The 56,669-nt window shown below is 64.2% G+C and carries 51 protein-coding genes, 1 tRNA gene and 1 pseudogene (1 of these 53 running past the window's edge); 27 read left to right on the top strand and 26 right to left on the bottom strand.

What is annotated here, in order from left to right:
* A protein-coding gene (gene dgcA, locus KCN53_RS07105; protein ID WP_088712999.1) for an N-acetyl-D-Glu racemase DgcA crosses the window boundary here: on the top strand, window positions 1-822 show its 3' portion. It extends 165 nt beyond the left edge of the window; 822 of the gene's 987 nt are visible here — the last part of the coding sequence; the start codon falls outside the window, past its left edge; the stop codon is at window positions 820-822.
* Between the two features lie 101 nt (window positions 823-923).
* Here the strand turns inward: dgcA and KCN53_RS07100 are convergent, their stop codons facing one another.
* The 3 genes from KCN53_RS07100 to KCN53_RS07090 form a co-directional block, all read right to left on the bottom strand.
* Window positions 924-1,424 (bottom strand): pyridoxamine 5'-phosphate oxidase family protein, encoded by a 501-nt coding sequence (locus tag KCN53_RS07100; RefSeq protein ID WP_088713000.1) that lies wholly within the window; start codon window positions 1,422-1,424, stop codon window positions 924-926.
* Between the two features lie 112 nt (window positions 1,425-1,536).
* Window positions 1,537-2,709 (bottom strand): acetyl-CoA C-acyltransferase, encoded by a 1,173-nt coding sequence (locus KCN53_RS07095; RefSeq protein WP_088713001.1) that lies wholly within the window; start codon window positions 2,707-2,709, stop codon window positions 1,537-1,539.
* Window positions 2,710-2,837: 128 nt separating this feature from the next.
* A complete protein-coding gene (locus KCN53_RS07090) occupies window positions 2,838-3,299 on the bottom strand; it encodes a MaoC family dehydratase (RefSeq protein WP_088713002.1) in 462 nt (153 codons plus the stop codon).
* 64 nt (window positions 3,300-3,363) lie between these two features.
* On the opposite strand from KCN53_RS07090, the gene KCN53_RS07085 reads away from it, so the two are divergent.
* Window positions 3,364-6,351 carry an L-glutamate gamma-semialdehyde dehydrogenase gene (locus KCN53_RS07085; protein ID WP_088713003.1) on the top strand — a complete coding sequence of 996 codons (2,988 nt, stop codon included), beginning with the start codon at window positions 3,364-3,366 and terminating at the stop codon, window positions 6,349-6,351.
* Between the two features lie 66 nt (window positions 6,352-6,417).
* Here the strand turns inward: KCN53_RS07085 and KCN53_RS07080 are convergent, their stop codons facing one another.
* The gene (locus KCN53_RS07080) at window positions 6,418-7,569 is read right to left on the bottom strand and encodes a mechanosensitive ion channel family protein (RefSeq protein WP_088713004.1); all 1,152 of its coding nucleotides are present in this window, start codon (window positions 7,567-7,569) and stop codon (window positions 6,418-6,420) included.
* A gap of 19 nt (window positions 7,570-7,588) precedes the next feature.
* Entirely contained in the window at window positions 7,589-8,590 is a 1,002-nt protein-coding gene (locus KCN53_RS07075) for a DNA topoisomerase IB (RefSeq protein ID WP_088713005.1), read from the bottom strand.
* A 125-nt stretch (window positions 8,591-8,715) separates the two neighbouring features.
* Here KCN53_RS07075 and KCN53_RS07070 point away from each other — a divergent pair, with 125 nt between their 5' ends.
* Complete coding sequence (locus KCN53_RS07070) at window positions 8,716-9,261, top strand: type 1 glutamine amidotransferase domain-containing protein (RefSeq protein WP_224199492.1); 546 nt, start codon at window positions 8,716-8,718, stop codon at window positions 9,259-9,261.
* Between the two features lie 5 nt (window positions 9,262-9,266).
* Here the strand turns inward: KCN53_RS07070 and KCN53_RS07065 are convergent, their stop codons facing one another.
* Both KCN53_RS07065 and KCN53_RS07060 read right to left on the bottom strand, forming a co-directional pair.
* Entirely contained in the window at window positions 9,267-10,688 is a 1,422-nt protein-coding gene (locus tag KCN53_RS07065) for a DUF5935 domain-containing protein (protein WP_088713006.1), read from the bottom strand.
* A gap of 18 nt (window positions 10,689-10,706) precedes the next feature.
* Window positions 10,707-10,901, bottom strand: a complete 195-nt coding sequence (locus KCN53_RS07060; protein ID WP_088713007.1) for a hypothetical protein — start codon at window positions 10,899-10,901, stop codon at window positions 10,707-10,709.
* Between the two features lie 108 nt (window positions 10,902-11,009).
* On the opposite strand from KCN53_RS07060, the gene wecB reads away from it, so the two are divergent.
* The gene (gene wecB, locus KCN53_RS07055; RefSeq protein ID WP_088713008.1) at window positions 11,010-12,101 is read left to right on the top strand and encodes a non-hydrolyzing UDP-N-acetylglucosamine 2-epimerase; all 1,092 of its coding nucleotides are present in this window, start codon (window positions 11,010-11,012) and stop codon (window positions 12,099-12,101) included.
* Window positions 12,098-13,282: a TIGR04063 family PEP-CTERM/XrtA system glycosyltransferase gene (locus KCN53_RS07050; protein ID WP_088713009.1), complete on the top strand. Its 1,185-nt coding sequence runs from the start codon at window positions 12,098-12,100 to the stop codon at window positions 13,280-13,282. The genes wecB and KCN53_RS07050 overlap by 4 nt, the downstream gene beginning before the upstream one ends.
* 12 nt (window positions 13,283-13,294) lie before the next feature.
* On the opposite strand, the gene KCN53_RS07045 is transcribed toward KCN53_RS07050, so the two are convergent.
* The 3 genes from KCN53_RS07045 to KCN53_RS07035 are packed head-to-tail and all read right to left on the bottom strand — an operon-like array spanning window position 13,295 to window position 16,307.
* Complete coding sequence (locus KCN53_RS07045; RefSeq protein ID WP_088713010.1) at window positions 13,295-14,755, bottom strand: SPOR domain-containing protein; 1,461 nt, start codon at window positions 14,753-14,755, stop codon at window positions 13,295-13,297.
* A 2-nt stretch (window positions 14,756-14,757) separates the two neighbouring features.
* Window positions 14,758-15,567, bottom strand: coding sequence for a hypothetical protein (locus KCN53_RS07040; RefSeq protein ID WP_143712247.1), 810 nt, complete (start codon window positions 15,565-15,567; stop codon window positions 14,758-14,760).
* Window positions 15,568-15,587: 20 nt separating this feature from the next.
* Window positions 15,588-16,307, bottom strand: a complete 720-nt coding sequence (locus tag KCN53_RS07035) for a ParA family protein (RefSeq protein ID WP_088713490.1) — start codon at window positions 16,305-16,307, stop codon at window positions 15,588-15,590.
* A 135-nt stretch (window positions 16,308-16,442) separates the two neighbouring features.
* Between KCN53_RS07035 and KCN53_RS07030 the strand changes: the two genes are divergently transcribed.
* Window positions 16,443-17,417 carry an SPOR domain-containing protein gene (locus tag KCN53_RS07030; protein WP_088713012.1) on the top strand — a complete coding sequence of 325 codons (975 nt, stop codon included), beginning with the start codon at window positions 16,443-16,445 and terminating at the stop codon, window positions 17,415-17,417.
* A gap of 30 nt (window positions 17,418-17,447) precedes the next feature.
* Here the strand turns inward: KCN53_RS07030 and serB are convergent, their stop codons facing one another.
* Entirely contained in the window at window positions 17,448-18,314 is an 867-nt protein-coding gene (serB, locus tag KCN53_RS07025) for a phosphoserine phosphatase SerB (protein WP_088713013.1), read from the bottom strand.
* Between serB and miaA the strand changes: the two genes are divergently transcribed.
* Window positions 18,307-19,200, top strand: coding sequence for a tRNA (adenosine(37)-N6)-dimethylallyltransferase MiaA (gene miaA, locus KCN53_RS07020; protein WP_088713014.1), 894 nt, complete (start codon window positions 18,307-18,309; stop codon window positions 19,198-19,200). The genes serB and miaA overlap by 8 nt on opposite strands.
* On the opposite strand, the gene KCN53_RS07015 is transcribed toward miaA, so the two are convergent.
* Window positions 19,197-21,179, bottom strand: a complete 1,983-nt coding sequence (locus KCN53_RS07015; RefSeq protein ID WP_088713015.1) for a hybrid sensor histidine kinase/response regulator — start codon at window positions 21,177-21,179, stop codon at window positions 19,197-19,199. The two genes, miaA and KCN53_RS07015, sit on opposite strands and share 4 nt — an antisense overlap.
* A gap of 150 nt (window positions 21,180-21,329) precedes the next feature.
* Between KCN53_RS07015 and ilvB the strand changes: the two genes are divergently transcribed.
* The 10 genes from ilvB (at window position 21,330) to KCN53_RS06965 (ending at window position 32,502) form a co-directional block, all read left to right on the top strand.
* The gene (gene ilvB, locus KCN53_RS07010) at window positions 21,330-23,069 is read left to right on the top strand and encodes a biosynthetic-type acetolactate synthase large subunit (protein WP_088713491.1); all 1,740 of its coding nucleotides are present in this window, start codon (window positions 21,330-21,332) and stop codon (window positions 23,067-23,069) included.
* A gap of 10 nt (window positions 23,070-23,079) precedes the next feature.
* Complete coding sequence (gene ilvN / locus KCN53_RS07005; RefSeq protein WP_088713016.1) at window positions 23,080-23,592, top strand: acetolactate synthase small subunit; 513 nt, start codon at window positions 23,080-23,082, stop codon at window positions 23,590-23,592.
* Between the two features lie 70 nt (window positions 23,593-23,662).
* Complete coding sequence (gene ilvC, locus KCN53_RS07000) at window positions 23,663-24,682, top strand: ketol-acid reductoisomerase (RefSeq protein WP_088713017.1); 1,020 nt, start codon at window positions 23,663-23,665, stop codon at window positions 24,680-24,682.
* A gap of 147 nt (window positions 24,683-24,829) precedes the next feature.
* Window positions 24,830-25,564: a YceI family protein gene (locus tag KCN53_RS06995; protein WP_088713018.1), complete on the top strand. Its 735-nt coding sequence runs from the start codon at window positions 24,830-24,832 to the stop codon at window positions 25,562-25,564.
* Between the two features lie 200 nt (window positions 25,565-25,764).
* Entirely contained in the window at window positions 25,765-26,682 is a 918-nt protein-coding gene (locus KCN53_RS06990; RefSeq protein WP_172406267.1) for a hypothetical protein, read from the top strand.
* Window positions 26,683-26,693: 11 nt separating this feature from the next.
* Complete coding sequence (locus KCN53_RS06985) at window positions 26,694-27,878, top strand: glycosyltransferase (RefSeq protein ID WP_172406268.1); 1,185 nt, start codon at window positions 26,694-26,696, stop codon at window positions 27,876-27,878.
* An 87-nt stretch (window positions 27,879-27,965) separates the two neighbouring features.
* Window positions 27,966-29,375, top strand: coding sequence for a cytochrome P450 (locus KCN53_RS06980; protein WP_088713020.1), 1,410 nt, complete (start codon window positions 27,966-27,968; stop codon window positions 29,373-29,375).
* Between the two features lie 51 nt (window positions 29,376-29,426).
* Window positions 29,427-30,215, top strand: coding sequence for a tryptophan 2,3-dioxygenase (locus tag KCN53_RS06975; protein WP_088713021.1), 789 nt, complete (start codon window positions 29,427-29,429; stop codon window positions 30,213-30,215).
* Window positions 30,212-31,405 carry a kynureninase gene (kynU, locus tag KCN53_RS06970; protein WP_224199490.1) on the top strand — a complete coding sequence of 398 codons (1,194 nt, stop codon included), beginning with the start codon at window positions 30,212-30,214 and terminating at the stop codon, window positions 31,403-31,405. The genes KCN53_RS06975 and kynU overlap by 4 nt, the downstream gene beginning before the upstream one ends.
* A 62-nt stretch (window positions 31,406-31,467) precedes the next feature.
* Window positions 31,468-32,502 carry an ion channel gene (locus tag KCN53_RS06965; RefSeq protein WP_172406269.1) on the top strand — a complete coding sequence of 345 codons (1,035 nt, stop codon included), beginning with the start codon at window positions 31,468-31,470 and terminating at the stop codon, window positions 32,500-32,502.
* 4 nt (window positions 32,503-32,506) lie between these two features.
* On the opposite strand, the gene KCN53_RS06960 is transcribed toward KCN53_RS06965, so the two are convergent.
* Window positions 32,507-32,770 carry an Lrp/AsnC family transcriptional regulator gene (locus KCN53_RS06960; protein ID WP_088713023.1) on the bottom strand — a complete coding sequence of 88 codons (264 nt, stop codon included), beginning with the start codon at window positions 32,768-32,770 and terminating at the stop codon, window positions 32,507-32,509.
* 143 nt (window positions 32,771-32,913) lie between these two features.
* Between KCN53_RS06960 and KCN53_RS06955 the strand changes: the two genes are divergently transcribed.
* Together KCN53_RS06955 and KCN53_RS06950 are read left to right on the top strand one after the other, a co-directional pair.
* Entirely contained in the window at window positions 32,914-33,873 is a 960-nt protein-coding gene (locus tag KCN53_RS06955) for a calcium/sodium antiporter (protein ID WP_207790619.1), read from the top strand.
* Between the two features lie 140 nt (window positions 33,874-34,013).
* Window positions 34,014-35,396 (top strand): amidohydrolase family protein, encoded by a 1,383-nt coding sequence (locus KCN53_RS06950; RefSeq protein ID WP_088713025.1) that lies wholly within the window; start codon window positions 34,014-34,016, stop codon window positions 35,394-35,396.
* An 86-nt stretch (window positions 35,397-35,482) separates the two neighbouring features.
* On the opposite strand, the gene KCN53_RS06945 is transcribed toward KCN53_RS06950, so the two are convergent.
* From KCN53_RS06945 to KCN53_RS06930, 5 genes and pseudogenes are all read right to left on the bottom strand, one after another.
* Window positions 35,483-36,484, bottom strand: coding sequence for a YadA-like family protein (locus KCN53_RS06945; protein ID WP_172406270.1), 1,002 nt, complete (start codon window positions 36,482-36,484; stop codon window positions 35,483-35,485).
* A 21-nt stretch (window positions 36,485-36,505) separates the two neighbouring features.
* Window positions 36,506-36,628, bottom strand: a pseudogene (locus KCN53_RS16245) (hypothetical protein); the annotation flags it as partial.
* Between the two features lie 662 nt (window positions 36,629-37,290).
* A tRNA-Pro gene (locus KCN53_RS06940) sits at window positions 37,291-37,367 on the bottom strand.
* A 62-nt stretch (window positions 37,368-37,429) separates the two neighbouring features.
* Window positions 37,430-37,624, bottom strand: coding sequence for a hypothetical protein (locus KCN53_RS06935; protein WP_088713027.1), 195 nt, complete (start codon window positions 37,622-37,624; stop codon window positions 37,430-37,432).
* A complete protein-coding gene (locus KCN53_RS06930; protein WP_088713028.1) occupies window positions 37,621-38,958 on the bottom strand; it encodes an FAD-dependent oxidoreductase in 1,338 nt (445 codons plus the stop codon). The genes KCN53_RS06935 and KCN53_RS06930 overlap by 4 nt, the downstream gene beginning before the upstream one ends.
* A 73-nt stretch (window positions 38,959-39,031) precedes the next feature.
* Here KCN53_RS06930 and KCN53_RS06925 point away from each other — a divergent pair, with 73 nt between their 5' ends.
* The 3 genes from KCN53_RS06925 to KCN53_RS06915 all read left to right on the top strand — a co-directional run bounded on the left by KCN53_RS06925 (window position 39,032) and on the right by KCN53_RS06915 (window position 42,433).
* A complete protein-coding gene (locus KCN53_RS06925) occupies window positions 39,032-39,940 on the top strand; it encodes a peptidylprolyl isomerase (protein WP_172406271.1) in 909 nt (302 codons plus the stop codon).
* 16 nt (window positions 39,941-39,956) lie between these two features.
* Window positions 39,957-40,865, top strand: a complete 909-nt coding sequence (locus tag KCN53_RS06920) for a crotonase/enoyl-CoA hydratase family protein (protein WP_088713030.1) — start codon at window positions 39,957-39,959, stop codon at window positions 40,863-40,865.
* A gap of 74 nt (window positions 40,866-40,939) precedes the next feature.
* Window positions 40,940-42,433, top strand: coding sequence for a phospholipase D-like domain-containing protein (locus KCN53_RS06915; RefSeq protein WP_088713031.1), 1,494 nt, complete (start codon window positions 40,940-40,942; stop codon window positions 42,431-42,433).
* A 13-nt stretch (window positions 42,434-42,446) separates the two neighbouring features.
* Here the strand turns inward: KCN53_RS06915 and KCN53_RS06910 are convergent, their stop codons facing one another.
* Window positions 42,447-44,315: an AMP-binding protein gene (locus KCN53_RS06910; protein ID WP_207790620.1), complete on the bottom strand. Its 1,869-nt coding sequence runs from the start codon at window positions 44,313-44,315 to the stop codon at window positions 42,447-42,449.
* Window positions 44,316-44,416: 101 nt separating this feature from the next.
* On the opposite strand from KCN53_RS06910, the gene KCN53_RS06905 reads away from it, so the two are divergent.
* A complete protein-coding gene (locus KCN53_RS06905) occupies window positions 44,417-45,205 on the top strand; it encodes a glutathione S-transferase family protein (protein WP_088713033.1) in 789 nt (262 codons plus the stop codon).
* A gap of 48 nt (window positions 45,206-45,253) precedes the next feature.
* On the opposite strand, the gene KCN53_RS06900 is transcribed toward KCN53_RS06905, so the two are convergent.
* Window positions 45,254-46,204, bottom strand: a complete 951-nt coding sequence (locus tag KCN53_RS06900; protein WP_088713034.1) for an oxygenase MpaB family protein — start codon at window positions 46,202-46,204, stop codon at window positions 45,254-45,256.
* Window positions 46,205-46,293: 89 nt separating this feature from the next.
* Here KCN53_RS06900 and KCN53_RS06895 point away from each other — a divergent pair, with 89 nt between their 5' ends.
* Entirely contained in the window at window positions 46,294-46,971 is a 678-nt protein-coding gene (locus tag KCN53_RS06895; protein ID WP_172406272.1) for a CerR family C-terminal domain-containing protein, read from the top strand.
* A 27-nt stretch (window positions 46,972-46,998) separates the two neighbouring features.
* Here the strand turns inward: KCN53_RS06895 and KCN53_RS06890 are convergent, their stop codons facing one another.
* The 3 genes from KCN53_RS06890 to KCN53_RS06880 are packed head-to-tail and all read right to left on the bottom strand — an operon-like array spanning window position 46,999 to window position 49,488.
* Window positions 46,999-47,964: an alpha/beta fold hydrolase gene (locus KCN53_RS06890; RefSeq protein WP_088713036.1), complete on the bottom strand. Its 966-nt coding sequence runs from the start codon at window positions 47,962-47,964 to the stop codon at window positions 46,999-47,001.
* A gap of 34 nt (window positions 47,965-47,998) precedes the next feature.
* Entirely contained in the window at window positions 47,999-48,697 is a 699-nt protein-coding gene (locus KCN53_RS06885) for a hypothetical protein (protein WP_088713037.1), read from the bottom strand.
* 44 nt (window positions 48,698-48,741) lie between these two features.
* Entirely contained in the window at window positions 48,742-49,488 is a 747-nt protein-coding gene (locus KCN53_RS06880) for a Crp/Fnr family transcriptional regulator (RefSeq protein ID WP_088713038.1), read from the bottom strand.
* A 101-nt stretch (window positions 49,489-49,589) separates the two neighbouring features.
* Here KCN53_RS06880 and KCN53_RS06875 point away from each other — a divergent pair, with 101 nt between their 5' ends.
* Window positions 49,590-50,696, top strand: a complete 1,107-nt coding sequence (locus KCN53_RS06875; protein WP_088713039.1) for a glycosyltransferase — start codon at window positions 49,590-49,592, stop codon at window positions 50,694-50,696.
* Here KCN53_RS06875 and KCN53_RS06870 read toward each other — a convergent pair.
* Window positions 50,689-51,543, bottom strand: coding sequence for a glycosyltransferase family 2 protein (locus KCN53_RS06870; protein ID WP_172406273.1), 855 nt, complete (start codon window positions 51,541-51,543; stop codon window positions 50,689-50,691). The two genes, KCN53_RS06875 and KCN53_RS06870, sit on opposite strands and share 8 nt — an antisense overlap.
* A complete protein-coding gene (locus KCN53_RS06865; RefSeq protein WP_088713040.1) occupies window positions 51,540-53,588 on the bottom strand; it encodes an HAD-IIB family hydrolase in 2,049 nt (682 codons plus the stop codon). The genes KCN53_RS06870 and KCN53_RS06865 overlap by 4 nt, the downstream gene beginning before the upstream one ends.
* A 64-nt stretch (window positions 53,589-53,652) precedes the next feature.
* On the opposite strand from KCN53_RS06865, the gene KCN53_RS06860 reads away from it, so the two are divergent.
* Window positions 53,653-54,696 (top strand): glycosyltransferase family 4 protein, encoded by a 1,044-nt coding sequence (locus tag KCN53_RS06860; RefSeq protein ID WP_088713041.1) that lies wholly within the window; start codon window positions 53,653-53,655, stop codon window positions 54,694-54,696.
* On the opposite strand, the gene KCN53_RS06855 is transcribed toward KCN53_RS06860, so the two are convergent.
* Window positions 54,693-55,484, bottom strand: a complete 792-nt coding sequence (locus KCN53_RS06855; RefSeq protein WP_088713042.1) for an SDR family oxidoreductase — start codon at window positions 55,482-55,484, stop codon at window positions 54,693-54,695. The genes KCN53_RS06860 and KCN53_RS06855 overlap by 4 nt on opposite strands.
* Before the next feature lie 95 nt (window positions 55,485-55,579).
* Between KCN53_RS06855 and KCN53_RS06850 the strand changes: the two genes are divergently transcribed.
* Window positions 55,580-56,449 (top strand): alpha/beta fold hydrolase, encoded by an 870-nt coding sequence (locus tag KCN53_RS06850; protein WP_088713043.1) that lies wholly within the window; start codon window positions 55,580-55,582, stop codon window positions 56,447-56,449.
* The last annotated feature ends 220 nt before the right edge of the window (window positions 56,450-56,669 follow it).

The raw sequence follows: 56,669 nt of genomic DNA, 5'->3' as shown, positions 1-56,669 counted from the left end.
AGCGCGGAAACCGCGGCGCAGGACATCTTGGCACTGCACGGCGCGGTAGCCGACGGCCTGGGCCAAGAGGAACTGCAGACCTTGCTGCCGGCGGGCGCGGCGCGGAGCGCCCTCGATTCGGCGCTGTGGGACCTCGAGGCGAAAGAAACGGGCATGCGGGTCTGGCAGCGGATCGGCCTGCCAAGGCCGCAACCCCTCTTGACCGCGTTCACAATTTCTAGCGGCGAACCGGAAGTGATGGAGGCCGCCGCACGCGCCGCCTCGGGCCGTGAACTGCTGAAGGTGAAACTGGCCGGTGCGGGCGATGAGGAGCGGATACGGGCCGTGCGCGCGGGAGCTCCACATGCGCGGCTGATCTGCGATGCCAACGAAGCGTGGGAAGGCCGCGACATCGAGGCCGAGGCGGCGGCGCTGCTGCCTTACCGCGTCGAGTTGATCGAACAGCCCCTTCCCGCCGGCCGGGATGCAGACCTGGACCATGTGGACTCGCCCATTCCACTCTGCGCGGACGAGAGCGTTCACGATCTCGCCAGCCTCGATGCCTGTCTCGGCCGCTATCACTATATCAATGTGAAGCTCGACAAGGCGGGCGGCCTGACCGAGGCGCTGCGCCTGATCGAAGCAGCGCGCGCCGCCGGAATCGGCGTGATGACGGGCTGTATGCTGTCGACTTCGCTGGGCGTCGCTCCCGCCTTCTTCGCCGCGATGCAGGGTCAATATGCCGACCTGGACGGTCCGATCTTGCTGGCGAAAGACCGCGAGGGGGGGATGCGCTTCGACGGCAGCGACGTCTTTCCGCCGACCGCGGACCTGTGGGGCTGAGGCGCCAAACCGGACAGACGGCCTCCGCGCACAAAGGCGCACATATGAAAACGCCCCGCCTCCGAAGAGGCAGGGCGTTTCCAGGTTAGCTATCGTGCGGTTTACGCGGCGAAGCGGGTTTCCGTATTGTGCTTCTTGGCAGCTTCCGCAGCCGACTCGTTCCAGACGGCCGAGGCCATCTCTTCGAGGAAGGAACCGGTGCCGGCCTCCCAGAATTCGGCACGGTCGAGGTCCATACGGATCAGGACGACGTTCGGATCGTCCTTGCCGCCTTCGAACCAGGCAGACACCATCGGCGACCAGAACTTGTCGATCTTCGCACGGTCGTTGTCGATGGCAAGGCGGCCATGGACGCTGGCGAAGAAGTCATGCCCCTTGGCGCTGTAGCTGGCGGTCGCATCGGAGAAGCCCTTTTCAAGCCCCTTCACGAAACCGTTCTGGCGCGAGGTGAAGAAGTAAAGGTCGTTCGGGAAGTCGTCGTCGAACTGGGCCGTCATCGGCTGGCTGTGACCGCGATCATCGCCGGCAAGCGCCAGCATCACGAACGGGCTGTCGTCCAGCTCGCTCCAGAATTTCTTCTTGAAGTCGATGTCCTTAGCCATGGTCTAATCTCCTGATAAATCTTTGCTTTTCCGCTCGACCTATCAACGGGAGAAGAAGGGGGTTGTTCCGCCGCGACGGTGCGTCGCAGCGGAACACCATCCCTGACGGAGGCTAGAGGACTTCGAACAGTCCGGCCGCGCCCATGCCGCCGCCGACGCACATGGTCACGCAAATATATTTCGCACCGCGGCGCTTGCCCTCGATCAGGGCGTGACCCGTCATCCGCGCGCCGGACATGCCATAGGGGTGGCCTACGGAGATGGCGCCGCCGTTGACGTTTAGGCGGTCATTGGGAATGCCGAGCTTGTCGCGGCTGTAGAGCACCTGCACCGCGAACGCTTCGTTGAGTTCCCACAGGCCGATATCGTCCATCGACACGCCGGTCTGCTCGAGCAGCTTCGGCACGGCGTACACGGGGCCGATCCCCATCTCGTCCGGCTCGAGACCGGCGACGGCCATGCCGACATAGCGGCCAAGCGGGGTCAGGCCCTTCGCCTGCGCGACCTTTGCCTCCATGAGGACCGAGGCAGACGCACCGTCCGACAGCTGCGAGGCGTTGCCGGCGGTGATGTAATCGCCGATGACCGGCTGCAGGCCCTTCAGCCCCTCGAGCGTGGTCTGCGGACGATTGCCCTCGTCCTTTTCCAGCGTGACCTCATGCTCGGAGACCTCCCCCGTCTCCTTGTTCTTCATCTTCATGGTCGTGGTCATCGGCACGATCTCGTCGTCGAACGCACCGGCTTCCTGCGCCGCCGCGGTGCGCTGCTGCGACTGGAGCGAATATTCGTCCTGCGCATCGCGGCTGACGTCATAGCGCTTCGCGACGATCTCCGCGGTCTGCAGCATCGGCATGTAGACGTCGGAATGCATGGCCACGAGTTCCGGGTCGGGCTCGGTGCGCATGTCGGGCGTCTGCACCATCGAGATGGATTCGACGCCGCCACCGACGACCACATCCATATTGTCGACGATGATCTGCTTCGCCGCGGTAGCGATCGCCATCAGGCCCGAGGCGCACTGGCGGTCGAGCGACATGCCGGCCACGGTGACGGGCAGACCCGCCCGCAGCGCCGCGAGGCGACCGATGTTCGGCGACTGAACGCCCTGCTGAAGCGCGGCGCCGAGAATGACGTCGTCGACTTCCGCACCGTCGATACCGGCACGCTTCACGGCATGCTCGATGGCATGTCCGGCAAGCGTCGGCGACGGGGTGGCGTTGAACGCACCCCGATAGGCCTTCCCGATCGGGGTGCGGGCGGTGGATACGATAACGGCATCACGCATGTGCGGGTCCTCTCCGGCTATTGATGAGCCAATGGCTCAGGGAATGGCCGGCTCCCTACCAGAAGAGAGAGAATTGGAAACCGCTCAGCAGATGAGCGTCGGAGGTGCAGCCGCCCGAGGGCGCAGCCTCACACGTAGGTCAGCGTGATCCATTCCGCCTTCAGCGCCGGCTTGTCCTCGCCCTCGATTTCAACGGTGACATCGTAGACCGCCTGAAGGATGCCCTTGCCGCGTTCCTTGGCTTCCTTGACCTTGAAGTTGGAGCGGATGCGCTTGCCGGATTTCACAGGCGCCATCAGGCGTACCTTATCGAAACCGTAGTTCACGCCCATCTTCGTGCTCTCGACGGGCGGCAGCACCGAATAGGCCATCACCGGCATCAGGCTGAGCGTCAGGAAACCATGAGCGATGGTGCTGCCGAAGGGCGTTGCCTTCGCCCGCTCCGGGTCCACATGAATAAATTGATGGTCGCCGGTCGCATCGGCGAACTTATCGATCACCTCCTGCGTTACTTCAAACCAATCCGACGTCCCGATGTCCTGGCCGTCCCGCTGTACGAACTGTTCCGGCGTGATTGCTGAGACTGCCATTTAATCCCCTTTCGACGGCTGCTATGGCCGCGTTTCTAATATTGCGAAGAGTTGCTTTATACCTATGACCACCGCCAGCCTCGACGAGTTTCTCATGGACATGCGTGCGATGCACCGCGCGCCGGAAGCGGACGTGCTGCGCGGGCTAATCCCGCATGCCCGCGTGACCGACGAGGAACGCGCGCGCATAGAGGACAAGGCGCTGGGACTGCTCGCCGATATCCGCCGCGCGGAACGCGACAGCTGGATCGCCACCTTCCTGCACGAATATCGCCTGAACACCGATGAAGGCGTCGCGCTGCTCGCTCTGGCGGAAGCCTTCCTGCGCGTTCCCGACCAGCAGACACGCGACCTGCTGATCGCGGACAAGGTGGGCGATGCCGACTGGGGCGCGCACCGCGCGAAGAGCCCGTCCGCGCTCGTCAACTCGGCGACCTGGGGCCTGGTCGTCACCAAGGCGCTGGTGGGCGACGAGGCGAAGAAGACCGCCCTCACCCGCCTGATCAACCGGACGTCAGAACCCTTCGTGCGGCAGGCCGTCGCCGCCGCGATGAAGGTGATGGGCCGTGTCTTCGTCATGGGCCAGACCATCGACCAGGCGCTCGAACGGATGGAGGAGCCCAAGCACAAGGGCTTCACCGCCAGTTTCGACATGCTCGGCGAAGCGGCACGCACCTATGAGGACGCGGAGCGCTATTTCGAAGCCTATGAGCGCGCCATCGACCGTATCGGCAAGTCGAACCGCAAGCTGGAACATTCGATTTCGGTGAAGCTGTCGGCGTTGCATCCGCGCTACGAGACCACGCATGCCGAGGCCTGCGTTCCGGCCCTGATCGACATGGTCGGGCAGCTGGCGAAGCGAGCGGCCAAGAACGACATCTTCATGACCATCGATGCCGAGGAATCGGACCGGATGAAGATCTCGCTCGACGTGATCGAGGCGGTCGCGCGACACCCCGGCGTCTCCGACTGGAACGGCTTCGGCATGGTCGTACAGGCCTATTCGAAGCGCGCGCGGGCAGCCATCGGCTGGGCCGACACGCTGGGCGCGGAAACCGGACAGCAGATCGGCATTCGCCTGGTGAAGGGCGCCTATTGGGACACCGAGATCAAGCTGACGCAGCAGCTTGGTCTGGAGGGCTATCCGCTCTACACGCGCAAGCCCGCGACCGACGTCTCCTACCTCGCCTGCGCGAAGGCCATGCTGCAGGCGCGCAACCTGCGTCCGGCCTTTGCCAGCCACAACGCACTGACGGTCTCGACCATCCTCGAATGGGCTGGCGACCGGCGCGACTATGAATTCCAGCGCCTGCACGGCATGGGCGAAGGCCTGTACGAACGGCTGGTTCGCGAGGAAGGGCACTCCTGCCGCATCTACGCGCCCGTCGGTGGCCATTCGGACCTACTTGCCTATCTGGTGCGGCGCCTTCTCGAAAACGGCGCGAATTCAAGCTTCGTCCACCAGCTTGCCGACGAGAACATCCCCGTTTCGGACCTTCTCGCCGACCCGGTCGAGAAAATCGAACAGGTCAATTGCACGCCGCATCCGGCGATCCCGCTGCCGGTCGAGGTGTTCGAGCCGGCGCGCAAGAACAGCTTCGGCATCGACCTGGAAGACTCTGTCGATCTTGCATCGCTCGAAGAAGATGTGCGTGCCTACCAGATGCCGGACGCCCCCGCCGATGCGACCGCTGAGGATGTGACCCGCATGGTCGACCAGGCTCATGCTGCCTCGCTGGCCTGGGCCGACACGCCGGTCGAAGTGCGCGCCGAACTGCTCGAGCGCATGGCCGACAAGATGCAAGAGCGCATGATCCCGCTGATCGGGCTGTGCGTCCACGAAGCCAAGAAAACCTATCAGGACGCGATCGACGAAGTGCGCGAGGCGATCGATTTCTGCCGCTATTATGCGCGCCGGGCGCGGATCGACTTCGAGGAAATCCCCCTGCCCGGTCCGACCGGGGAGACGAACGTCATGCGGCTTGGCGGCCGCGGTGTGTTCGCCTGCGTGGCACCCTGGAACTTCCCGCTCGCCATCTTCACCGGCCAGATGACCGCGGCGCTCGTTGCGGGCAATACGGTGGTTGCCAAGCCCGCGCCGCAGACGCCGCGCATCGCGCAGGCGGCCGTCGACATCGCGCATGAAGTCGGCGTGCCGAAGGATGTGCTGCACATCGCCCCGGGCGGCGCCGAACCGGGCGCGGCGTTGACCGGCGACCGCCGTGTCGCTGGCATTGCTTTCACCGGCTCGACGGCGACGGCGAAGCGCATCCAGCGTACCGTTGCCGAGGACGACGACCGCCCCATCGTGCCGCTGATCGCGGAAACGGGCGGGCTGAACGCGATGTTCGTCGATTCCACCGCGCTGCCCGAACAGGCGGTGATGGACATCATCGCCAGCGCCTTCTTCTCAGCCGGCCAGCGCTGCTCGGCGCTGCGCCTCCTGCTGATCCAGGAGGATGTCTACGACCGGACGATGCGCATGCTGACGGGCGCCATGGATACGATGAATGTGGGCGATCCGGCGGACCCCGCCACCGATATCGGCCCGGTCATCGACGCTGCGTCGCAGGAAAAGCTGTGCGGCCATATCGACCATATGCGCCAGCGCATTGTTCACCAGATCAAGGTGCCGGACTTCGACACCTTCGTGCCGCCGACCGTCATCCGCCTCGATGAGATCGAGGATCTGGAGCGCGAGTGGTTCGGACCTGTACTGCACGTCACGACGTGGAAGCAGGGCAAGCTGGAAGAGACGGTACGCCGGGTGAACGCGCTGGGCTACGGCCTTACCATGGGCCTTCACAGCCGCATCGCCGACGCCGCCGAGGAAGTCGCCGAGGAAGCCCGCGTCGGCAACCTCTACGTCAACCGCACCATGACCGGCGCCATCGTCGGATCTCAGCCCTTTGGCGGCGAGCGTATGTCCGGTACCGGCCCGAAGGCCGGCGGCCCGCATTACCTGCCGCGCTTTGCGGTCGAGCGCGTGGTGACGGTCGATACGACAAGCGCCGGCGGTAACGCCTCGCTGCTGTCCATCGACGCAACCTAGCCAGCGAAAAGCGGGGCGGCGCCAGAGAGCCGGCGGACGCCCTGCACCCTTCGCCTACTCGAACGGCTACTCGATGCGCGCGTTGACCGGTACTTCGCGCGGGTCGACGGGCTTGCCGTCCGGCCCGGCGAGAAAGCCCATCTGGGTCGGATAAGCAAAGTCGATATCCTTCTCCGCGAACCGCTCGGCCATGCCGACCATGATGTCGTGCCGGCGCTGCATCATCTCGGTGTAGTCCGCACTTTCGGAATAGAAAACAAGCTCATAATCGATTGAGCTGCCACCGAACTGGAAGGCGTGCACGCGGTCGAACGTCGCGCCCTGCACATTCTCGACGGTCGTTTTCACGATCTCCTGCACATCGTGAAGCTGCGACGGGCTCGTCTGGTAGATGACGCCGAAGGTCATGACGACGCGGCGCCGCTGGAACAGCGCATAGTTGCGGATCTTGTCGCCGAGCAGGTTGGTGTTGGAGATGACCACCTGCTCTCCCGACAAGGCACGGACGCGCGTTGTCTTGAGGCCGATCGCCTCGACCGAGCCGACGACTTCGCCGAAGTGGATCACGTCGCCCTTCTTGAAGGGCTTGTCGAAGATGATCGAGAGCGCCGCGAACAGGTCGGAGAAGATGCCTTGTGCGGCGAGGCCGATCGCGATGCCGCCGATGCCGAAACCGGCGATGAGCGCCGTGACGTCCACCCCGAGATTGTCGAGGATGACGATCAGGGCGATGCCCCAGACGAAGATGTTGATGAACAGCCGGATGATGCCGATGGCATTGACCAGCGTGGAGTCCTCTTCGTCGGGCTCCTGCGCTTTGCGCTGGACGATGGCGAGGACGAACTCGCGCACCCAGATCGCGCCCTGCACGACGAGCGCGATGGTGAAGAGGAATTCGACCACACCCGTCACGCCGGGCGGCGCCGCAACCGCGACCGTCACGATTTCCGCCGCGGCGGCTGCCAGGAAGAAGCTGCGGGTCTTGTGGACCAGCCGGGCGATGATCTCTCGCCAGCTATAGGGATCGAGCTGGTCGGGATGCCCGATGAGTTTCTTCACCAGTCCGCGAAGAAGGCCGAACAGGAAGTAAATCCCGATGGCCGTGCCGACATAGATCAGCGCCTCCATGCTGTCGTTCGCCAGCCAGTGTTCGATGTCGGAGACGACGCGCAGGCTGTCCTCGGCGATCTGCTCGCCCTCGGCGGGTTCGTTCTGCATGGAAATCCTATCCGCTGGTTCAGTCAGCGCGGCCGTCCAGAAAGTCGATCAGACCGCGTTCGTACGAGGCGAGATATTTGCTCTTCCGGGGCAGTTGCAAGCCCGCTTCGCCCACACTCGCAGCCTTCCCGCTTTTCACGAACTCGATGAGTTCAGGATGGACATAGGACTTGCGGCTGATCGTGATGGTATTGCCAAGACGTTCGGCGACCGGAGTCAGCATTGCCTTCAGCGTGATGTCGCCGCGTGCCTTGACGATCTCGTAATAGGCGATCGCGCTGGCATGCCAGGTGCGGAAATTCTTGGCGGTGAACGCCTCGCCCATTTCGGCGCGGATATAGTCGTTCACCTCATCGGAACTGACGCCGCGCACCCGGTCCTCTTCGTCCTGCCAGGCGAAGAGGTGCTGGCCGGGAAGGTCCTCGCAGCGCCGGGCGAGCCGCGCGAGCGACCCGTCGCTGAGCCGGACCTTGCGCTCCTTGCCGCCCTTCGCGCGGTATTCGAGGTAGATGCTCTCGCCGCGGACATCGGCATGGTCCTTCGTCAGCGTGGTCGCCCCGAAGGCACCGTTCAGCCGCGCATAGTCTCGGTTGCCGATCCGCAGCGCCCCGACGTCGAGCATGCGTACCGTCGCGGCCACCATGCGCTCGAAAGACAGGCTTCGCCGCCTGAGATCCGCCTCCACCCGTTCGCGAAGGGCGGGAAGGTTGGCACCGAACTCGGCGGTGCGCGAAAACTTGTCGGCCTCCCGAAAGGCGCGGAAATCGGGGTGGTAGCGATATTGCTTGCGGCCGCGCTCGTCGCGCCCGGTTGCCTGAAGATGACCATTGTCGAGGCGGCAGTACCAGACGTCCGAATAAGCGGGCGGGACCGCGAGCGAGGTCAGCCGCTCGACGACAGCGCCGTCCTTTATGGGCGCGCCGCCGGAATCGAGATAGGCCCAGCCCTTTCCGCGGCGCTGGCGGGTGAAGCCCGGCTGGGTATCGTGGGAATAGACAAGTCCGGACGGCAGGCTGTTCATGCGAGGGCTCGAACGCCCGGCATTTCCGCCTGTTCCGCAGCCGGTTGCTTTGCCGCAGCGCGGAACGCGGACGCCGCCTGCCCGGTTGACCGGCCAAAGCTCAAGCAACCGAAAGGACATCCGATATGGCCGATATGGCCGACATGACCGGCAAATCGATTCTCATTATCTCCATGGACGCATTCGAGAAATCCGAGCTGTTCTACCCGCGCAGCGAACTGAAGGATGCGGGTGCGACTGTGCACGTCGCCTCCGAGGAGAAAGGCGAAATCCGCTCCATGGACGGCCTCGACTGGTCGGATCCGGTGGACGTCGACAAGACGTTCGCCGACGTGGACATCGGCGACTATGACGCTCTCGTCATTCCGGGCGGCGTCGCCAATCCCGATCAGATGCGCACGAAGGAAACGGCCGTAAAGATCGTCCGCGACTTTCATGCAGCCGGAAAGCCGGTCGCCGCCATTTGTCACGCGCCGTGGATGCTGGTGGAGGCCGATATCCTGCGCGGAAAGCGGGCAACCTCCTACCCGACCCTGCGCACCGACCTGAAGAATGCGGGCGCCAAGGTTGTCGACGAGGAGTGCGTGGTGGACGGGAATCTGATCACCAGCCGCAATCCCGACGACCTGCCTGCCTTCGTCAAAGGGATCACGACGGCCGTGACCGGCTGACGATCCTAGGCCGCTGCCGTCGCCGGTCCCCCCGGGCGGCGGCGGCGCGACCGAACTTGCTTCTCATCTTCCTTCTGCGCGGCGACGATGCGGTCGGCGCGCTTTTCGGTCATCATGGCGGCCGTCGATACGGTGAGCGCCATGATGTGCCAGAAGGGCGGCTGGAAGGCGATGCCAACGAACAACGAACCGACCATATAGGTGGGCACGAATATGGAGACGGCCTGGCCGAAGCCCATGGCCCATTCGAACAGGGACCTGTCCGGATCGTCCTCATCCATCTCGCGCCAGACCTTCCGGTTCTGCGAGTAGATGCGGCGCGACTGCAGATAGAACAGGATCACCGTGGTGATCCAGATGAGAAAGCCGGGATAGCCGAATTCGCCCAACACTTCGAAATAGCTGGAATGAAACGCGCGCCCCTGCTCCATCACGGTCGTCGTCGTCACATCCTCGAAACCGGGTTCGCCGGTCTTGCGAACCAAGGTCGTCGCGATCTGACTGAGCCGGTTGGCGTTGAAACCTCCGCCAAGCGGATTGTCCTGTACGAAGTCGATCGTCCATTCCCACATGGCGAGACGCGTCGAGGCGGACATGTCCGCAGTAGGGTCCTGGATCGTCGACATGCGCTCCACGAAGCTTTCCGGGAGGAAGGGCACAGAGCCGATCCCTACGGCAGCGACGAGCCCGGCGATCAGCAGTTTTCGGCTTGAACGCCACCAGAAAATGCCCGCCATGACCGCCATGGCGACGAGGCCCGTGCGCGCCTCCGTCCCCACGGTAATGATCAGAAAGCTGACCGTGATGCCGAGCGCGATCAGGAAGGTGAGCTTCGACGGTTTGAAGAAGCTGTTATACTTGTAGAACCACCAGACTAGCGGGACGAAGGCGGTGGTCACCGTCACCAGCGTGCTCTGCTCATAGATGCCGGTATTGTTGTTCACCAGCAGCGCGAGCGTGCCGTAGCCAGAGCTTCCAAGCGCGGTTTTCGCGGCAGCCGACATGGTAATGGCCGCGGTGCTGAAGAGCATGATGGCAAGCGCAGCCTCTATGCGCACCCGCGTGGTCAGGATGAAAGGCAGGAAGACCGAGAAAATCAGCGCTTTCGTGACCCAGTCCCACTTCGCGGCCCCGCTTTCGATGGGCGACCAGCCGAAGGTTGCCATGGTCTGGTAGACGAGGAGCAGGATCACCAGGCCCTGAAGCACTGAAAAGCGAATGCGCTTTTCCTTGTCGAAGAACAGGAAGGCAACGAGCGCCCCGGCCCCCAGAATCATCGCGACGGGCAACTGGGTAAACACATAATAGGCCAGCCGCTGGGGCTGGAGGAAATCCACCCACAGATACCCAAGCGCCATGAAATAGGCGTAACGGAAGCTCATGGCGATGAAGCCGAGCAGAATCAGGATCAGGAACAGATCGCGCATGGGCTCCCCCCTTCCCGGCTATTTCCGCCGGGCGCCGATCTTCGAACTGTCCTTCGGCCTCCCATTCGGCCCGCTCTTCGGTCGGGGCTTCGACATGCGCACCTGCTCTTCGCCCGCTTCGATCTTCATCGCGCGAAACAGGCACAGACCCATGAAGACATGGGCGAGAAGAAGGGCGAGGTTGTCGATCATGGCTGCCGACGAAACAAGCAAGAACGGGACGCCCCGGCAAGTCCCCGCAAATGTGCTTCTTGTTCCGGGACCGTGCCCTGCCTAGAGACGAGCCGCGGCGGCGGAGCGCAAGCAGGGGATTTCGGGCCGATGACGAAGACTGTGCACATCATTGCGGCGGCGCGCCCGAACTTCATGAAGGTGGCGCCGCTCTATCATGCGCTGTCGGCCGATCCGGACTTTACGCCGGTCCTGATCCATACCGGCCAGCATTACGACCCCAACATGTCCGACGATATCTTCCGGGACCTGGGACTGCCGGCCCCTGATCATCATCTCGGGATCGGATCGGGCAGTCATGCCGAACAGACCGCCGGTGTCATGGTGGCCTACGAAAAGATCGCGCTGGCGGAGCAGCCCGACTGGCTGATCGTCGTCGGGGACGTCAATCCGACTGCCGCCTGCGCGATGGTGGGCGGCAAGCTGCACATTCCCGTCGTACACCTGGAGGCCGGCCTGCGCTCGCGCGACCGCGCGATGCCCGAAGAACTGAACCGCCTGGTCACCGATGTCCTTGCGGACGTCCTCTGGACGCCGTCGCCCGACGGGGACGAAAATCTGCGCGCCGAAGGCATTCCGTCCGAGCGCATCACGCGCGTCGGCAATATCATGATGGACAGCTTCGAGATCATCCGGCCGAAGCTGGACGCCGAAAACAGCCCGGCAAAACTGGGCGTAACACCCGGCGAGTATGGGATCGTCACGCTGCATCGCCCGTCGAACGTCGATACCAAGGCGAGCCTGACGCGCGTGACCGAAGCGCTGGAAGCGGCGGCAGAGCGGCTGACGCTGATCTTTCCGATGCATCCGCGCACCAAGGCACGCGCAGAGGAATTCGGCCTGCTGGGCCGGATCGAGGCGGCCGGGATCAAGGTGATCCCTCCGCTCAGCTACCTGCCGTTCATGTCGCTGGTGAAGGATGCCAAGGTCATCATCACCGATTCCGGCGGCCTGCAGGAAGAGACGACCTATCTCGGCATTCCCTGCCTGACCCTGCGCGACAATACCGAGCGTCCCATCACCATCGAACAGGGCACGAACCGGCTGGTGACGCCCGAGAGCCTGATCGGAGAACTGGACCAGGCTCTTGCAAGCGACGCGCCCGCGCCCGTGCGACCGGAATATTGGGACGGCGCGACGGCGGGCCGCTGCGTCGAAGATCTGAAGCGCCGCAGCGCGTGAGAATCCTTCACGTCCTTGATCACTCCCTTCCGCTTCACAGCGGCTATTCCTTCCGCACCCGCGCGCTGATCGAGGAACAGAAGCGCCTGGGGTGGGAGCCGATCCTCCTGACCTCTCCCCGGCACAGCCTGGACGGGCCGAACCCCGAAACGGCCGGTGGTCTGACCTTCCACCGCAGCCCGGCCTCAGGGCCAATGCCGCTGCTTGGTGAGATCCGCGCCACCGGCAAGGCGGCGGCAAGGCTGATCGATCGGTTCGATCCCGACCTTGTCCACTGCCACTCGCCGGTGCTGACCTTTCTCGGCGCACGCGGCGCAGCAAGGCGCAGGAACCTCCCCATCGTCTATGAAATCCGCGCCTTCTGGGAGGATGCGGCCGTGGGAAACGGCACGGGCCGCGAGGGCGATTTCAAGTTCCGCATGACGAAGGCGATGGAAACGCAGGCATGCCGCGATGCGGACGCCGTGGGCGCGATCTGTCAGGGCCTGCTCGACGATCTGGAGAGCCGCGGCATCGAGCCGAGCAAGATGTTCGCGGTGCCGAACGCGGTCGACCTGGCGCAGTTCGGCGCGCCGGAGGCCGCCGACCCCGAACTCGCCGCCAGCCTGGGTCTTGCAGGCAAGGAGGTCATTGGCTTCCTGGGATCCTTCTACGATTATGAGGGGCTCGACGACCTGATCGCCGCCCTCCCCTCGATTTTGACCGAACGCCCCGAGGCGCGCCTGCTGCTTGTGGGCGGCGGACCGCGCGAACAGGAGCTGAAGGCGCAGGCTGCGCGGCTGGGGGTCATGGACCATGTCGTCTTCACCGGGCGGGTGCCACAGGAAGAGGTGGCGCGATATTATGCGCTCGTCGACATCCTTGCCTATCCGCGGAAACCCATGCGGCTGACCGAACTGGTCACGCCCCTGAAGCCGCTGGAGGCGATGGCGCAGGAAAAGCTGGTCGTTGCCAGCGACGTCGGCGGACATAAGGAACTGATCGAAGACGGTGTGACCGGAACCCTGTTCCGGGCCGGCGATCCGTCGGCGGCGGCGGAGGCGATCACCGGGCTGCTCGCCAGCCGGGACAGCTGGCCGGAGCGTATTCACACGGCGAAGAAGTGGGTGGCGGAAAACCGCACCTGGGAGCGGACTGTCGCGAATTATATCCCGGTCTACGAACATCTCGTAAACCGTTGAACTCGCAATCGCTTATCCGCGAAACTTTCCTTCGCGAATGAAACAGCTTGCGCCCTCGTCCTTCAAGGCGCCGCAAAGCCGGCGTGCATCCTGCGAGGTCTCGAACCGTCCGACGGAGAGACGGTAATAGAGCCGCCCCTCTACTTCGGCGCGGCTTTTCAGCGCCTCATAATCCGACAATAGCGGCGTCCGCACCTTAAGCGCAGCCCAGTTCTCGGCCAGGATCTCGGGGCGGTCGTAGCTGCCGAGCTGCACAAGCCAGTCCCCTTCCCCGGCTTCGGGCAAGTCAGGGGTCGCAGCCGCCTCCACAGGTTTCGGAGAGGTAGCCCGCGCTTCGGGCTCACGCTGCGACGCAGGCGTCTCTTTGGGTGCCGGCTCGGCATCGAACTTCGGTGCCGACGGCGCGATGTTCACGGAGGAGGCCTTGATGAGACGGGCGGGCGCTGCCGCAGAGGCCGCCCGCGCTGCCGAAAGCTGGGCTCGCTGCTTGACGGGAGCCGCCTTGCCTTTCGGCTCAGGGGCGGGAACGTCGACCGCAGCGATGACCACGGGAGTGCTATCTTCGGGGTGCGCATCGAAGGAGGATGCCCGCTGCGCGGCGGCTACGGAGGGAGCAGATACGGGAGCGGCGGGTTCGGCGGCGGCGTGGCGCTCGGGTGGCGCTTCCGGAGCACGGTACGCCAGCTCGACGGGCCGCCCCGTATCACCCGGTCGCGGTGCAATCCCGAGCAGCGTGATCGTCCGCCAAGCCGGGTCTTCGCTAGCCATCAGCGCGGCCCATTCGGCCACGCGGCGCTCTACTTCCGCCGGCGGCAGGTCAATGGCTGCGGTCAGGCGCGCATCGCTCCAGCGGCCGGTGAGCGCCTGAGCGAGCGCGAGGTTCTGCCGCGTCCGGGCGGTCGAGAACCCGCTGCGCACGGCATCCTTCAGGATGGCGACGCCGCGCTCCTCCTCTCCCAAAAGGACATAGGCGAGGCCAACATCGCCGCGCAGGTCATCCTGCGCTTCCGCGAGCGACAGCCAGTACCGGGCATCGGCAACGCGGCCGTCGGCCAGCGCGGTGAGCGCCGCGCCGAGTTGATAGCTGGGCGCATCCGGATGCAGCTTCAGAAGATCGTCATAGGCTTCGGCCGCGGCCGTCAGGCGCCCTTGCGCAAAATAGGCCTGCGCGAGCGTGCGCCGCGGTGCCGTCTGATAGGGCTGGTTCCGTACGGCCTGCTCGGCAAGCGCGACCGCCTGCTCGAGATCGCCACCGAGGCGGGCCACTTCGGCCTGCGCCGCCAGTGTGTCAGGCGCGGGGCTCACTGCGCGGTCGGCATCCCGCTGCTGCGCCTGCCTGAGCAGTGCGGCCGTCGCCGGCGCATCGGCTAACGAGCTTGGTGGCGCCGACGCCGTGCAGGCGGCGACGGCGATCGACGAGACCAGAACGCCCGCCGCTGCGGCGCGCGGTCCCCATGCTGGCGTGCGGCGCATCTTCAGTCCCCCTGTCCTTCCGGGACGACCGGCAGGTCCGGATGGTGCCGGTCCAGATATTCGCTCAGCGCTTCGGTAACCAGCTTCTGCGCGCTGGTATGCTGGAAGGCGCAGGCCAGCCGAAGCTTGAGATGTAAGTCGCGGTCGAGACGCAACGTAAAGGCGGCCTTCGCCTTGCTGCCGGGCGCGGAGCGCGGACGCGCCGATGCCTCGGACGCCGGGCCCGGTTCCCGCCGCGGCGCGGCCTCTTCCTCGAACGTACCCTCTCGCGTGTCAGCTTCCAGCCGCGCGAGAAAAGCGGCCTGTTCCTCCGCATCGTCGTCGTTGCCGGAAAGGTCCTCGGCAAGCGTGTGACCGTTCGCCTCTTCCAGTTCGGCCCCGAGGGAATCGGCGAGGGCGCGGTGCTGCTCCGCAACCGGACCCCGCTCCGCGGCGTGATCGGCGTCGATACCGCCATCCGCTGCCGCATGTCCGTTCAGGTTCGTGCCATTGGCTGGTTCGATCCCGGCGTCGGTCTCGGCCTCGGTCTGGGCGGCTGCCGGCTCATCGCCGGACTCCTCCTCGGCAGGGACGGGCTGCGCCGCGACGATGCTGCGAATATTGCCATTCTCGGCCGGCAGCAGCGACTCGCGCTGTTCGGGCGTGAGCATGTCGCGGCCCATGTCGTTCCAGCCGCATTCGTCCTCGGCCGCCGTCTCGTCACCCTCGTCGAAGCGAAAGGCCTGCGGCCGCATCGCGGGCCGGGCACCGCCCTTGCGGGCAAGAAGGCTGCCGCTGAGGGATCCGAAGGATTTCTGCTGTGTGGTCATCATCTTCCCCGTCGGGCCTCCCATCAAAAGGCTGCCTTGCGGCCGAACCCGCCGGCCGGCCGCGCACGCGGCGCTGCCGTAACCGGGGTCGCGCCGGGGGCGTTGAAGACGGTGCGCCGGAAATTGCGCTCGAGCCGGTCGGCGACATAACTCCAGAGCTGCTCGATTTCCTGCGCGGACTTACATTTGGGGTCGCATTCCATGACCGTCCGGCCATCGATCATAGATGCGGCATAGTCGGTACGATGATGCAGTGTGACCGGGGCGAGCGTGCCGTGCTGCGACAACGCCACCGCCGCCTCATAGGTGATCTTCGCCTTCGCGGTGGCGGCGTTGATGACGAACACGAGGGGCTTGCCGGCCCGCTCGCAAAGATCGACCGTCGCGCCGGCGGCGCGCAGATCGTGCGGCGAAGGACGGGTCGGGATGACCACAAGCTCGGCAACCGACAGCACGCTCTGAATGGCAACGGTGATGGCGGGCGGCGTGTCGATGACCGCCAGCTTGAACCCCTGCTGGCGTAGCGCCTCCAGATCCGTGGCGAGCCGCGCGACGGTCGTCTGGGCGAAGGCCGGCGCCTCCGCCTCTCGCTCGTTCCACCAGTCGGCGAGCGACCCCTGCGGATCGATGTCGATCAGAACGACCGGCCCCGCCCCGGCCCGCTCCGCCTGTACGGCAAGGTGGCCGGAGAGTGTCGTCTTCCCCGATCCGCCTTTCTGAGAGGCAACTGCCAGTACCCGCATGAAGAACCCCAATTCCAATGGCCCGGTTACTCACCGTTCCTTTTGCCGCCCATAGAACTAATTTTTCGTAAAGGCGGCGACCGCGCGCCCACGCCAACATTGACGGCTCCGCCCTGCGCGTCAGAAACGAGACGCATGAAACGGATGTGGATTTCCCTGCTTCTGGCAGGCGCGCTGCTGGCACAGCCGGCAGGTGCAACGGTGGCCGAGGGCGTCGCCGAGTGGCGAGCCGGCAATTACAAGGAAGCCGTGATGCTCTGGCTTCCGGCCGCGGCGCGCGGCAATGCCCATGCGCTGTTCAACCTTGGGCTGGCACACCGACAGGGGCGCGGCGTCCCGCGCGACCTGGACCGGGCAGAGGACTTTTTTCGCCGCGCGGCAGAAAAGGGCCACGCCCCCGCCCGGACCTATCTGGGGATTTTCATGGCGCGGCGCGGCCAGGTCGCGGACGCGGTGGAATTGTGGAAGGCGTCGGCTGCCGAAGGCGATGCCTATGCAAGATATATGCTCGGCATTCGCCATTATGGCGGCAAGGGCGTCGAGGAGGACCGGCCCCGCGCCTATGCCTATCTGCTGCTTGCCGAGCGCGGCGGCGTGAAACAGGCGCGCAAGGTGCTTCGCCGCATGGAGGAAGGTCTCACTACGCAGGAAAAGGCGGCCGGGCGTACCCTCGCCGAGGAGATCGCGGGGGTGCCCGTCGTCACCCTTTCCGACGCGGGAAGAGGCGCTGCGCCTGCCGCTCGCGCGGCTGCTCAGGCAGAAGCGGAAGCGAACCGAAATCAGGGCACGGCAATCCAGGAGGTCGCCGTCCCGGCGCCGCGCGAGCCGCAGGAATCCCGGAGCGACGAGGACACCGTGCTGACGGCGGACGCCACACAGTTCCGCGTCCAGCTGGGCGCCTTTCAAACGCGCGGGCAGGCGGAATCGGGCTGGACGAACATTCAGAGAAAACTGCCGGGCCTGCTGGACGGCACCACGCCGGTCTACCGCGAGTTCGCAGGCGGCGTACGCCTTCGCATCGGCGAATATGCCGACCGGGCCGGGGCCTCGGCCCGCTGCGCCGAGATCAAGGCCGCAGGACAGGCTTGCTTCGTCGCGGCCGAAGACTAGCGCAGCTTTACTCTCGGGGTATTCCTGGCGTCAGGCGCCCTGCCAGCGCGACTTCTCCAGCCCCAGCGCGTAGAGTAGCACCGTAAGGTCGCCGCTGCGGATGCGCGCATCGGCAGCCTCTGCCAGCTTCGGTTTCGCATGATAGGCGACGCCGAGACCCGCCGCCTTCACCATGTCCAGATCGTTCGCGCCGTCGCCGATCGCGATCGCCTGCCCCGCGCCCACGCCGAGGCCTTCGGACTCAGCCAAAAGCAGCGCTTTCTTGGCAGCGGAATCGACGATTGGCGAGCCAACGACACCGGTAAGGCGCCCGGCAGCTGTCTCCAGGCGGTTGGCGAGGATGACATCGAAGCCCAGGCCTTCGCCAACCGGGTCGGCGAAGCTGTGAAAACCGCCCGAGACGAGGCACGTGCGGATCCCCTCCGCCTTTAGCGTAGCAATGAGTGTCTTCGCGCCGGGCGTATAGGAGATGCGCGTATCGAGGCAGTTCCGGATTGCGGAAACTTCCAACCCCTCAAGGGCTTCCACCCGCCCCCTGAGAGCGGCTTCGAAGTCGAGCTCACCGCGCATGGCCGCCTCGGTCACCGCCGCAATCTCGGCTTTCTTGCCGGCAAAGTCCGCCAGTTCGTCGATGCACTCCGCCTGAATCATCGTCGAATCCATGTCGGCGACGAACAGCCGGCGATGCCTTGCGGATGCGGGCTGGGCGAAAACATCGACATGCGGAAGCGCAGCTTCGATTCGCGCGACACCATCCGGCGCCAGCGCGGAAACCTCGATATCCGCCGCCTGGCCGCTGTCGATCCAGATATGATCCCGGCTCGCCAAGATTTCGCTGGCCGCGAGAACGTCCTGCGAAGATAGTTCGGGCGTGCCGACAAGCGTAACGATGAACAAGAGCGATCCTCCGGAAAAGCGGCTGGTGGTCATTGCAGGCCCGACCGCGAGCGGCAAGTCCGCTGCGGCGCTGGATGTCGCGCAGGCCGAACAGGGGACCGTCATCAATGCAGATGCGTCGCAGGTCTACCGCGACCTGAAGATTCTTTCGGCGCGGCCCGACGAGGACGAGATGGCTGGGATTCCGCACCGGCTGTACGGCTGCGTCGACGGCGCGGAAGCCTGTTCAGCGGCAGACTGGGCAGCGATGGCGAAGCGTGAGATCGCCGCAGTTCGCGCGGAGGGCCGCCTGCCGATCCTGTGCGGCGGCACCGGCCTCTATCTCAATACGCTGATCCTGGGCCTTGCGCCCGTCCCTGAGATCGACCCTGAAATCAGGTCTGATGTTCGCGACATGGAGACCGGCGAACTGGCGGCCGCGCTGGAGCGCGAGGACCCGCGCATGAGCGCCGAGCTGAGACCCTCCGACACCCAGCGGCTCGCCCGTGCACTCGAAGTCGTGCGGTCCACTGGACGCTCGCTTGCGCAGTGGCGCACGGAGCGGACGGGCGGGATCGCGAGCGACACGGAAATCGATTTCCGCGTGGTAGACCTTCCCCGCGACCAGCTCTACGCACGCTGCGACACGCGCTTCGACCTGATGATCGAGGCGGGCGCGCTGGAAGAGGTCGGCACTCTTATGGACCGGAAGCTGGCCCCCGACCTTCCGGTCATGAAGGCCATCGGCGTGCCGCCGCTTGCCGCTCACCTGCGGGGCGAACTCTCACTGGAAGACGCGGTGGAGCAGGCGAAGCGCGATACGCGGCGCTATGCGAAGCGGCAACAAGCCTGGTTTCGCACGCAGCGCCCGGTAGCGTCGCCCGTAGCCGGACCCGAAACGCGCTAGCTGTCGATCGCCGTGCGAACGGCATGTGCCAGCTCGTCGACGGCGTAGGGCTTTCTGAGAAGTTCGGCCGCCGGCTCAAGCGTCGACAGTTCGACGCCTGCCGCCTGCGTGAACCCGCTGGTGTAGAGAATCTTCTGGCGCGTATCTAGCGAGCGAGCATAGCGCGCGAGTTCGTCGCCCGACTTTTCCGGCATGACCATGTCGGTAAAAATCAGGGTGAACCTTCCGCCTTCGTCGAGGATGCGCTGCGCATCTTCGGCCGAATCCGCCGCTTCAACCTCATATCCAAGGTCGCGTAGAACATCGGTGGTCAGGCTGCGAAGCTGGTCCTGGTCCTCAACGACCAATACGGTCTCGCCGGGCCGCGCCTCGGGCAGCGGTCCGTCCACCTTGCCGTCCAGCATGCCGACGACGTCTTCGCGCTGTTCGCCCTCGGGAAGGAGGATACGGATCGTCGTTCCTTCGCCAACGGCGGACTCGATATCGACGGTACCGCCGGACTGGATGACGAAGCCCTGTACCTGGCTGAGGCCGAGGCCGGTCCCTTTGCCGACAGGCTTGGTGGTGAAGAAGGGCTCGTAGACCTTTTCGAGCACTTCGGGCGGCATCCCCTCGCCCGTATCCGAAATGCTGATGATGGCGTAGCGGCCGGGATAGAGAAGCTGGCCGTGGCGCTCCTCCTCTACCTCGATTTCATCGCAGGAGGTGGCAACCAGCAGCCGCCCGCCCTTCGGCATAGCATCGCGGGCATTCGCGCCGAGATTGAGAATGACATTCTCGAGTTCGGCGGCGTCGACGAACACCGACGGCACATTGTCGGCCAGATCGAATTCGACGCGCACGGTCTCGCCCAGAGTTCGGCCGAGAAAATCCTCCATGTTGCGCAGAAGCAGGTTGAGGTCGGTGACCTGCGGCTTCAGCGACTGCTGACGGGAAAAGGCAAGCAGGCGCGAGGTAAGCGTTGCGGCACGGTCAGCACCTTCCAGCGCATTGTCGACGAGCCGCAGGAGCTTCGCCTCGAGTTCGGTGCGCCGCTTCAGAAGATCGAGATTTCCGATCACTACGGAAAGCATGTTGTTGAAGTCATGCGCGATGCCACCGGTGAGCTGGCCGACAGCCTCCAGCCGCTGCGCCTGCCTGAGACGGTTTTCGGCATTTTCGCGCGACTGCGCCTCGGCAATCAGTCGCTCGTTGGCAACCGTCAGTTCCCGGGTCCGCGCCGCGACCGCCCGTTCCAGCGCCTCATTCTCATCCTCGATAAGCTGCTCGCGAAGAGCGCTGCGATAGGCGCGGATCAGAAGAAGGCCCAGAGCAACGACGGCCGCGAGCCCCGAAGCAAGCAGAGCGATGCCGAACAGGGCAAGCCGCTCGATGGTCCGCTCCGACTCGTCCGCGCTTCCCAGGGCAGCGGCACGCCGCTCGGCCAGCCGCTCTTCCTCGGTAACGCGGATATCGACCAGCAGGTCGCTGATCTGCTGCATCAGCCGCCGCCCATAGCCGCTGGAAATGTCCTGCCGCGCTTCCTCGATTCTGCCCGAATCGATTTTCGCAACGACCTCTTCCATCTCATCGAGCTTCAGCCCGGTAATGGTGCGCAGCGAGTCCATTTTGGGCCGCAGCTCTTCGTTGACGTCGACGAGAGCCTCGAGACGGTCGAGCCGCGGCCCGACGCGGGAGACATTCGCATTATAGGGATCGAGGAAGACCGGGTTCTGTGTAAGCGCGTAGCCGCGCTGACCGCGCTCGGCGTCTTGCAGCGAATCGTAGAGGGCGGACGCAGCAAGAAGGGTCTCGTTCGACCGCTCGTAGAGCGCGCCGGCACGCAGCCGCTCGGATTCATCGCCGACGGCCTGGCGGAACGCCGCAGCGCTGAGGACGCCAATGCCGACGAGAGCAGCCAGCAGCGCGAACAGGCCGGCCACCCACAGGTAGAGGCGCCGGTCTTTTCTCAAACGTGCTTCGGGCATCGGGGTCAGCATATCAGGTTACTCGCGGGGGTCACTTCCTGTGACCGGCGACCGAGAATGTCGAGCATCGGGCAAAATTTGATAGATAATTTCTTATAAGGCGGTTGAATGGCAATCAATCCCCTGTTACCGCGGCTTCAAACGAAACAAACGGACGACGTGATGCCCAGTGGCGCAGAAAATCTGGTAAAGGCTCTCCTCGAAGAGGGTGTCGACACCGTGTTCGGTTACCCCGGCGGCGCGGTGCTGCCGATTTACGATGCGCTGTTCGACCATCCGAAAATCCGCCATGTGCTGGTACGTCACGAACAGGCAGCGGTCCACGCCGCGGAGGGCTATGCGCGCTCCACCGGCCGGCCGGGCGTCGCTCTGGTCACCTCCGGCCCCGGCGCCACGAACACCGTAACGGGCATCACCGATGCGTTGATGGATTCGATCCCCGTGGTCGTCATCACCGGCCAGGTGCCCACACACCTGATCGGCACCGACGCCTTCCAGGAATGCGACACGGTCGGCATTACCCGCCACTGCTCGAAGCATAATTACCTGGTGAAGGAGCCCGCCGCACTCGCCAGTACGGTGAAGAGCGCGTTTCGGATCGCGACGACGGGGCGCCCGGGCCCGGTGGTCATCGATATTCCCAAGGACGTACAGGTCGAGGATGTCCCCTATGAGCAGGGCGGCCGCATGCATGGCGGCTACAACCCGCAGGTGAAGGGCGACCTGTCGGCAATCGAAACCGCCGTCGATATGCTGGCGGCGGCCGAGCGGCCGATCCTCTACGTCGGCGGAGGGACGATCAATTCGGGCCCCGGCGCCGCGCAGCTCGTCGCCGAAGTCCAGCGCATGTGCGACGCCCCCGTGACCGCCACGCTGATGGGCCTCGGCGCGTTTCCTGCGAGCCATGACGCCTGGCTGGGCATGCTCGGCATGCACGGCACCTACGAAGCGAACATGGCGATGAACCAGTGCGACGTGATGCTGTGCATCGGCGCCCGCTACGACGACCGGGTTACGGGACGGGTCGATGCCTTCTCGCCCGCGTCCAAGAAGATTCACATCGACATCGACCGCTCGTCGATCAACAAGAATATCCGCGTCGACCTGGGTATCGTCGGCGATGTGGGGCATGTGCTGGAGGACCTGACGCGGATATGGCGTTCGCGCGGCCTGAAACGTCCCTCGCACGAGGAATGGTGGAACCGCATCAAGGGCTGGCGCGCGAAGGGGTCGCTGGATTTCGACCAGCCGGACAGCGGCGAAATCCTGCCGCAGCACGCCATCCGCCGACTTTATGAAATGACGCGCGCGAAGTCGCCGATCATCACGACCGAGGTGGGGCAGCACCAGATGTGGGCCGCGCAGCATTTCGGCTTCGACAAGCCCAACAAGTGGCTGACCTCGGGCGGTCTCGGCACGATGGGCTATGGCTTGCCGGCAGCGATCGGCGCGCAGCTGGGCAATCCCAACGCGCTGGTCATCGACATCGCCGGCGAGGCGTCGATCCAGATGAACATCCAGGAGCTGGCGACGGCAGTGCAGTTCAACCTGCCCGTAAAGGTGTTCGTGCTGAACAACGAATATATGGGCATGGTCCGCCAGTGGCAGGACCTGACCTATTCCGGGCGGCGGGCTCACAGCTATTCCGACGCCCTGCCCGACTTCGTGAAGCTGGCCGAGGCCTATGGCTGGAAGGGCATTCGAGTCGAGGACGTCGGCGCGCTGGACGGCGCCATCGAGGACATGATGGAGACCCAGGGTCCCGTCTTTGTCGACTGCCATGTGGCGAAGGTGGAAAACTGCTTCCCGATGATCCCGTCGGGCGCGGCGCATACCGAGATGATCCTGCATGCGAACGAAGTGATCGGCGCGGTCGAAAAAGACGCCGAAGCGCTGGTCTAGGAATACCCAGATGATGAACTCACCGATCGCCAGGCCGCATACGCTTGCCATTACCGTCGACAACGAACCGGGTGCCCTTGCCCGGATCGTCGGCATGTTCTCTGCGCGCGGCTACAACATCGAAAGCCTGTCGGTAGCCGACATTTCCGAGCGCCACGATGTCAGCCGGATCACGGTGGTGACGTCGGGCGACGACCATACGGTCGAACAGATCAAGGCACAGCTGGAGCGGCTGATCCCCGTTCACCGTGTTTCCGACCTGACGGCCGAGGGCGGCCATGTCGAACGCGAGTTCGCGCTGGTGAAGGTTCGCGGCACAGGCGAGGACCGGCTGGAGGCCATGCGCCTGGCCGATATCTACCGCGCCCGTGTCGTGGACGCGACAATGGAAAGCTTCGTCTTCGAGATTACCGGCTCTACCGACAAGGTCGACCAGTTCGTCGACCTGATGCGCCAGATCGGCCTTGTAGAAATCGGCAAGTCGGGCGTCGTCGCCATTTCCCGCGGCGCCGAGGCAAGCTGAGCCCCCTTACTACCCAAGATCCCTTCCGCCCGCTCCGGGCAAACAGACCCAACGACAAAGGAACCCGGTCATGAAAGTCTTTTACGATTCCGACGCCGATCTCGGCCTGATCACCGGCAAGAAGATTGCCGTCCTCGGCTATGGCAGCCAGGGCCATGCCCATGCGCAGAACCTGCGCGATTCTGGCGTGAAGGACGTTGCGATCGCGCTGCGTCCGGGCTCGCCGAGTGCCGTGAAGGCGGAAGATGCAGGGTTCAAGGTCCTGAGCAACTCCGAGGCTGCCGAATGGGCAGACATCCTGATGATCCTTGCGCCCGACGAGCACCAGGCAGCAATCTGGGAAAACGACCTCAAGGGCAAGATGAAGCCCGGCTCCGCGCTTGCGTTCGCCCACGGCCTGAACGTGCATTTCGGCCTGATCGAACCGCCTGCCGACATCGACGTCATAATGATCGCGCCGAAGGGTCCGGGCCACACGGTACGCAGCGAGTATAAGCGCGGCGGCGGCGTCCCCTGCCTGATCGCAGTGCACCAGAATGCCTCGGGCAACGCTCATGACGTGGCGCTGGCCTATGCCTCCGGCGTCGGCGGCGGACGCTCGGGAATTATCGAGACGAACTTTCGCGAAGAATGCGAGACCGACCTGTTCGGCGAACAGGCCGTGCTGTGCGGCGGCATCACCCACCTGATCCAGGCTGGCTTCGAAACGCTGGTCGAAGCGGGCTATGCGCCGGAGATGGCCTATTTCGAGTGCTTGCACGAGACGAAGCTGATCGTCGACCTGCTGTACGAAGGCGGCATCGCCAACATGCGCTACTCGATCTCCAATACGGCGGAATATGGCGACATCACCACCGGACCGCGCATCATCACCGACGAGACGAAGGCCGAGATGAAGCGGGTCCTGGCGGATATCCAGTCGGGCCGGTTCGTGAAGAATTTCGTCCTCGACAACCGCGCGGGGCAGCCCGAGTTGAAGGCAAGCCGAAAGGCTGCCGAAGCCCATCCGATCGAACAGGTCGGCGCCAACCTTCGCGCCATGATGCCCTGGATCGGCGCCAACAAGCTGGTGGACAAAGAGAAGAACTGAGGGGCAACAGTCTCAGGATACGATCTGGCGGTCGGGACTGCGGAAAGGCTGGAGGGACGCGAGGGAAACCTCCCGCCCGTCCTGTCGTTGTGACGCAGACACGACCGCCGAATATCCCCGAAACCGGAGCTATCGAGGAGACACGATATGAAACTTCTGACCGCCCTGGCCGCCACGGCCGCGATCGCCCTTCCCGTTGCCGCCTATCAGGCGTCCGAGACCGCCACGCCGGCCGAGGCCGCCACCCAGGGCGCGACCCAGCTCGGCCCGATGGTGATGACGACCCCCGGCGACGACGAAGCACCGGGAGCCGTGGACAAGAGCCAAGTGACCGCCGGCACCTATGAGGTCGATCCCGGCCACACGCTGGTCACCTTCACCGTCGATCATCTGGGCTTCTCTTCCTACACGGGCCAGTTCGGCAATCCGTCGGGGACCTTGGTGCTCGACCCCGCCAATCCCACCGAAGCCGAGTTGAATGTCAGCTTCCCGATCAGCGCCGTTTCGACGACGAGCGAGCAGCTGGACGAGCACCTGCAGAGCGAAGATTTCTTCAACGCTGCGGAATATCCCGAGGCGACCTTCACGGCGACAGACATCTTCGTGGAAGGCAACAATGCCGGTATTCGCGGCAATCTTTCCATGGCCGGCGTGACGAAATCCGTCGTGCTGCAGGCGCAGTTCTACGGCGCGGGCACCAATCCGATGTCGGGCGAGCCGAATATCGGGTTCCGGGCGACCACGTCGATCAATCGCAGCGACTGGGGCATCGACTATGCGCTGCCGGCCCTGTCTGATGAGGTGCTGCTGGTCATCGACGCGGCCTTCGTAAAGCAGGGTGACGGTGCAGCTGCGCCGGCCCCGACCGAAGACGAGGGCTGATCAAAAAAGTTATTTTGCTAGCGGGCACGGCTGGCGGCGAAGACCCATACCCTCTTCCCGACGAGCCGTGCCCTGCCTGCGGGGTACCGTGCGCCGCCCCGTCCGCAGAATCTTCACAAATGCAGTGCAAGGCGTCATCAAGCGTTTCGATTTGAAACGACGATGCGGCGGAGCCGCCGATTTCTACGGCCAGATGCACGATGAACACGAGCGCTAGCGCCCAGTCCTCCCTGCCGGCGGAGCTGCCATCCCTGAAGCCGAGCAGCAGTGGCTGGCAGCGCTGGGCGGCTGGCGCACTGTCGCTGGTCCTGCTGAGCGTCGTATGCTGGCACCTTTTTCGGGGCGGACCCGAAGCGTTGTCGGAGAACCTGCCGACCGCCCCGGCCTTCTACCTCGCCATTTTCGCGGCCTATATGACCCAGCCGGTGTTCGACTGGCTGATTTTCCGGCGCCTGTGGCGCCTACCGGCGACCGGACTTGTTCCGTTGATCAAGAAGCGCGTCGCGAACGACGTGCTCTTCAACTATTCCGGCGAAGTCTATTTCTATCTGTGGGCTCGCCAGAGAACGAAGCTGACCTCCGCGCCCTTCGGCACGGTGAAGGACGTATCGATCATGTCGGCGCTTGCCGGCAATCTTGTCACCCTGGCCCTGATGGCAATCGCCTGGCCGGTCGCGACCGGCGTCGACCTCGATATCCCGCAGCGGCCCCTGCTCCTCGGCGGGTCGGTCGTCGTCATCACCAGTCTCGTCATTCTCGGCTTCAGCCGGAAAATCTTCTCGCTGCCGGCAGCCCGACTGCGCACGGTGCTCGGCTTCCATACGGTGCGCCTGCTGCTCTCGACGCTGCTGATGGCGACCGCCTGGTATTACGCCATGCCGACCGAACCGGTGGAGCACTGGATCCTGTTCGGCGCGCTGCGACTACTGGTCGGCCGGCTGCCCTTCATTCCGTCGAAGGACCTTCTGTTCGCCGCGGCTGCGGTCGTGCTCGCGCACAGCCAATCCGAGCTCGCCACGGTACTCGCGCTGAGCGCGGGCATGATTTTGGCCATCAACCTGGCGTTCGGCCTCATCCTGTCGCTTACGGGGCTGTTCAGCCGCTCCGAGGAGGCCTAGGCCGCAGCGCCATGCGCATCGCGGACGTTTGCGAATTCTACGCTCCGCGCGGCGGCGGCGTGAAAACATACGTCCATACACGATGGACAGCTGCGGCCCGGTCGGGACAGCAGGTCTTTGTGATCGCGCCAGCCGCCGAGGATAGGATCACCGAGGTCGATGGCGGCGCGCTGGTCGAGGTGAAAGCCCCGCGCCATCCGGCCGATCCCAAATATCACATCTTCTGGGACACCCCACCGGTTCACGACGCGCTGCGGCGCATCGCGCCGGACCTGATCGAGATCTCGTCGCCCTGGCGCGGCCTGACACTGGGCATGCGCTACCCCGAGCCCGTTCCGCGCACCATGTTCATGCATGAGGAACCGATCGAGAAGTGGGCCTATGGCCTGTTCGACCGCCTGCTGTCGCGCAGCACGATCGACCGCACGGTAGCGGGGTGGCTTTGGCAGCGCATGCGCAAACGCTATGCCAAGGCCGATGCCGTTATCTGCGCATCGGATGCGGTCACGCACTTCCTGCGCGGGCAAGGCATCGAACGCCTGCATACCGTTCCGATGGGCGTCGAGCGAAGCAGCTTCTCTCCGGAGCACCGTAACGAGCAGATGCGCCGGGACCTTCTCGGCCGCATGGATCTACCGGAGACCGCAACGCTGATCGTCGGCGTGGGCAGGCACAACCGGGAAAAGCGCTGGCCCGCCGTGATCAGCGCCGTCGAACGGCTGGGGCAGGAATATCCGGCCGGCCTAGTGATGCTGGGGACGGGTCCTGAAACGCCGAAACTGGAGCGCCTCGTCCGCGGCAATCCGCACATCCTGATGCTCGAACCCGTTCATGAGCGGCGTAAATATGCCAGCCTTCTGGCCAGCGCCGACATGATGGTGAGCGCCGGCATCGAAACCTTCGGCTTGGCTGCGGCAGAGGGCATCGCCAGCGGCCTGCCGTTGGTGGCCGAAGCGGGCGGCGCTGTGTCCACATTCTGCAAGCCGGCCTTCAGCGAGTTTTACGACCGGGTCGATCCCGAACATATCTCCGCCGCGCTGACCCGCCTGGTAAAGTCGCTGCCCGACGCGCGAACCGCCGCCGCGTCGGAAGCCGCCCATGTTCGCCGGCTCGATGAGCATTTCGAGGAGATATTCTCGCTTTATCAGGCACTGGCCGAGCGCGGCCACGCAAGGACGCAGGTCCCCTTTCCCTGAGGCCCGAGCCTATCGCTATTCGCAAACTGGCCTTGTCCGCTCGCTCCCAGTAGACTGAGCCCTGCTCAGAAGTGGAGGGACCGAGGAATGAACGCGCCGGTGGATCAAGGCGAATTCCGCACCGATGACGGATCGACCTACAAGGAACGGTTCGGACGGCTGAGAACGCCCTCCTTCGAGGATCTCTCGCACCTACCGAACCCGGGAAAGCCGAGCTTCCTCGAAAAGTTGAACAGCACGCGCCGCTTTCTGTTCGACACGCTCGCCCTGCAGCAGGAGCGGCGCGACCGAATGGGAAACGTCTACGTCAACGTCAATCTGGGCGGGGTCGGCGTGAACCTGATCGGGCCGGAAGCGAACGAGATGGTCCTGATGAACCGGGACAAGATCTTCTCGTCCGAGCAGGGCTGGATGCCTGTCCTGGAGAAGCTTTTCCCCCACGGCCTGATGCTCATGGATTTCGAGCAGCACAGGACCCACAGGAAAGCTCTGCAGGTCGCGTTCAAGCCGGGACCCATGCAGAATTATCTCGGCCAGCTTCAGGAGGGTATCAAGCGGCGGCTGGCCGAATGGCCCGAGAAGCTGAAGCTGTATCCGGCGGTGAAGCAGTTGACGCTCGACCTTGCCGCGCCGTCCTTCCTCGGCATTCCCTGGGGGCCCGAAGCCGACAGGATCAACACCGCCTTCGTCGACATGGTGCAGGCCTCGGTCGCGCCCATTCGCAAGCCGCTGCCGTTCACGCAGATGCGCAAGGGCGTGAAGGGTCGGGCCTATATCAGCGAGTATTTCGCCTCCGAGATTCCCAAACGTCGCGGCTCCGACCGCGAGGACATCTTCACGCAGGTCGTGAATGCGGAGGATGACGACGGCCAGCTTCTGACCGATCAGGAAATCATCGACCATATGAACTTCCTGATGATGGCGGCGCACGATACCATCACCTCGTCGCTGTCATCGACGATTTTCTACCTGGGCAAAACGCCCGAATGGCAGGACCGCGTGCGCGAGGAATGCGCTGCGATCCGGGCGGATGTGGGCGACACCCTGCCCTACGACCGGCTGAACGACTTCGACGTCACCGAAATGGCGTTCAAGGAAGCGATGCGCCTGTGGCCCCCGGTACCGTTCCTGCCCCGCCGCGCGCTGAAGGACTTCAGCTACGGCAACTACACTATCCCCGCCGGAACCGGCGTCAGCATCATCCCGATGCTGGTGCACCGCGATCCCGAAATCTGGGACGATCCGGAACGCTACGACCCCTCGCGCCACACGCGCGAGGAGGAGAAGAAGCGCCACAAGCATGCCTTCGTCCCCTTCGGCGGCGGCGCGCATATGTGCCTGGGCCTGCACTTCGCCTATATGCAGGCGAAGACCTTCTTCTTCGAGTTGATGGACAAGAGGAAGATCGAATATCCGGAAGGATATGAGCCGAAGTGGCAGATGGTGCCGATCCCCCGGCCTAGGGACAACCTGCCCACGCGGCTGCCGAGGCTCTAGCTCCGACAGAGCGGTGGCGCCCGGACGCCGATTCCTGCAAATGCTCCTCCCATGACCGACACGACCTATGGCGACTATCTGCGCCTCGATCGTATCCTGGCGGCACAGGAACCACGCTCGGATGCGCATGACGAGCTGCTGTTCATCGTCATCCACCAGGCGTCCGAACTGTGGATGAAGCTTTGCCTGCACGAGCTGGAAGGGGCGCGGCGCTGCCTGCGCGAAGACAATCTCGACCCGGCCTTCAAGATGATGGCGCGGGTCAGCCGGGTGCAGCATCAGCTGATTCAGAGCTGGGAAGTGCTGTCGACCATGACGCCCGCGGACTATACGCGGGTCCGCCCGCATCTCGGCTCCTCGTCAGGCTTCCAGTCGGCGCAGTACCGGCTGATCGAATATATCATGGGCAACAAAAACCCGAAGATGACGGCCGTGCACGAGGGGCGCGAACCCGATCATGCCCGGCTGACCGCCGCGGAGCGCGAACCGAGCCTGTACGACGAAGCCCTGCGCGTGCTCGCGCGGCGCGGACTTGCCATTCCGGATGACCGGCTGAAGCGCGATTTCACCCAGCCCTATGAGGCGTCGGACGAAGTCGAGGCCGCCTGGCTTGCCATCTACCGCGACCCGGAAACCTACTGGGATCTCTATGAACTCGCCGAGAAGCTGGTCGACCTGCAATATCACTTCCAGCTCTGGCGCTTCGGCCATCTGAAAACGGTCGAGCGCGTTATCGGCTACAAGGCGGGGACGGGCGGAACGCCGGGCGTCCCCTATCTGGAGCAGGTAGTTGCGAAGACATTCTTTCCCGAGCTGCTGACGGTCCGGACGGCCCTTTGACCTTCATTCCCGGAGCCTATCGCGAGCGGTTCCTCCTGCCGTCGGATATGGTCTATCTCGACGGGAACAGCCTGGGTCCGCTGTCCCATTCAGCACGAGATGCGGTTGCCGACCTAGCGTCGAGACAGTGGGGCGAAAGCCTGATCTCGAGCTGGAACGAGCATGGCTGGATGGAGGCGCCGCGGCGCATCGGCGCGAAGATCGCCCCGCTGATCGGCGCGCAGGCGGACGAAGTCGTCGTTTGCGACAGCACCTCGGTAAACATCTTCAAGCTTGCCGCCGCCGCGCTTCTGGCACGGCCCGGCCGGACGACAGTCCTGTCGGAGCCGGGAAACTTCCCGACCGACCTGTACATGATCGAGGGCCTGAAACGCCTGCGCCCGGACCTGGACCTGAAGCTGGTGCCAAGGGACGAGATCGCGGCCGCGCTCGACGAAGATACCGCGCTCCTTCTCCTGACCCATGTGCACTACAAGACCGGCGAGATGTTCGACATGGGCGTCCTGACCGCGGCGACACATAAGGCTGGCGCGCTGACGCTATGGGACCTCAGCCATTCCGTTGGCGCCGTGCCCGTCAGCCTGAACCGAACACAAGCAGATCTGGCCGTGGGATGCGGCTATAAATATCTGAATGGCGGTCCCGGGGCGCCGGCCTTCCTGTACGTCGCGAACCGGCACCAGCAAGGCCTTACTTCTCCGCTATCGGGCTGGCTGGGGCACGAGAGCCCCTTCGCCTTCGATGACGCCTATCGGCCAGCCGAGGACATCGGTCGCTGGCGCGCGGGAACGCCTCCAATGTTATCGCTCGCCGCGCTCGAAGCGGGGGTGGGCCAGTTCGAGGGCGTGGACATGCAGGACTTGTGGGACGCCTCGCAGAAACTGTCGCAGAGGTTCGTGGAGCGGGTCACCGGCCAATGCGCGGAGGTCGAACTGATCTCCCCATCCGCGCCAGACGCTCGCGGCTGCCACGTCAGCTTCCGTTTTCACAGCGCTTACGAAGTCGTCCAGGCACTGATCGCAGAGGGAATCGTCGGCGATTTTCGAGCCCCCGACGCGATGCGGTTCGGCTTCACTCCGCTTTACCTGTCGCTAGAAGAGGTCGAGCGAGCCGCCGACAGGCTGGTCGATATCCTTGCCACCGGACGTTGGCGGCAACCGGAATTCGCCGTTCGCAAGGGCGTCACCTGATCCGAACCTGTTCCGACGAATTGGCGGTTGAAAGCCAACCCATGCGGCCTAGGGTCGCGGACATGACGATCCTGCGCCCCCTTCTCGCCCTCAGTGTCGTCTGCCTGACCGGATTTGCCCAAATGATGCCTGCGCCGGTGCGGGCCCAGTCCGCCGTCGCGATCGCGGAACTGCCGCCCTATACCGTGCAGAGCCCGCGCGGAGACTGGCATGGGCCCGCGGTCGACCTGTTCCGCGCGGCGGCCGATCGCAGCGGCGAAGACTTCACTTTCGTGCGTACCGACAGCGACGACCTTCGCGGAGCGCTCGACGGCGGCGCGCTCGCTGCCCTCCCCCTGATGCCGGAAGCCGGGCGAAGCCCTGCCCCTGCGCGGAGCCTTCCCTTCCATACCGACGCGGTCGGACTGATCGGCCGTCAGCAGCATGGCGGTTTCCTGTCCAGCATGTCGCAGTTGTTCAATCTCGGCTTTCTGCGCGTTGTCCTGGTATTGTCGGCTATCCTGCTGATCGTCGGCACGGTCATCTGGGCTGTCGAACGGCGAAACAACGAGGATTTCAAGCAGGACGGCAGCAAGGTGAAGGGTATCGGCAACGGGTTCTGGTGGGCCGGTGTCACGGCCACCACCATCGGCTATGGCGACCTGGTTCCGCGCACGATCATGGGCCGTACCGTCGCCATGGTGTGGATGCTATTCTCGATGGCGTTGACGGCAATCCTGACCGCCTATCTGGTTTCCCTGACCGGCGGCGGCGCGAGCACCAGCCTTGCCGACAATATCGAGGGAAAGCGTATCGGCATCGTGGCAGGCAGCCCGGTCGGCCGCGCGCAGACGGATGCGGCCGACACAACGCTGGAATTTTCCGCCCTGTCCGCCGCGCTGACCGCACTGGAGCAGGAAGAGGTGGATCTGGTCGCCTATCCCTATGAAGCGGCAAAAGCCGCCGCAGGTGGCCACGGGGTGGCGCGTACGGACGCCACCATGATCCTGCCGGCGATAGGCCTCGCCGAGGATGGCGCGCTGCGCGCCGAGCTTGACCGGATCATCCTGTCACCGGCCTGGCAGCGGCGCATGAGCCGGGTCACCCAGAGCAACTGAGCCGTCAGTTGACGAAGTCGCCGATGTCCTCGCCGTAAACGCGGAAACTCATCATGGTCTGCGTTTCCTTCAGGTGCGGGACGCGGTGCAGGCGGTCCTGAACAAAGTCGCTGATCGACTGCAGATCGTCGAAATTCACCTTGATGAGCAGGTCATACTCACCCGTTACGGAATAGACCTCGCTGACATCCTCGAGTTCGGAGACCTTTTCGCCGACCTCCTCGGCATAACCGAGGTCGCATTTGGCGAGAATGAACAGGCGATACATGTCGGTCCCCTTCTTTGCGCGCGCGGGCTTCAGCTTTCCCGCGTGCAAGGGCGCGCCTATCGGCCGCCGCGGCGAAGCTCAAGTCGCGACGGGTTCGCAAACACCCCTTTCGTCCGGCTGGCTTGTCGCCTAGGGCGACCATGGTGACCGCCGTACTACTGACGATCGCCGGACTATTGCTGTTGGTTGCAGGGGGAGAACTGCTCGTCCGCGGGGCGGTCAATCTTGCCAACAGGCTAGGCGTAAGCGCCCTTCTCACTGGGATCGTCATCGTCGGATTCGGAACTTCTGCACCCGAGCTGGTCGCCAGCCTCGAGGCGGTGCGCCTCGGCTCCCCCGGCATCGCCTGGGGCAACGTGATCGGGTCGAACATAGCCAACATCCTCCTGATCCTGGGGGCAACGGCGATCCTGCAACCTGTCATCGTGCCGGGCGAGGCCTTGAAACGCGACGGCGGGGTGATGCTGGCCTCAACGCTCGGCTTTTTCGGCCTCGCGCTGACGGGAACCATGCCCCGTCTCGCCGGGATCGCAGGCGTTGCCTGCCTGTGCGCATATCTCTACGCGAGCTACCGACTGGATCGCCGTGGCCCCTCAGTCCATGACGAGGAGACACAACCGGTCGAACGACCGAGGCGGCGCGTGCGACTGTGGGCCTGGGGCCGGCCCATTCTCTTCATCCTCACCGGGCTTGGGCTGCTGGTGGGCGGCGGAAATCTTCTGGTCACCGGGGCGCAGCAACTCGCCGGTATGATCGGACTGCCCGAAAGCGTCATCGGCGTGACCATCGTCGCTCTCGGCACATCGGCGCCCGAACTCGCCACCTCGGTGATCGCAGCCCTCCGCAAGCATGGCGACATCGCCTTCGGCAATATCGTGGGGTCGAACATCTACAACCTGCTGGGAATCGGCGGCGTCATCGCCATCGCCGCGCCCAATTCCGTGCCGCCGGCGCTCGGCGACCTCGAGTTGTGGGTCCTGCTGGCGGCCACGATCGCCTCGGGTTTTTTCGCGACGACCCACACAACCATTCATCGATGGGAGGGCGCGCTGCTGTTCCTTGGCTTCGTGGCCTTCAACCTGGCGGTCTTCCTGGGGGCCTGAGCCCCAGCGCCGGGGCTTCCCGCGAGCTTGAATAGAAGCGTGACCGTCGGTGCGGGAGCGAGAAAACCCGTTCAACGGCGACGGGTCCAAATCGGCCTCAAGTCTTGCCGAGGGGCAGCTTCGGGCCGCATGAAGAAGTCATGAGACCCAAGCACTCCTACGGCGCAGCCGCATTCGCGGTCCTGTCCCTTGTCGCTCTGGCCCCTGCCGCTGCGGAAACCTCCGCCCCGGATCAGACTGTCCCCGTCACCATATATACGGGCGTCACGCTGATCGACGGGACGGGCGCCCCGGCCAGGCCCAATATGGCGATCCGCGTGGACGGCGACAAAATTGCGGCGATCTTCGAGGACGGCAAGCTAGGTGCCTTTCCAGAGACAGCGGAGATCGTCGATGCGTCTGGTCTCTTCGCCCTTCCGGGACTGATCGACAGCCATGTCCACCTCGCAACGCCGCCCAACCGCAGCCGCGCACACGCGCTGCTGCGCCGGCATCTCTACAGCGGCGTCACCGCCGTCAGGGACATGGCGGACGATCTCCGCTCGCTGGGCGAGATCACCCGCGAAACGCGCGTCGGTGAGGTGCCGGGCCCCGATATCTACTACGCCGCGCTGGTCGCGGGCCCCAGCTTCTTCACCGATCCACGCACGATCGCCGTGGCGGCAGGCCGCACACCCGGAGAAGTGCCATGGATGCAGGCGATCGACGAGACCACCGACCTGACCACCGCCGTCGCCATGGCGCGCGGAACGTCGGCAACCGCGATCAAGATTTATGCGAACCTCCCGGCCCCGGCGGTGGCGGCGATCACGGCCGAGGCGCATCGCCAGGATGTGCCGGTCTGGGCGCATGCGATGGTCTTCCCGACCACGCCAGAAGAGGTGATCGACGCCGGCGTCGATGTCATGTCGCACAGCTGCTACATGGCATATCAGGTGACGCCCCGGCAGCCGCAAAGCTACCAGGAACGGTTCCCGGTCGAGGAGGCGCCCTTCGCGGACGGCGACAATCCCCAGCTGCGCGCCCTGTTCGCGCGAATGGGACAGGAGGATATCATCCTCGATGCGACGAACCGCGTCTATGCCGTGGGTGCGGAGCGCTACCGCGAGGGGGAGACCGATACGCCGCCCTTCTGTTCGGAAACGCTGTCCTATTCGCTGACCGCGCAGGCATATCGCGAAGGGGTGGATATCGCAGCGGGTACCGACGGGATGACAGCATGGGACGACCCCTATCCCGCACTTTTCGAAGAACTGGAATTGCTGGCCGAGGAGGTCGGGATGCCGCCCATACAGGTCATCCGGTCGGCGACGCTGGTCGGCGCCATGGCCATCGGCGAGCAGGACCGGATGGGCACCGCCGAACCAGGCAAATTGGCGAACCTTGTCTTCGTCGAGCGCGACCCGCTGGCCGATATCGGCAATTTGCGCAGCGTGGCCTTTACGCTGAAGCGCGGCGAGCGCTTCGACCGCGCGGACTATATGCCAATCACCGAAGCGGAGATGAGTGCAGACCCAGAATAATGACGAATTGCCGCTGAACTTCAACGTTACAGAAAAAAGGGCGGACCTTTCGGCCCACCCCTTCTTCTCGTGCTCGAAGCATCTACTCAGAACTGGAAACCGGCGCCCACACTGGCGCCGCCGCCGCCGCGTCCGTCAAAGGCCGCTCCAACCTTCACCACAGCCTTCTCGAATGAGTGCGAAGCCCCGAACGCGAACGCGGATTCACCCCGCCAGGTCGCGGCGCCCGCTCCGATGGACGTCCCGCCTACACGCATCGGCTGAGGAATACTGGACACAGCCATAGCAGCCGCCGTTCCTGCTTCGGCGTCGCGCCTAGCGTCTTCGAGGTCGAAACGGATATCAGCCACCTGACCGGCAAAGCTGCTGGTAAGCTGGTCCAGCCCGCCCTGGAACTGCGCCATGTTCACGGCGTCTCCCGCAGCAGCACCCGCCGCGACATTCGTAATGCGACGCTGGTTGTCCGCAGAGCCAACGGACACGACATTGTCCGCGTCTGCCACCGAGCCTGCGCCGATGGCGACTGATCCGGCACCCGTTGCCGATGCAGTCGCGCCCAGCGCGACAGCGTTTTCGCCCGACGCCAGAACGTTGTCGCCGAGCGCAACCGAAGAAGCTCCGCTTGCGTCCGCGCGGTTGCCACCCGCAAAGCTGTTCGTGCCGCTGGCGGTGTTCGCCCAGCCGACGGCCGTGGCGAACGTCTCGCTGGCAGTGCTGCGCCCGCCAAGAGCTGTCGAGCCGAAGCCGCTCGCGGTGTTGGTGAAGCCCGCCGCGACCGCCTGCCGCCCGCTGGCCACGCTGTCTTGGCCGACGGCCGTGCCGCTTTCACCTTCGGCAGCCGCATTGAGACCGACGGCAACGCTGTTCAGCCCCGACGCCAGGACGTTGTCGCCGAGCGCAACCGAAGAAGCTCCGCTTGCGTCCGCGCGGTTGCCACCCGCAAAGCTGTTCGTGCCGCTGGCGGTGTTCGCCCAGCCAACGGCCGTGGCAAAGGTCTCGCTGGCAGTGCTGCGGCCGCCAAGAGCCGTCGAGCCGAAGCCGCTCGCGGTGTTGGTGAAGCCATACGCTTGCGCTTCAAGGCCAGCCACGCTCGAAGCCTCGCCAAAAGCGGTGCTCGATACGCCCGATGCAACGGCGCCTTCGCCACACGCCAAACTGTTTTCCGCAGTGGCGCTGGGCGAGGTAACAAAGGTGCCGGTGGCATCGCAAACAGCCTGAGCCGACGCTTCCATAGGAAAATTCATCGCACCGGCTGCACAGGTTGCCAAAAAGAAAACGCGCCTCAGCCGTGCGCTCGAAATCCGAACTTCAACCATCAAACATCTCCACAAAGCAGCCTCGAACTGCGATCCCCCAAAATGGGATGTGAGCCGAATTTCACCGCGCTCTAGCGGGCCCCGGCCAACGTCATCCGAACCTCATTGCCCGGAATGAGCGCGAGATATTGCCGCTTCATTGAATAAATCGTTGTAGAAAACGTGGTAAAGCGCTTCACCTGCGTGTATTATTTTCGACGAAGCGTGGTAACCGGTTCTGTCGTCGGCACACTACCTAAGATTTGCCTTGGTAATTGGACTAGGCGATTATTCTTATTTCAATGAAGACGAAGCGGTTCATCTCACCATAGAGAATAAACTGACGCATAAATGAAATAGGACTTCAGAGATCGTTGAACCCCTGGGGCACCGAAAACGGACCGGACCCATGGAGATCAGCCCACGCGCGATGCTCTTGTTACGACTCGGCGAGCCACCGAGCGAAGAGGGCAGCACGACCCCCAGGCCGCCAGCATGGCGAGCTGAACCAGTTGATCGTCACCGATAGATTGGGGTCGCCTCTACTCAGATCGCGCCCTGTCGATCGTGAGAGACCAGACGCGATGCTGATCAAGAAATGGTCGGAGAGAGAGGATTCGAACCTCCGGCCCCCGCCTCCCGAAGACGGTGCTCTACCAGGCTGAGCTACTCTCCGATGCTCAGAAGCGAGCGGCGCATATAGCGGCGGGGGAAAGGGGCCGCAAGACGCCGCGAGCCTTAAAAATAGCGATAGGGATCGGCAGCGCTTCCCTTGCCCTTCCGGTCGATGCGACCCTGCTCGACAAGCTCGCCGCAACAGGAGGCAATTTGCTTGTGCCGATCCTCGTCTCCGAACAGTCCCTCGGCAAGTTCTGAGGCGGTAAGGCCCGGCGATCGGTGTACGAGGCGTTCCACCTCCACCTTCAGCTTCATGCGGAAGGTTCCGACGGGGAGCCGGTCCGGGCGGCATCGAGCATGTCGTCAATGTGCACGAACTTCTCGCGCGGGGCGCCAACCCGGGCGCGGGCAACCTCTGCCGAGTCGATATTCTGCCACTCGGTAAAGCGCACGATGTCGTAGCCGCGCTCCTCGACCAGCCGGTCGAGCCCATCCCGGCCCGCCTTGCCCGAGGGGGTAAGGTCGGCCTGCAGCAGGTCGGCGATATGATAACCGTCCGGTTTGTTCGTGCCGATTGTGCCGGTCGGACCGCGGCGCGCCCAGCCGACACAGTAGAGTCCGGGGGAAATGCGCCCATCTTCATTATCGAAGCGGCCGGCGCGCTCGTCATAGGGAACGCCGTCGATGGGGGTGGTCCGGTAGCCGATCGCGCTGACCAGGAGGCCGCAAGGCACCCTCTCGAACTCGCCGGTCCCCTCGGCGCGCCCGTTCTCGTCCAGCCGCGTCCGCTCGAGCGTCACTTCCTCCAGCCGGTCCTCGCCCAGCAGCTCGACCGGGCGGGTGAAGAAATCGAAATGCACCGTCAGCGGTTTGTCTGCTCCCTCACCCTCCGCCTCTCCGGCCGCGAACTCGCGCAGGAAGCCGACCACCTTGCGCAGGCCCGGGTCCAGTTCCTCGTCCGCGGACTCCGGGGGGAAATCTACAGGGTCGGCAACGGCGCGCGCACGTTCCAGCCGCCCCATCTCGCCTAGCTCTTTAGGCGTGAAGCTGACCTGGTGCGGCCCGCGCCGACCAAGGATGCGGATGGTACGGATCCGGCTGTCAGCGAGCAGCTCGGCGGCGTGTTCGGCGATATCGGAATTTGCGAGCTCTTCCTCCGTCTTGGCGAGGATGCGCGCGCAGTCGATGGCGACATTGCCGTTGCCGACGACAATCGCCGTCTCTCCGCCCAGCGGGGGCTCGAGTCCGGCAAAGTCGGGATGACCGTTATACCAGCCGACGAAGCGGGCCGACCCAAGAACACCGGGCAGATCCGCGCCCGGGATGGGCAGGTCACGGTCCGCCGGCGCGCCGGTTGCAAGGATCACCCCGTCGTAGAGCGACAGCAGTTCCGTGATCGAAACGCCCCCTTCCCCCACTTCCAGATTGCCGATGAAGCGCACCTCTTCGGTGAGCGCGGTCTTCTCGTAGCGCTTCGAGACCGCCTTCAACGACTGGTGATCCGGCGCCACCCCCGACCGGATCAGGCCGAAGGGCGTGGGCAGCCGGTCGAGAATGTCGATCCGAACCCCGTCGCCGAAGGCCTTCTGCACCGCCTCTGCCGTGTAATAACCGGCAGGTCCGGAGCCCACGATCGCGATATGAAGCATGCGTCTCCCCTTTTTCCGGAGCAATGCTAGGGTCCTCCCGAGACGAGGTAAATCCAATGAAGGAGAGAGGCTTATGATCGGACTGGTCACGGGACTGATGCTGCTGCAGGCTGCCGGCGCGATGAGTAGCGGAGACGTTCGCGCTGCCGCCGAGGCCGACGCGGACGCTTGGCGCACGCCGGACCCCGAAAATCTCGTCATCATGGAATTTGGCGGCGAGCAGGTGCTGATCGAGCTGGCGCCGCACTTCGCCCCGCAGACGGTAGAGAATATCCGCGAACTGACGCGCAGCGGCTATTTCGACCAGACCTCGATCGTACGGGTTCAGAATAATTATGTCGTCCAGTGGGGTGCTGAAGAAGAGGACGTGCAGGACGGCACGACGGGCGCGGCGCCGAACCGCGGAACTGCGCGCGACCGGGTACCGGGAGAACTGGACCGCGCTCGCGCGGACGAGGATTTCACCAGCATCGACCAGCGCGACACCTATGCGCCGACGGTGGGCTTTTCGCACGGCTTCGCCGCAGCGCAGGACGGCAATGAGCAGTGGCTGGCGCATTGCTACGGCGCCGTGGGCGTTGGCCGCGGCGACGATGTCGACGGAACGGACGGATCGAGCCTGTATGTTGTGACGGGGCATGCGCCGAGACATCTGGACCGGAACGTCGCCGTGGTCGGCCGGGTGCTTGACGGCATGGACGCATTTCACGACCTGCCTGCCGGGTCGGGTGAGCTCGGCTTCTACACGGCCGGGGAAACCAAGCTGCCGCTGGACGATGTTCGCCTCGCGTCCGAGTTGCCGGAGGCCGAACGCCCCCATGTCGAAGTGATGCGCACCGACACGGCGCTGTTCCGGGATTGGGTCGACACGCGCGCCAACCGCACCCGCGACGGCTGGTTCGTCCGGTCCGCCGGCGCCATCGACCTGTGCAATATACCCGTACCGGTCCGCTTCCCGGACCGCGATGAAGGGGCGAACTGACAAACGGGAGCCCGCCATGAGCTATGATGAAATCAAATATGAGGTCGAAGACGGGATCGCGACGCTGACGCTCTACCGTCCCGATGCCATGAATGCCTTCACCGGCAAGATGATGTTCGAGATGATCGACGCTTTCGACAAGGCGGATGCCGACGACGATGTCCGCGCGGTGATCGTGACCGGCGACGGCGAGCGCGCCTTCTGCGCAGGCGCCGACCTGTCGCAGGGCGCCAAGACCTTCGACTACGAGTCGAGGGAAGACCGCCCTGACAAACAGGAGTCTCCGGTAAAGCCCGACGGAACGGTCGACTACAGCCATGAGGCGGTGCGCGACGGTGGCGGTCGGCTGACCCTGCGCATCTTCGAAAGCAAGAAGCCGGTGATCGCCGCGGTAAACGGCGCCGCCGTCGGTGTCGGCATCACGATGCAGCTGCCGATGGACATCCGTATTGCCAGCGACAATGCACGCTTCGGCTTCGTGTTCGCGCGGCGCGGCATCGTACCGGAAGCGGCCTCCAGCTGGTTCCTGCCGCGCATCGTCGGCATCTCCAAGGCCTTGGAATGGTGCTATTCGGGCCGGGTCTTCGGCGCTCAGGAAGCACTCGACGGCGGACTGGTCAGCGAGGTCCTGCCGCAGGACAAGCTGATGGCGCGCGCCAAAGAGATCGCCCGCGAAATCGCCGACAACACGGCCCCCGTCTCCGTCACGCTGACGCGTCACATGATGTGGCGCATGCTGGGCGCGGATCACCCCATGGAAGCGCACAAGATCGACAGCCGCGCCATCTATTCGCGCGGCCGGACGGACGATGCCAAGGAGGGCGTGGTGAGCTTCCTGGAAAAGCGCAAGCCGGACTATCCGGTGAAGGTGTCGGACGGTATGCCGGACTTCTTCCCCTGGTGGGAAGAGCGTAGCTACGAATAGGACCGGTCGCCGTCGGAACGCATTGCCGCCCCCGTGACTTGGCCCTCTAAGGATCCAAGCAGGAAGGGGCTGCGATGCTCGAAGAAGGCAGAAATGTCTGGTGCGTCTGCCGCGCGGACAAGTTCAGCCTGATCGTCGATGCGCAGAATTATTTCCGGCACGCCGCCGATGTGATGCGCTCGTCGCAGACGGCGCTGATGATGGTCGGGTGGGATGTGGACCCGCGCATCTCCCTGATCCCCGACCGTGACCGGCGCCGGGACAAGCACCGCCTGAGCGACTTCATGTGCGAGCTCGTGGAAGAGACGTCCGACCTGGCCGTCTGGATCCTGCGCTGGCGCGGCAGCGCCATTCCAGCGCTGTTCCGCGGGGTTTCGATCATCTCGTTGATCAAATGGTGGTGGAAGCCGCGCATTACGCTGCGCATGGACGGCGCGCATCCTTTGGGCGCCACCCACCATCAGAAGCTGATCGTCGCAGATGACAGCTTCGCCTTTTGCGGCGGCATCGACATGACCAAAGGGCGCTGGGACACGCGCGAGCATCTGGACGAGGATCTGCGGCGGCATTCTCCGCATGGGGCGCGGCTAGGGCCCTGGCACGACGCCACGGCGGCCGTCACGGGGCCGGCAGCGCAGAAGCTCGGGGAAATCTGCCGGGAGCGCTGGCAGAGGTCGGGCGCGGAGCCTCCACCTACGGCGGAGCCGCATGACTATCACTGGCCGGACGCCCTGCCCGTACAGTTCGAAAATATCGAGATCGGCATCGCGCGCACCTATCCCATGTATGGCGACCGCGATGGCATCTACGAGATCGAGCAGCTCTATCTCGACATGATCGCCTCGGCGAAGCGGTATATCTACGCGGAAAGCCAGTATTTCGCCTCGCGGGCCATCGCAGAGGCGATTATGCAACGGTTGAAAGAGGACGACCCGCCGGAGATCGTTGTCGTCAACCCGGTCACCGCCGAAGGCTGGCTGGAGCCTGTGGCCATGGACAGCGCCCGCAACCGCCTGATGACCGCCCTCGACGGCGCCGACGACAAGAAGCGTCTGCGGCTCTACCACCCTCTGACCGAAGGCGGCGAGCCGATCTATGTGCATGCCAAGATCATGATCGTCGACGATCGCCTGTTTCGGGTAGGATCCTCCAACCTGAACAATCGCTCGATGCGCCTCGATTCAGAATGCGACATGGTCATCGACCTGGGCGAAGACGGCGCGACCAGTCAGAAGGCGAAACTGCGCGCCACGGTCGTCGACCTGCTCGCCGAGCATCTCGACGTCGCCATCGACCGGGTGGACGACCTTTGGACGGAAACGGGATCGCTGATCGAGACCGTCGAAACGCTGCGAGGCGAACACCGCACCCTGAAACCCTATGAGAGGCCGGAACTGAGCGCGATTGAGAAAGGCATCGCCGATACGGAGCTGCTCGACCCCGAAGGCGCAGAGGAAATGTTCGAACCGCTGGCCCGCCGCGGTCTGTTCCGCAGCCGCCTGAAGCGGGCACTGGTCTGGGCTCGCGGCAAGGCTTCCCGCGGAAAGGACCGGTTCTCGGGCCGCTGATAGCCGGCCCTCGTCAGCTGTTTCCGTTCAAGTCCACCACGTCGTCCTCAGGCGTGGAGGCGTACAGCCTGTCCACCGTTTCGGCGCGGCGGCTAAGTGCCTGCCGCTGATTGACATAGCCCTTGTCGGTAAGCTCACCCGTATCGAGCGAGGGTGGTTCGGTAAGCACGGTAAACCGGCCGATGCGCCGCGAACTGCCACCTGCCGAAGCATTGTGACTACGCAGACGCTCCGCGATGTCGCGGCGGAGCGCGGACAGCGCGTCCGCACCATACTCCTCGCCATATTTCTCCATCGCCGCCGCCGAAGGCCAGACCATGGCGCCGATAAAGGGTTTGTCCTGACCGGTGATCACCGCGTCGAAGATCAACGGACTGCATGCCGCCACAAGATCGGGGCGCAGGGTTCCCACGCTGACCCAGGTGCCCGTGTCCAGCTTGAAATCTTCCGTAACGCGCCCGTCGAACACCAGGCCCTTTTCGGGGGCATCAGGGTCGATAAACTTCGCCGCATCGCCGAGCTTGTAGAAGCCCTCCTCGTCGAAGGCGTCTTGGGTTTTCTTCGCATCGCGGTGATAGCCGGTAGTGACGGTCGGACCCTTGACCCGTACCTCCAGCTTGTCGCCGTTCGGAACGAGCTTCAGCGTCGTTCCGGGAAGCGGGAGACCGATCAGGCCGACCCGGTCGGTGGCCCAGTGAACCGTCGTAATGCCCTGCGTCTCGGTTGCACCGTACATCGTCACCATCGGGATGCGCTCGCCCGTCTCTGCAATCGCGAGCGCCTGCATCCGCTCGTACAGGTCGTTCGAGAGGGTGGCGCCGCCATAGCCCATGTAGATGAGGTTCTTGAAGAAGGAGGCGCGCAGCTTGCGGTCGCGTTCCATCGCATCCGCCAGCATGCCGAACGCGACCGGCGCGGAGCCGAACACGCGCGGTGAGATGTCGTAGAGGTTCTTGATCGTCGTTTCGAACATGCCGGGAAGCGGCTTGCCCTCGTCGAGATAGACTGTACCGCCGGCCGCGAGATTGCCGTTGAAGGCAATGTTGCCCGCACTGATATGGCTCCAGGGCATCCACTCTAGCGACTGGGGCGGCTCGTCATCCTCTTCCTCGTCCAAGAGGCGCAGACCTTCGCCCGCCGCGACGACGCCTGTCATCATGCGGTGAAGCTGGGGCACGCATTTGGGCATGCCGGTCGATCCCGACGTGAAGAGATATTTTCCGGTATCGTCAGGCGAAATGCTGTTGAGTGCCTCCTCCACGGCGGGGGTGGGTTCGGTCCCGGCCATATCCGCGAACGGCACCGTTCCCTCTCCGCCGTCCACCGATATGATCTCGAACTGCTCACCCTGCCCGCGCAGCGTTTCGATGGCCTTGGCGAACATCGCGCTGTCCTGAACGAAGACCGTTTTCGGACGTACCATGGAGAAGCAGTGCTTCAGCTTCTCGTGGTCTGTGGACAGCAGGCTGTAGCCTTGACTGATAGGCGCGATGGGAACGCCTGCGAGGTAGCAGCCGATCATGAGCACGCCGTGCTCCACCGAGTTGCCGGACAGGACGAGCACGCAGTCGTCCGGGCTCATGCCACGGTCGAGCAGCCACTGCGCGATACCCCGCGCCTGTCGTTCGGCCTCGGCATAGGTAACGCCTCGCCAAGGCCCGTGCCCTGGTTCGCGCTGCATCAAAAATGGACGGTCGGGATGCTCTCTTGCAGCCTCGAGGAACAGGTGGCCCACCGTTCTCGCGGCCTCCGCCGGATCATGGTCGGATTCGAGGATCATGGAGCCGTCGTCGCGGCGCTGGAGCGTTACGGAGGGCCCCTTCTGCGGAAAGGGACGGAATGGCGGCAGATCATCCTGCGCACCGCTTGAACTCGTAGCCATCATCTTCCCCTAGGGTCTCTTCTTTTGGTCAGTCTTACGATGTTTGGGAGGGGGCGGCAGAGCCCCCAATATGGTCAGCCACCCTTCCAAGGAGGGTTTTCATGAGCAGCATCGAAATCGTCGAACATCCCCTGTCGCCTTACGCGCAGAAGCTTAAGATCGCATTGGACGAGAAGGGTATCGCCTATAGCGCCACCCTTCCCGACGGCATCGGGTCCGGCGATACGCCGTCGCTGGCCGGAGAAAGCTTTCGCGGGGAAGTCCCTGTCCTGCGTATCGATGGCCATAGCCTGTTCGACAGCGCGGTCATTCTCGACTTCATCGAGGAGCGCTGGCCGGACCCTGCTCTGCTGCCCGCCGACCCGCTTGCCCGTGCGCATGCGCGGGAAATCGAAGAGGTCTGCGATACCCATTATGAGGCGATCAGCTGGGGCCTTGGCGAAATCCGCTTCTTCGGCCGCGCAAAGGGTGAACTTGCCGACAAGATGGAAGCCGAAGCCGCGGCGCAGATCGGTCGCCTGAACGCCTGGCTGGAGACGCGCCTGGGCGACCAGGACTGGTTCGGAGGCGACCGGTTTGGCTTTGCCGACATTTGCGCGGCGCCCTTCGTCCAGGGCGCTGCGGGCTTCGGCAACGCACCTGCCACCGGTAGCCGCCTGGAATCCTGGCTTGCGCGCGTGCGCGAAAGGCCGAGTGCCGCGAAGAGCTTTGCCGCTGCTGCTGCCGTTGCCCCCAGCATGACCGACGTCGCGAGCCTGGTCGAAAGCGGGCTGTTCAAAAGGCAGTATCGCGATCACCGGCTGGAATGGATGATCCGCACCGGCGGCATAGAAATCGTCCAGGCCGGGCTGGAGAAGAACAATATCCGCTTCAACTCCGAACCATCCTGATCTTGGGGCGGCGCGCGGCGCCGCCCCTCTCCCCAACCGCGAACTCTATCAGGCTGCGAGCGGCTGGCGCTCATCCGCAGCCCTTGTCTGGCCGGCGTCGCGAAGCGACTGAGACTGCCGCAGAAGAAGTTCCTGCTCGGCAGGCTTACGCCACAGGAAATTGGCCGGAAGTCCAAGCCGGACGCTTGCCTGCGCGGGAGGCGAATCCGGATCGAAGCGCCGCTCTGCAAGACGCCCCATGGTCTTCACTGCGAACCGGTCGAGCGTGGTAAGATCATATTCGGGACCGAGCTCGAGCTTCTCTCGAACGAGCGGAGGCAGCAGATCGACAGCCGCCCGGGCAAGCGCCCGCTTCAGGAACTTCGGCGTATTGGCGCCGGTCCGCTTCGACTGCACGATTTCCAGAAATTCCTCGTTGATCGGGTGAGCTTCGAAGCCCGGCGCGAGAGCCTCCATCATCTCCATGAATTCCGCCTCCGAATGCGGAACCTTCTGAACGCCGTAGAGGCGCGCCACGTCCTCCCCCGAGTTCCAGTAACGGTGCTGTTCCTCCGCAGACAGCGGCTGCACGAAGCGATGATAGGCCTTCATGAACCCGTAGCCGGCCGTCGCGCTGACCCAGTCCAGCAGTTCGGGATCGAGCGCCTGGTATGCCCGCCCGCCGGGCGTCTCGCCGCTTACCTTTGCGTGCATGCGCGTGACCCCGGCGATCACCTGACGCGCCGCCTTTTGCGGGCCGTAAATCCCGACCATCGCGGCGATGCCGGTGCGCTCCGAACGCCCGACCGGGTCAACCTTGTAAACCGAATGATCCCAAACTCCCGAGCGGATGCGCGGATCGGCGAACTCCAGCAGGACCGCGCAGACGCCGCCAATGGCCATCGCGACCTGGTTCTTGAAGATACGCCACTGGATGGAGTCGGGCTCGTTATAGGCCGGGGCCCCCTTCGGATTGAGATAATCGATCTGCGGACCTTTTTGGGCTGCCTTTTGCGCCATTGTCTGTAATCCTCCCTATCATGTATCAAGCGATACAACGCGCAGTTGTGTATCAACTGTTATAGTCCGACGCAATGCAGGGAAGACAGGTGAGCACTACCGACCATAGCGATATCGCCGCGACTGCGGCGTCTGCGCGCGGAGAGGAAACGCGCGATAGGATCCTGCGCGCTGCATTGACGATCTTCGGCAAGGACGGCTTCGAGCGCGCTACCACGCGAAAAATCGCCGAGGCCGCCGAGGTGAACCTTCCCGCGATCAAATATTATTTCGAGAGCAAGGAAGGCCTCTACCTTGCCTGCGCCCGTTCGATCGTGGGAGTTTACGAGCGTGGCGTCGGAGAGACGGTGGTCAGCATCGCCCAGCAGGCGGTTGACGGGCTCTCCCCGGAAGCCGCGCGCGCCAGCTTGAAGACCGTGGTGCGGTTGCTCGTCGAATTGATCGAAGCCAGTCCCGGCGCAAATCTCTGGACCGGCTTCGTGCTGCGCGAAATGACAGTCCCGGGCCCCGCTTTCGAGATTCTCTACAACGAGCTGTGGGCGCCCGGGGTCGAACTGACCGCCATGCTGATAGCCCAGATCGAGGGGCGGCCAGTGGCCGACGAGGACGCACGGCTGACCGCCCTGCTCCTTCACGGCGGAATGACCGCCTTCAGCACCACCTGGCCGGTCTCGCGCAAATATCTCGGCTGGACCGAAAATCCGAAGCGATTGACGGAGACGATGCTGCCGATCCTGGAGGCTCAGATCGACCGACTGGGGAGATGATCAGCCTACCGGGCGAACTGAGCGGACCTATCCGTCCAGCTGAGCAAGCCAGTCGACCAGCAGGCTGTTCACCTCGTGCGGCTTTTCCTGCTGCGTCCAATGACCGGCGCCCTCCAGCATGTGAATGCCCATAAGGCCGGGAAGCAGGTCCTTCATCCGGTCGAGACCGTCGCTACCAGCAAGCCGCGTCGCCAGATCGCGCGTTCCCGATATGAACAGCGACGGCTGCGCGATGACATGCGAGTTCCGCGACCGCAGCATATTCCAGTCGCGCCGCCGGTTACGATACCGGTTGAGCGGCCCCCGAAACCCGGACCGGCCGAACTCGAAGGCGTAATGCGCAACATCCTCCTGCGTCAGCCAGAGCAAGGGTATGGGCGGTTCGATTAGCCCCTTCAAAAGACCGTCGCCCGGCTTCTTGTCGGTCGGCCAGGTTCCGTCCGGCGCATCGCCCGAGAGGGCGTAGTAGAATTTGCGAATCGTTTCCGCCGGATCGGCCTCCAGCTCGGCCTCCGCCCTTCCTTCGTCCTGAAAATCGACCTGGTAGAAATAACGCCCTCGCTGGGTGAAAATCTTGTCGTGGACCTCGTCGGTCGGGATTTCCCCCGGCGCACTGTGCGGAACGGACAGGCAGGCGATAGCGCGAAATTGCTGCGGGTGAAGCAGCGCCGATGTCCACGATATGGGCGCGCCCCAGTCATGTCCGACGATGACCGCAGGCCTTTCCGACAGCGCCGCCGCCGCGCCGGCCATATCCGCGGCCAGTTCCTGCAGGCTGTATTCCGAGATCGCGTGCCGCTTCGTCGATCCGCCATATCCGCGCACGTCGACCGCGACCGCGCGGTAGCCCGCCGCGGCGACCGCCGGAAGCTGGTGCCGCCAGCTATACCAGCCCTCCGGGAAACCATGCACGAATAGGACGAGCGGCCCCTCTCCTTCGGAGGCGTAGTGAAGCGTCGCGCGCCCGGTTTCGACATATCCGAATTCGGTCATCATTCTTCCTCTGGCACCACCGAACCGCGGTGGTTCAGCAATATCCGAACAGGCTCTCTACCCCGGGATCAAGCTGCGAAAACACGAAGTTCCGGTCTGTCTGATCCAAAGGAGCGGGGTCTTTCGGGCGGAAAGGGCGCTTGCCGTGCCCCTTGTAGCTGTCCACGGCGACGAAGGCGCCCGGTCGGCGGTGCGGCACGATGGCGGAGAGTTGGCGGACCACCTCCTCCGGTCGGTCGCGGAACAACTCGAACGGAACCAGACAGACGTTTGGCGCGCGCTCGGCGAGCTTCGTCCAATGCCTGAGCTTTGCCGTGCGCAGGGCGAGCGGATTCCGGAAGCGCTGACCAGTGGCCGGATCGCGTTCGTGCATCATCTCCCGCCCGCGCAAGGGATGCGCAGGGCCGACGCCCCAGAAATCGCCGTCCCAATAGCTATGCCATTCGCTGCGAATGAAGTCCGCAAAGGAGAGCGCTTTCAAGTCCGGATGCGCATGCCAAGGGTTCCGATGCAAGCTCCTCAGCCAACTTTCCGGATTCCTCGCGATCACGAGGACAAGCGCGTCGTCCGGTATGAGCAGTTCGTGCGGCACGAACCAATGCTTGAACCCGAACTGCTCGGTAAAGGTGCCTTGTTCGAAATTGGCCTCAAGCGTCCTGATCAGCGCGTTGGTCCCGCTGCACCGCTGACCATAGACCTGGATACGTCGCAGCGGGCCTGACCGGATCATCATACGCAGCCCGCTCGGTCTGCCGGACCATGCCCCTGCCTCGACGGTCACGCGGAGTGCGTCGGGTCGGGAAACCAGCTCGTATCGATATTGCGCCACCGGTCGACGAAATCGGAGCGCTCCGCCAAGAGGTCCGGGTGCACGACGGTCACCGCGCCGCTGCCGCGCTCGATCAGGCCTTCCTGCTCCAGTTCTTTCAGACAGCGATGAACGTGGACGTTGGTGAGGCCCACGGCATCGCCGATATCGGCCTGGGTAAGACAAAGCTCGACGCGGTTTCCCAGATCCTCATTCGTCAGCCGAAGGCGATAGAGAATTTCGAGGATCAAAGCCCCGATGCGCGCCTTCCCGTTCGTGCGTCCGATCGACTTCAGCCGGTCCTGAAGGCTGACATTTTCGAGCGCCGCGATCGCATAGAATAGCGCGGCAAGCCGGGGAAACTGCGCAAACAGCGTTTTCAGGCCCGATCGTGGGAAACGGCACAGTGTGGATTCTACGCTGGTCAGGGTAGTGACCGCACTGGTTTCGAACGCGACGCTGTTCGTGCCGATCAAGTCACCGGGGTAGTACAGGCTCAAGATGGCGCGGCCGCCATCGGCGAGCGTGGTCGAGGAATGCAGCCGCCCTTCCGCGACGACGTAGAGATTGTCTGCGGGTGTATCACCTTCCTCGAACAGGACTTCGCCCGGACCGTACGTCCGCGGCGACTCCTCCAGCGTTCTCAAGGCGTCCTTTTCCTGCTCGGTCAGGTCGATGAAGTGACCCAATTTCGCAAGGAAACAGCTATCGGTCATCTTGTCCCCTTCCAGTCTGGGCGCGCGAATAGCGAACGATCCGCATGTGTCGCTTCAACTAGGTTAAAAGCGTTTGCGGAAAAGGGGGATAGGGGCGGTCCGTGTCCCACATCCTCTTTTTCGTCCATCATCAGGGCCGCGGCCATGCGCAGCGGACCTTGGCCATTGCCCACGAGCTACCCGCGAATGTCCGTATAACCGCGATGACCGCCAGGCCGTCTCTTTTCGACGGCTTTTCCCGTGACTTGGAGGTCATAGAGCTGCCCGATATGATCGGCGCGCCCAGCCGAACGCCGGCGCTTTACGACCACCCTACCCCCTCGGTGATGCACTGCGTACCCCTGGGCGTTGCCGAACAGCGCCGCACGATGGCGCGCATTGCCGAAACGCTGGACCGCGTCGATCCGTCGCTGTTCGTTATCGACGTTTCCGCTGAAATCGCCCTGCTGGCCCGCATCCTCAGCGTGCCTGCCGTAAAGATCCGCATGCATGGAGACAGGCTGGATCCGGGTCACCTCGCAGCTTACGAGGCGTGCGCCGGCATGTTCGCGCCCTTCGACGAAGAACTCGAGCAGCCCGATTATCCCGACTGGGCACGAGCGAAGACCTTCTATTCGGGAGGTCTCTGCACCACCGAGACCCCGGTTGCCGAAAGGGCTGCAGCCCGCGCTGCGCTGGGCCTCCCCGCCGAGAAGCAGCTCGTCGTCGTCGTCGCCGGCGGGGGCGGCTCCGGGACCCCCTATGCGCCGCTGACGATGGCCGCCCGTGCGGCCCCTCGAAGCGAATTCCACGTCCTTGGACCGGTTCACCGCGAGGGGCATGAGACCGACTTTGCCAACCTGATGCTACATGGCTGGGTCGATGGAATTACCGATTGGCTGGCGGCGGCCGATATCGTTATCGCCAATGCCGGCGACAATCTGGTCCACGAGATCGCGAGGATCGGGCGGCCGTTCCTGTGTGTCCCGGAGTGGCGCTATTTTGACGAGCAGGTGCAGAAGGCAGAACAGCTCGGACGCTTAGGGGCCGCTCATGTCCTGAATCGCTGGCCGGGGTCGTTGACCGCGTGGCAGGAAGAGCTCGCCGCGGCGAAGACGATCGACCTTGAGCGGCAGCGCACCCTGTTCGATCCCGACGCGGCGACGAAGGCAGCGAACTGGCTCGCCGACACTGCAAGGGACTTATGGGCGGCGCCTGGCTCTAGCTGAACAGCACGTCCGGCCCCGCAAGGCTCGCGGCGACCTCCTCTCGTCGGGGGTAGCGGAGGATTTCGATATCGTCGGACCAGCGGATAAGGCCCATCTTCGCGAACTGGCCAAGCCAGTAGGTCATGGGGAACCGGTCCCACTTCTCGTGAAACCGGCGCGCGTTGCGGATGATTTCCTCGAAATGATGTAGTGGGGGAACGTGCACCTCGTGATGCTGGTGGTAGGCACGCGCGTCGGCGACCCAATAGGCTTTGGTCTCCAGTGCCGCGAGCTTTGCAGCAAGGTCGGTCTCCTCGCCGCCATAGCCGGTATATCCCGGATCCATCCCGCCCACATGGTCCCAGCGCGATTTCCGCAGGCCGAAACAAAGCCCCCAAAGCTCGCAGAGATCGGGCTCGGACCGGACCCCCTCCGCGGGCGGCTCCGGCTTTGAAGGATGTGGCTCGCCGCGGCAGTCCAGCGTATCGAAATCGAGCGGGTCGGGAACCGCGCCCGCTGGGAGGTAGAAGACCTCCGATAGGTACAAGGCGTCACGGCTGGCAAGCGCGCTCGCGTAGCTCTTCACCAGCGGGGGCGATGGTATGCAGTCGACGTCAAGGAAGATCAGGAGGTCGCCAGTGGCCGCCTCCGCAGCAGCATTGCGAGCAGCGGCGAGCGGCAGGCGGTCGCCCGGCACGAACAGACTGCGGACCGGAAATCCCGGATCGGGAAGGTCCTCATGCGCCTCGTCCTGCATATAGGCGATCACAAGTTCCGATGGCTTCTCGGTTTGGAGAGCCAAACCCTTGATCAGATTGACGAGATGGCTTCGCCTGCCGCGAACAAGGGTCAATATGCTGACGGTCATGCCCGGCGGCTCAGATGGAATTCGGCGCCCTCGATAATGCCATGCGCAAAATTCTGCCGCGCGACATAGGCGTGGCCCAGATCGCTACGCTGCGCCAGCCCATCCGAGAAGTTCGCGACGATGATCGCCATGGGCACGGCCCGCAGCATTTCCACGTCATTACCCGAATCCCCGGCGGCAAGAACGCAGTTTTCCGGCAGGCCGAAGCGCTGCCGCACCCACTCCACGGCGGCGCCCTTGGAAGCGCTCATGGGCAGCACATCAAGATAGGTATCATGACTGCGGATAACCGTTGCCGCGAGGCCGTGTTTGCTCAGCAACGCGCGCAGGTCGGACGCCGCATCTGGCCGGTCGACCGCGAAGTAGCTCAGCTTGTGACGCCGCTGCTCCAGATACGACTGGGGGCGCAGATCGGTTTCCTCGGCGATCAGCCTACGGATCGCCTCGCGGTCCCAGCCGCGGTCGAGTTCGGTGCGCCATTCATCATCGCGGACATATGTCGCGCCGTTCGCCCTGCGGTAGAAGATCTCGGCGCCCACCGAGGCAATGATAAAGGCGGGGTTCGGCGCGTTGGCTTTGTTGAGGACAGCCTGGGCGCTGTGGAAACTGCGTCCCGTCGCGATCCCGAACATCAGGTCCCGCCGGTCCTGCTGCCACCGGCAGAAATCGTCCATCGCGGGTCCGGAACCGACGAGCGTGTTGTCGATATCGCAGACCAGCATAGCCGCGGGCCTCTCGGGGGGCGCGGCGACCGGCGGCGACATCAGGCTGCGGATCAGCGCATGATACTCCTCGCAGTGCGCCGGCCAGTCGAAGAGCCGGACGGCCTCGGCGCCCTGACGGGAATATTCTTCCCATATTTCCTCGCTGGACAAAATGTCGAGGCACGCCCTGCCGATCGCGTCCGGATCCTCGGGCGAAACCAGAAGCCCGTTGCGGCATGTCTCGATGATGTCGTTCGGGCCGCCGCTGTCGGTCGCCACCAACGGAAGGCCCGCTGCGGCAGCCTCGAGGAGGGTCAGACCGAATGGCTCGTTAAGCGCGGGATTGACGAAGAGACCGCGGGTTTCACGGGCATAGGCATAGTAGGAAGGAATGTCCGACTGGCTGTGCGACTTCGGATAGGCCACCTGGCCGTAGAGGTCGTGCCGGTCGATCAGTTCGAGAAGCTGCCGCAGATTGTCCGCGCATTCGTCTTCGAGCGCTGAAATATCGCCGCGCGTCCCGGCCACGACAATTAGGTTCGCCGCTTCACGCAGTGCCGTATTGCGGCCGAACGCTTCTACGAGAGCAGCAAGGTTCTTCTTCGTAACCGGCCGCGCAATCGCAAGAAGGGCCGGCTTGTCCGGATCCACCAGGAACCGCCGCAACTGGCGCCGGACGGCAAGTGTGGACCTTGCGCCGGAAAATCCATCGAGATCGCCGCCGGGAGGAATGACCCGGATCTTTCCGGGATCATATGCCTGATAGTCGGCATATTGGACCTCGGCCTCGTCGCGCGAGCTGGCGATGAGTATATCCGCCGCCTCGATGGCGCGTTCCTCGATGGCGATGCGGCGATCGAGGTCCGGCGAAGGACCAGAGGCGTGCGCCTTTACCCGTCCGAGCGAATGCCCGGTGAAGACGACCGGTATGCCGAATTCGGCCTTCAGGTCCGCGGCGAGCCGCCCTGCATCGGCATAATGCGCGTGAATGACATCGGGTAGCCGGGGCAGTTCGCGCAGATAGAGGCGTGCCGCTCGCAGAAGCTCCTCGTGCTCCTGATGCATGTCCTCCTTGGAAAGATATCCGTCGTTCGTAGTCTTCAGGCGGACGATCCGCCGCTTTTCGTCAAGCCGGTCGACGCGCCGGGAATAGCTGTCTTCCAGGCGCGGGTCGTTAAAGCCGCGCGTCAGGATATCGATCCGGTCAACCTCTGACCGGGCCGCAGAACATTCAGTAAGTTCCAGAAGATAGCGAATATGACCGCCCGTATCGGCGGTAACGCCGTAATCAATGCCGCCGGACTTCAGGCAACCCTGAAGTGCGATATGCAGGCTATACATAGATCAAATGCCTGATTTGATTACACAATATGGAACAGGCGAAATCGGGGATGGTTCCTTTAAGATGAAAGAAAACCGTGCGCTGCGGATCGCGCAACTCGCCCCCATGCAATTTCCGGTACCCCCCGAGGGCCATGGCGGGACGGAGCGGGTTATCCACGACCTGAGCGAGGAACTGGTCGCCGCCGGGCATGAGGTCACGTTGTATGCGGCGGAAGATAGCCGCACATCGGCGCGGCTGGTGTCGGCGAGCCGGTCCTTGCGGGGGCTTTGCGGCGACGAAGAAACGCCGGGCCTGCTTACCGTGTTGGAAGCGGCGAACCTGGCCGCTGCGGCGCGCGACGCACATGAGTTCGACATCATCCACTGCCATACCGACGCCTATCATCTGGCGGCGCTTGGCGGCGGCCCGGCAAAGCTGCTCACGACGATCCATTGGCGCGCCGATGGAGGCGACCGGCAAAGCCTGTTCGAGCTCTTTCCCGACATGCAGGTCGCCGCGATCTCGCAGAACCAAAGCACGCACATACCGCCTGCCAACCTGAAGGGGATCGTCCCCCACGGCATTCCGGCGGACCGCTATTTCCCGGGCAGTGGCGGCGGACACCTGGCATTCATCGGGCGGATGACCGACCAGAAGCGGCCGGAGCTCGCCATCGACATCGCCGAGGCGGCGGGGCATGAGATCACCCTCGCCGGCACGATCGATCCCGGAAACCCAAGCTATTTCGCCGAGCGGGTAGAGCCCCGGCTGGGCGGCGGCGCGCATTATGTGGGGGCGGTGAACGATGCGGAGAAGCAGCAACTGCTTGGGTCGGCGCGCGCGCTGCTCTTTCCCATCGACTGGCCCGAACCCTTCGGCCTAGTGATGATCGAAGCCATGGCCTGCGGGACGCCGGTGATCGCCTTTCGCAGCGGCAGCGTACCGGAAATCGTCGAGGACGGGGTCACCGGCTTCATTGTCGACACCGAAGCCGAGGCCGTGGCCGCCGTTCAGAGGCTAGGCAAGCTGGACCGCCTCCGGGTCAGAGGCAGCTTCGAGAAGCGCTTCTCCTCAAGCCGGATGGCCGAAGGCTATGCCGCGCTCTACCGGAGCCTCCTCGATTAACGTGGTGGCATGCGGATGGCCCCGTCCAGCCGGTAGGTCTGGCCGTTGGCATAGGGATTCCTTACCAGTTCCAGCATGAAGGAGGCGAACTCCTCGGGATTGCCGAGCCGCTTCGGGAACGGAACCGACTTCGACAGATTCTCGAAGATCTGCGGCGCACGGTCCCTCACCCCCAGCATCGGCGGGGTGGCAAAGATGCCCGGCATGATCGAGTTCACACGGATGCCCAACTCCATCAGGTCGCGCGCCATCGGAAGCACGAGGCCGTTTACCCCGGCCTTGCAGGAGCCATACGCCACCTGCCCGACCTGGCCATCCTGAGCGGCCGCCGAACTGGTGAGGACGATCGCGCCTCGTTCGCCATCTTCATTCAGAGGCTCGGCATTCGCCATCCCCAGTGCGGACAATGAAGCGAGGCGGTAGCTGGCGACCAGGATGCCCTCGGCGGCGAAGGCATAGTCCTCGGTAGACAGGCGCCTGTACCCCCCGGAAGCCTTGTCGAACCCGACCGTCTTTCCGCCCTTCGCCGTCATGGCGCAGTGAACGAGCGCACGCTCCTGTCCGTACTTCGCGCGCGCGGCGTCGAAGCCGGCAACAACGGAGTCCTCGGAGGTTATGTCGACCTGGTGGAAGCTCGCGCCGATCTCGGCTGCCTTTTCACTGCCCGCGTCCTTGTTGATATCGAAAATGGAAACATGGGCGCCCGCCGCGGCAAGCGCGCGTGCGGAGGCGTTGCCGAGGCCCGAAGCCCCGCCCGTGACGACGACATGTAGTCCTTCGAGTTTCATTGCGTGCTCTCCCCCTGTTCTCGTGCGCTCTTGTTTGTGACGGGAGAGAGAGGCTTCGGATACCAAGCAGATGCGAGAGGGGTTAAGGGAGCCCCATGACCATCATCGGACCGACCTCGCAGAGCCTGATTTCCCAGCGTAGCCGCCTGCATTACGCCGACTGGGGCAATCGCGACGCCCCGCCCCTGATCCTGCTTCACGGCACCCGCGACCATTGCCGCTCCTGGGACTGGACCGCCGAGGCTCTGCGCGACAACTGGCATGTCATCTGCCCCGACCTGCGCGGTCATGGCGACAGTGCCTGGGACGATACCGGCAACTATAATCTGATGAGTTTCATCTACGACTTGGCGCAGCTCGTCGACCAGCTGAACCTGGCACCGGTCACGATCGTCGGCCACTCTCTCGGCGGCAACATCGCGCTGCGATACACGGGGCTCTATCCCGAAAAGGTCCGCAAGCTCGTCGCCATCGAGGGTCTCGGCCCTTCACCCAAGATGCTGGAAGAACGCAAGGAAACGCCCTTCGACGCGCGCTGGCGCGAATGGATCGACGAAAAGCGCAAGGCGGCGGCGCGTCTGCCGCGCCGCTATGACAGCTTCGAGGCGGCGCTGAAGCGCATGCATGACGAAAATTCCTACCTTAGCGACGAGCAGGCCCGCCACCTGACCCTGCATGCGGTCATGCAGAATGAGGATGGGACCTATAGCTGGAAGTTCGATCCCTATGTCCGGCTGTGGGGGCCGCTCGATATCCGGCAGAAGGAACTGCAGACGCTGTGGAACCGTATCGACTGCCCTACCCGGCTGATCTACGGCGCGGATAGCTGGGCGTCCAACCCCGAGGAAGACGGGCGCTTGCAGCATTTCCGGCATGCATCGGCCACCGTCTACGAGCGCGCTGGGCACTGGGTCCATCACGACCGGTTCGACGCGTTCCTCGAGGAATTGAACAGGTTTCTCTGAACGGAAGAGGTGGCCGGGGCGAGCGCCCCGGCACTCCCCCGGGTTTCAGACGATCAGGATTTCCTGCACCGGCAGATCGACATGCTCGGCAAGCGGGGCCTCAGCTGCCATGTCGGCGCCTGCAACCATGCCGCCATCCGCAAAGGCAGAGGCGGGGACGATCGACCCGCCGGCCTCTTCGAATACCACTTCGCCCGCCTCCGTGTCGAAGAAGACCCGG

The sequence above is a fragment of the Pacificimonas aurantium genome (assembly GCF_020092905.1).
GTDB lineage: Bacteria > Pseudomonadota > Alphaproteobacteria > Sphingomonadales > Sphingomonadaceae > Pacificimonas > Pacificimonas aurantium.
Note: the sequence above shows the minus strand (reverse complement) of the source record. Positions and strands in the feature narration are given on the sequence as shown.

Bases quoted from the DNA above. Each gene is read 5' to 3' on its own strand.
- KCN53_RS07070 (WP_224199492.1), top strand. From the start codon at position 8,716: ATGGCCGATATGGCCGACATGACCGGCAAATCGATTCTCATTATCTCC.
- KCN53_RS07040 (WP_143712247.1), bottom strand. From the start codon at position 15,567: ATGATGACCACACAGCAGAAATCCTTCGGATCCCTCAGCGGCAGCCTT.
- KCN53_RS06965 (WP_172406269.1), top strand. From the start codon at position 31,468: ATGACGATCCTGCGCCCCCTTCTCGCCCTCAGTGTCGTCTGCCTGACC.
- KCN53_RS06930 (WP_088713028.1), bottom strand. From the start codon at position 38,958: ATGCTTCATATCGCGATCGTGGGCTCCGGACCTGCCGGTTATTACACG.
- ilvB (WP_088713491.1), top strand. From the start codon at position 21,330: ATGCCCAGTGGCGCAGAAAATCTGGTAAAGGCTCTCCTCGAAGAGGGT.
- KCN53_RS06900 (WP_088713034.1), bottom strand. From the start codon at position 46,204: ATGGCGCAAAAGGCAGCCCAAAAAGGTCCGCAGATCGATTATCTCAAT.
- ilvC (WP_088713017.1), top strand. From the start codon at position 23,663: ATGAAAGTCTTTTACGATTCCGACGCCGATCTCGGCCTGATCACCGGC.
- KCN53_RS06995 (WP_088713018.1), top strand. From the start codon at position 24,830: ATGAAACTTCTGACCGCCCTGGCCGCCACGGCCGCGATCGCCCTTCCC.
- KCN53_RS07045 (WP_088713010.1), bottom strand. From the start codon at position 14,755: ATGCGCCGCACGCCAGCATGGGGACCGCGCGCCGCAGCGGCGGGCGTT.
- KCN53_RS06890 (WP_088713036.1), bottom strand. From the start codon at position 47,964: ATGACCGAATTCGGATATGTCGAAACCGGGCGCGCGACGCTTCACTAC.
- KCN53_RS06935 (WP_088713027.1), bottom strand. From the start codon at position 37,624: ATGAAGCTGAAGGTGGAGGTGGAACGCCTCGTACACCGATCGCCGGGC.
- KCN53_RS06950 (WP_088713025.1), top strand. From the start codon at position 34,014: ATGAGACCCAAGCACTCCTACGGCGCAGCCGCATTCGCGGTCCTGTCC.
- KCN53_RS07030 (WP_088713012.1), top strand. From the start codon at position 16,443: ATGAAACGGATGTGGATTTCCCTGCTTCTGGCAGGCGCGCTGCTGGCA.
- KCN53_RS06880 (WP_088713038.1), bottom strand. From the start codon at position 49,488: ATGACCGATAGCTGTTTCCTTGCGAAATTGGGTCACTTCATCGACCTG.
- KCN53_RS06855 (WP_088713042.1), bottom strand. From the start codon at position 55,484: ATGAAACTCGAAGGACTACATGTCGTCGTCACGGGCGGGGCTTCGGGC.
- KCN53_RS06920 (WP_088713030.1), top strand. From the start codon at position 39,957: ATGAGCTATGATGAAATCAAATATGAGGTCGAAGACGGGATCGCGACG.
- miaA (WP_088713014.1), top strand. From the start codon at position 18,307: ATGAACAAGAGCGATCCTCCGGAAAAGCGGCTGGTGGTCATTGCAGGC.
- KCN53_RS06960 (WP_088713023.1), bottom strand. From the start codon at position 32,770: ATGTATCGCCTGTTCATTCTCGCCAAATGCGACCTCGGTTATGCCGAG.
- KCN53_RS07035 (WP_088713490.1), bottom strand. From the start codon at position 16,307: ATGCGGGTACTGGCAGTTGCCTCTCAGAAAGGCGGATCGGGGAAGACG.
- KCN53_RS06910 (WP_207790620.1), bottom strand. From the start codon at position 44,315: ATGGCTACGAGTTCAAGCGGTGCGCAGGATGATCTGCCGCCATTCCGT.
- KCN53_RS07085 (WP_088713003.1), top strand. From the start codon at position 3,364: ATGACCACCGCCAGCCTCGACGAGTTTCTCATGGACATGCGTGCGATG.
- KCN53_RS07100 (WP_088713000.1), bottom strand. From the start codon at position 1,424: ATGGCTAAGGACATCGACTTCAAGAAGAAATTCTGGAGCGAGCTGGAC.
- wecB (WP_088713008.1), top strand. From the start codon at position 11,010: ATGACGAAGACTGTGCACATCATTGCGGCGGCGCGCCCGAACTTCATG.
- KCN53_RS06860 (WP_088713041.1), top strand. From the start codon at position 53,653: ATGAAAGAAAACCGTGCGCTGCGGATCGCGCAACTCGCCCCCATGCAA.
- KCN53_RS07065 (WP_088713006.1), bottom strand. From the start codon at position 10,688: ATGCGCGATCTGTTCCTGATCCTGATTCTGCTCGGCTTCATCGCCATG.
- KCN53_RS06990 (WP_172406267.1), top strand. From the start codon at position 25,765: ATGAACACGAGCGCTAGCGCCCAGTCCTCCCTGCCGGCGGAGCTGCCA.
- KCN53_RS06915 (WP_088713031.1), top strand. From the start codon at position 40,940: ATGCTCGAAGAAGGCAGAAATGTCTGGTGCGTCTGCCGCGCGGACAAG.
- KCN53_RS06865 (WP_088713040.1), bottom strand. From the start codon at position 53,588: ATGTATAGCCTGCATATCGCACTTCAGGGTTGCCTGAAGTCCGGCGGC.
- KCN53_RS07095 (WP_088713001.1), bottom strand. From the start codon at position 2,709: ATGCGTGATGCCGTTATCGTATCCACCGCCCGCACCCCGATCGGGAAG.
- KCN53_RS06905 (WP_088713033.1), top strand. From the start codon at position 44,417: ATGAGCAGCATCGAAATCGTCGAACATCCCCTGTCGCCTTACGCGCAG.
- KCN53_RS07090 (WP_088713002.1), bottom strand. From the start codon at position 3,299: ATGGCAGTCTCAGCAATCACGCCGGAACAGTTCGTACAGCGGGACGGC.
- KCN53_RS06925 (WP_172406271.1), top strand. From the start codon at position 39,032: ATGATCGGACTGGTCACGGGACTGATGCTGCTGCAGGCTGCCGGCGCG.
- KCN53_RS07080 (WP_088713004.1), bottom strand. From the start codon at position 7,569: ATGCAGAACGAACCCGCCGAGGGCGAGCAGATCGCCGAGGACAGCCTG.
- KCN53_RS07075 (WP_088713005.1), bottom strand. From the start codon at position 8,590: ATGAACAGCCTGCCGTCCGGACTTGTCTATTCCCACGATACCCAGCCG.
- ilvN (WP_088713016.1), top strand. From the start codon at position 23,080: ATGATGAACTCACCGATCGCCAGGCCGCATACGCTTGCCATTACCGTC.
- KCN53_RS06850 (WP_088713043.1), top strand. From the start codon at position 55,580: ATGACCATCATCGGACCGACCTCGCAGAGCCTGATTTCCCAGCGTAGC.
- KCN53_RS06975 (WP_088713021.1), top strand. From the start codon at position 29,427: ATGACCGACACGACCTATGGCGACTATCTGCGCCTCGATCGTATCCTG.
- KCN53_RS06885 (WP_088713037.1), bottom strand. From the start codon at position 48,697: ATGATGATCCGGTCAGGCCCGCTGCGACGTATCCAGGTCTATGGTCAG.
- KCN53_RS06870 (WP_172406273.1), bottom strand. From the start codon at position 51,543: ATGACCGTCAGCATATTGACCCTTGTTCGCGGCAGGCGAAGCCATCTC.
- KCN53_RS07015 (WP_088713015.1), bottom strand. From the start codon at position 21,179: ATGCTGACCCCGATGCCCGAAGCACGTTTGAGAAAAGACCGGCGCCTC.
- KCN53_RS06980 (WP_088713020.1), top strand. From the start codon at position 27,966: ATGAACGCGCCGGTGGATCAAGGCGAATTCCGCACCGATGACGGATCG.
- KCN53_RS06985 (WP_172406268.1), top strand. From the start codon at position 26,694: ATGCGCATCGCGGACGTTTGCGAATTCTACGCTCCGCGCGGCGGCGGC.